Source organism: Methylobacterium sp. CM6247, assembly GCF_054817925.1.
The window spans coordinates 2,548,231-2,603,925 of record NZ_JBTXKX010000003.1 but is presented as its reverse complement, the minus strand read 5'-3'; the positions used below and the strand labels follow the sequence as shown (position 1 = coordinate 2,603,925).

General features: G+C 59.7%; 54 protein-coding genes and 14 pseudogenes (2 of these 68 cut by a window edge). 30 read left to right on the top strand and 38 right to left on the bottom strand.

The window, feature by feature from the left end; all coding sequences use genetic code 11:
* The 8 genes and pseudogenes from ACYQOP_RS13080 to ACYQOP_RS13045 all read right to left on the bottom strand — a co-directional run.
* Positions 1–222 (bottom strand): annotated as a pseudogene (locus tag ACYQOP_RS13080) (IS481 family transposase); it reaches 734 nt to the left of the window's first position.
* Between the two features lie 67 nt (positions 223–289).
* Positions 290–706 (bottom strand): annotated as a pseudogene (locus ACYQOP_RS13075) (IS5 family transposase); the annotation flags it as partial.
* Entirely contained in the window at positions 707–1,093 is a 387-nt protein-coding gene (locus tag ACYQOP_RS13070) for a transposase (protein ID WP_461222639.1), read from the bottom strand.
* A 6-nt stretch (positions 1,094–1,099) separates the two neighbouring features.
* Complete coding sequence (locus ACYQOP_RS13065) at positions 1,100–1,714, bottom strand: IS110 family transposase (protein WP_461222638.1); 615 nt, start codon at positions 1,712–1,714, stop codon at positions 1,100–1,102.
* A 113-nt stretch (positions 1,715–1,827) separates the two neighbouring features.
* Positions 1,828–2,236 (bottom strand): annotated as a pseudogene (locus ACYQOP_RS13060) (transposase); the annotation flags it as partial.
* Between the two features lie 577 nt (positions 2,237–2,813).
* A complete protein-coding gene (locus tag ACYQOP_RS13055) occupies positions 2,814–3,857 on the bottom strand; it encodes a glycosyltransferase family 4 protein (protein ID WP_461222637.1) in 1,044 nt (347 codons plus the stop codon).
* 680 nt (positions 3,858–4,537) lie between these two features.
* Positions 4,538–5,559 (bottom strand): annotated as a pseudogene (locus ACYQOP_RS13050) (IS481 family transposase).
* A gap of 57 nt (positions 5,560–5,616) precedes the next feature.
* Positions 5,617–6,594 (bottom strand): annotated as a pseudogene (locus tag ACYQOP_RS13045) (IS630 family transposase).
* 736 nt (positions 6,595–7,330) lie between these two features.
* Here ACYQOP_RS13045 and ACYQOP_RS13040 point away from each other — a divergent pair.
* From ACYQOP_RS13040 to ACYQOP_RS13030, 3 genes and pseudogenes are all read left to right on the top strand, one after another.
* Positions 7,331–7,593, top strand: a pseudogene (locus ACYQOP_RS13040) (IS630 family transposase); the annotation flags it as partial.
* Positions 7,594–8,205: 612 nt separating this feature from the next.
* A pseudogene (locus ACYQOP_RS13035) lies at positions 8,206–8,274 on the top strand (hypothetical protein); the annotation flags it as partial.
* 3 nt (positions 8,275–8,277) lie between these two features.
* Positions 8,278–8,487, top strand: a complete 210-nt coding sequence (locus tag ACYQOP_RS13030; protein WP_461222636.1) for a hypothetical protein — start codon at positions 8,278–8,280, stop codon at positions 8,485–8,487.
* 623 nt (positions 8,488–9,110) lie between these two features.
* On the opposite strand, the gene ACYQOP_RS13025 is transcribed toward ACYQOP_RS13030, so the two are convergent.
* The 4 genes and pseudogenes from ACYQOP_RS13025 to ACYQOP_RS13010 form a co-directional block, all read right to left on the bottom strand.
* Positions 9,111–10,031, bottom strand: a complete 921-nt coding sequence (locus tag ACYQOP_RS13025; RefSeq protein WP_461222635.1) for a glycosyltransferase family 4 protein — start codon at positions 10,029–10,031, stop codon at positions 9,111–9,113.
* Between the two features lie 204 nt (positions 10,032–10,235).
* Positions 10,236–11,285 carry a glycosyltransferase family 2 protein gene (locus ACYQOP_RS13020; RefSeq protein WP_461222633.1) on the bottom strand — a complete coding sequence of 350 codons (1,050 nt, stop codon included), beginning with the start codon at positions 11,283–11,285 and terminating at the stop codon, positions 10,236–10,238.
* Positions 11,286–12,852: 1,567 nt separating this feature from the next.
* Positions 12,853–14,235 carry a GumC family protein gene (locus tag ACYQOP_RS13015; protein ID WP_461222632.1) on the bottom strand — a complete coding sequence of 461 codons (1,383 nt, stop codon included), beginning with the start codon at positions 14,233–14,235 and terminating at the stop codon, positions 12,853–12,855.
* 489 nt (positions 14,236–14,724) lie between these two features.
* Positions 14,725–16,374, bottom strand: a pseudogene (locus ACYQOP_RS13010) (ISL3 family transposase).
* Positions 16,375–16,531: 157 nt separating this feature from the next.
* Here ACYQOP_RS13010 and ACYQOP_RS13005 point away from each other — a divergent pair.
* A pseudogene (locus tag ACYQOP_RS13005) lies at positions 16,532–17,654 on the top strand (IS3 family transposase).
* A gap of 546 nt (positions 17,655–18,200) precedes the next feature.
* Positions 18,201–18,962: a hypothetical protein gene (locus ACYQOP_RS13000; protein WP_461222631.1), complete on the top strand. Its 762-nt coding sequence runs from the start codon at positions 18,201–18,203 to the stop codon at positions 18,960–18,962.
* A 2-nt stretch (positions 18,963–18,964) separates the two neighbouring features.
* Here the strand turns inward: ACYQOP_RS13000 and ACYQOP_RS12995 are convergent, their stop codons facing one another.
* The 3 genes and pseudogenes from ACYQOP_RS12995 to ACYQOP_RS12985 form a co-directional block, all read right to left on the bottom strand.
* On the bottom strand, positions 18,965–20,170 hold the full coding sequence (locus ACYQOP_RS12995; protein ID WP_461222629.1) for a glycosyltransferase family 4 protein: 1,206 nt from the start codon (positions 20,168–20,170) through the stop codon (positions 18,965–18,967).
* Positions 20,171–20,336: 166 nt separating this feature from the next.
* Positions 20,337–21,749, bottom strand: coding sequence for a hypothetical protein (locus ACYQOP_RS12990; protein ID WP_461222628.1), 1,413 nt, complete (start codon positions 21,747–21,749; stop codon positions 20,337–20,339).
* 124 nt (positions 21,750–21,873) lie between these two features.
* Positions 21,874–22,328 (bottom strand): annotated as a pseudogene (locus tag ACYQOP_RS12985) (transposase); the annotation flags it as partial.
* Positions 22,329–22,392: 64 nt separating this feature from the next.
* Between ACYQOP_RS12985 and ACYQOP_RS12980 the strand changes: the two are divergent.
* Positions 22,393–23,418, top strand: a complete 1,026-nt coding sequence (locus ACYQOP_RS12980; RefSeq protein ID WP_461222627.1) for an IS110 family RNA-guided transposase — start codon at positions 22,393–22,395, stop codon at positions 23,416–23,418.
* A 260-nt stretch (positions 23,419–23,678) separates the two neighbouring features.
* Here the strand turns inward: ACYQOP_RS12980 and ACYQOP_RS12975 are convergent.
* Positions 23,679–24,217: pseudogene (locus ACYQOP_RS12975) on the bottom strand (helix-turn-helix domain-containing protein); the annotation flags it as partial.
* A 74-nt stretch (positions 24,218–24,291) separates the two neighbouring features.
* Here ACYQOP_RS12975 and ACYQOP_RS12970 point away from each other — a divergent pair.
* Positions 24,292–24,516, top strand: coding sequence for a hypothetical protein (locus ACYQOP_RS12970; protein WP_461222626.1), 225 nt, complete (start codon positions 24,292–24,294; stop codon positions 24,514–24,516).
* 13 nt (positions 24,517–24,529) lie between these two features.
* Here the strand turns inward: ACYQOP_RS12970 and ACYQOP_RS12965 are convergent, their stop codons facing one another.
* The gene (locus ACYQOP_RS12965; RefSeq protein WP_461222625.1) at positions 24,530–24,694 is read right to left on the bottom strand and encodes a hypothetical protein; all 165 of its coding nucleotides are present in this window, start codon (positions 24,692–24,694) and stop codon (positions 24,530–24,532) included.
* A gap of 404 nt (positions 24,695–25,098) precedes the next feature.
* On the opposite strand from ACYQOP_RS12965, the gene ACYQOP_RS12960 reads away from it, so the two are divergent.
* The 3 genes from ACYQOP_RS12960 to ACYQOP_RS12950 all read left to right on the top strand — a co-directional run bounded on the left by ACYQOP_RS12960 (position 25,099) and on the right by ACYQOP_RS12950 (position 25,721).
* On the top strand, positions 25,099–25,269 hold the full coding sequence (locus ACYQOP_RS12960; RefSeq protein ID WP_461222624.1) for a hypothetical protein: 171 nt from the start codon (positions 25,099–25,101) through the stop codon (positions 25,267–25,269).
* Positions 25,270–25,428: 159 nt separating this feature from the next.
* Complete coding sequence (locus tag ACYQOP_RS12955) at positions 25,429–25,602, top strand: hypothetical protein (RefSeq protein WP_461222623.1); 174 nt, start codon at positions 25,429–25,431, stop codon at positions 25,600–25,602.
* Positions 25,599–25,721, top strand: a complete 123-nt coding sequence (locus tag ACYQOP_RS12950) for a hypothetical protein (protein WP_461222622.1) — start codon at positions 25,599–25,601, stop codon at positions 25,719–25,721. The genes ACYQOP_RS12955 and ACYQOP_RS12950 overlap by 4 nt, the downstream gene beginning before the upstream one ends.
* A gap of 852 nt (positions 25,722–26,573) precedes the next feature.
* On the opposite strand, the gene ACYQOP_RS12945 is transcribed toward ACYQOP_RS12950, so the two are convergent.
* Together ACYQOP_RS12945 and ACYQOP_RS12940 are read right to left on the bottom strand one after the other, a co-directional pair.
* The gene (locus ACYQOP_RS12945) at positions 26,574–26,906 is read right to left on the bottom strand and encodes a hypothetical protein (protein WP_461222621.1); all 333 of its coding nucleotides are present in this window, start codon (positions 26,904–26,906) and stop codon (positions 26,574–26,576) included.
* A complete protein-coding gene (locus tag ACYQOP_RS12940) occupies positions 26,903–27,241 on the bottom strand; it encodes a hypothetical protein (protein WP_461222620.1) in 339 nt (112 codons plus the stop codon). Before ACYQOP_RS12940 ends, ACYQOP_RS12945 begins: the two co-directional genes overlap by 4 nt.
* 458 nt (positions 27,242–27,699) lie before the next feature.
* Between ACYQOP_RS12940 and ACYQOP_RS12935 the strand changes: the two genes are divergently transcribed.
* On the top strand, positions 27,700–27,861 hold the full coding sequence (locus ACYQOP_RS12935; protein ID WP_461222618.1) for a hypothetical protein: 162 nt from the start codon (positions 27,700–27,702) through the stop codon (positions 27,859–27,861).
* Between the two features lie 323 nt (positions 27,862–28,184).
* Here ACYQOP_RS12935 and ACYQOP_RS12930 read toward each other — a convergent pair.
* From ACYQOP_RS12930 to ACYQOP_RS12920, 3 genes are all read right to left on the bottom strand, one after another.
* Positions 28,185–28,954, bottom strand: a protein-coding gene (locus tag ACYQOP_RS12930) for an IS5 family transposase (protein ID WP_461222617.1) whose coding sequence is annotated in 2 segments (ribosomal slippage) — positions 28,185–28,639 and positions 28,639–28,954 — 771 coding nt in all. Because the reading frame shifts where the segments join, the coding sequence is not laid out codon by codon here.
* Between the two features lie 1,157 nt (positions 28,955–30,111).
* Positions 30,112–30,642 carry a Ros/MucR family transcriptional regulator gene (locus ACYQOP_RS12925; protein ID WP_461222616.1) on the bottom strand — a complete coding sequence of 177 codons (531 nt, stop codon included), beginning with the start codon at positions 30,640–30,642 and terminating at the stop codon, positions 30,112–30,114.
* 269 nt (positions 30,643–30,911) lie between these two features.
* The gene (locus ACYQOP_RS12920; RefSeq protein ID WP_461222615.1) at positions 30,912–31,202 is read right to left on the bottom strand and encodes a hypothetical protein; all 291 of its coding nucleotides are present in this window, start codon (positions 31,200–31,202) and stop codon (positions 30,912–30,914) included.
* Here ACYQOP_RS12920 and ACYQOP_RS12915 point away from each other — a divergent pair.
* On the top strand, positions 31,195–31,368 hold the full coding sequence (locus tag ACYQOP_RS12915; RefSeq protein WP_461222614.1) for a hypothetical protein: 174 nt from the start codon (positions 31,195–31,197) through the stop codon (positions 31,366–31,368). The two genes, ACYQOP_RS12920 and ACYQOP_RS12915, sit on opposite strands and share 8 nt — an antisense overlap.
* Before the next feature lie 77 nt (positions 31,369–31,445).
* Positions 31,446–32,206 (top strand): IS5 family transposase gene (locus ACYQOP_RS12910; protein ID WP_461222613.1). Its coding sequence is split into 2 segments (ribosomal slippage): positions 31,446–31,785 and positions 31,785–32,206, totalling 762 coding nucleotides; the frame shifts between segments, so codons are not numbered across the junction.
* 206 nt (positions 32,207–32,412) lie between these two features.
* On the opposite strand, the gene ACYQOP_RS12905 is transcribed toward ACYQOP_RS12910, so the two are convergent.
* Positions 32,413–32,913, bottom strand: a complete 501-nt coding sequence (locus tag ACYQOP_RS12905) for a hypothetical protein (protein ID WP_207412345.1) — start codon at positions 32,911–32,913, stop codon at positions 32,413–32,415.
* Positions 32,914–33,740: 827 nt separating this feature from the next.
* Here ACYQOP_RS12905 and ACYQOP_RS12900 point away from each other — a divergent pair.
* From ACYQOP_RS12900 to ACYQOP_RS12890, 3 genes are read left to right on the top strand one after another with little or no spacing between them, the layout of a single operon-like run.
* On the top strand, positions 33,741–34,115 hold the full coding sequence (locus tag ACYQOP_RS12900) for a hypothetical protein (RefSeq protein WP_461222612.1): 375 nt from the start codon (positions 33,741–33,743) through the stop codon (positions 34,113–34,115).
* Positions 34,112–34,885 (top strand): hypothetical protein, encoded by a 774-nt coding sequence (locus ACYQOP_RS12895; RefSeq protein WP_461222611.1) that lies wholly within the window; start codon positions 34,112–34,114, stop codon positions 34,883–34,885. Before ACYQOP_RS12900 ends, ACYQOP_RS12895 begins: the two co-directional genes overlap by 4 nt.
* Before the next feature lies 1 nt (position 34,886).
* Positions 34,887–35,111: a hypothetical protein gene (locus ACYQOP_RS12890; protein ID WP_461222610.1), complete on the top strand. Its 225-nt coding sequence runs from the start codon at positions 34,887–34,889 to the stop codon at positions 35,109–35,111.
* Between the two features lie 78 nt (positions 35,112–35,189).
* Here the strand turns inward: ACYQOP_RS12890 and ACYQOP_RS12885 are convergent, their stop codons facing one another.
* Positions 35,190–36,353: a tyrosine-type recombinase/integrase gene (locus ACYQOP_RS12885; RefSeq protein WP_461222609.1), complete on the bottom strand. Its 1,164-nt coding sequence runs from the start codon at positions 36,351–36,353 to the stop codon at positions 35,190–35,192.
* A 757-nt stretch (positions 36,354–37,110) separates the two neighbouring features.
* Between ACYQOP_RS12885 and ACYQOP_RS12880 the strand changes: the two genes are divergently transcribed.
* The 9 genes from ACYQOP_RS12880 (at position 37,111) to ACYQOP_RS12840 (ending at position 43,827) form a co-directional block, all read left to right on the top strand.
* Positions 37,111–37,755, top strand: a complete 645-nt coding sequence (locus ACYQOP_RS12880) for a DUF262 domain-containing protein (protein ID WP_461222608.1) — start codon at positions 37,111–37,113, stop codon at positions 37,753–37,755.
* A gap of 27 nt (positions 37,756–37,782) precedes the next feature.
* Positions 37,783–38,223, top strand: a complete 441-nt coding sequence (locus ACYQOP_RS12875) for a hypothetical protein (RefSeq protein ID WP_461222607.1) — start codon at positions 37,783–37,785, stop codon at positions 38,221–38,223.
* Complete coding sequence (locus ACYQOP_RS12870) at positions 38,220–38,927, top strand: MAE_28990/MAE_18760 family HEPN-like nuclease (protein ID WP_461222606.1); 708 nt, start codon at positions 38,220–38,222, stop codon at positions 38,925–38,927. The genes ACYQOP_RS12875 and ACYQOP_RS12870 overlap by 4 nt, the downstream gene beginning before the upstream one ends.
* Positions 38,924–40,000 carry a DNA cytosine methyltransferase gene (locus tag ACYQOP_RS12865; RefSeq protein ID WP_461222605.1) on the top strand — a complete coding sequence of 359 codons (1,077 nt, stop codon included), beginning with the start codon at positions 38,924–38,926 and terminating at the stop codon, positions 39,998–40,000. The genes ACYQOP_RS12870 and ACYQOP_RS12865 overlap by 4 nt, the downstream gene beginning before the upstream one ends.
* A gap of 21 nt (positions 40,001–40,021) precedes the next feature.
* On the top strand, positions 40,022–40,456 hold the full coding sequence (locus ACYQOP_RS12860; protein ID WP_461222604.1) for a very short patch repair endonuclease: 435 nt from the start codon (positions 40,022–40,024) through the stop codon (positions 40,454–40,456).
* A gap of 486 nt (positions 40,457–40,942) precedes the next feature.
* Positions 40,943–41,158 (top strand): helix-turn-helix domain-containing protein, encoded by a 216-nt coding sequence (locus tag ACYQOP_RS12855; protein WP_461222603.1) that lies wholly within the window; start codon positions 40,943–40,945, stop codon positions 41,156–41,158.
* A 144-nt stretch (positions 41,159–41,302) separates the two neighbouring features.
* The gene (locus tag ACYQOP_RS12850) at positions 41,303–42,673 is read left to right on the top strand and encodes a helix-turn-helix transcriptional regulator (RefSeq protein WP_461222602.1); all 1,371 of its coding nucleotides are present in this window, start codon (positions 41,303–41,305) and stop codon (positions 42,671–42,673) included.
* Positions 42,674–42,683: 10 nt separating this feature from the next.
* Positions 42,684–43,166, top strand: a complete 483-nt coding sequence (locus ACYQOP_RS12845) for a hypothetical protein (RefSeq protein ID WP_461222601.1) — start codon at positions 42,684–42,686, stop codon at positions 43,164–43,166.
* A gap of 67 nt (positions 43,167–43,233) precedes the next feature.
* Entirely contained in the window at positions 43,234–43,827 is a 594-nt protein-coding gene (locus ACYQOP_RS12840) for a hypothetical protein (RefSeq protein ID WP_461222600.1), read from the top strand.
* Positions 43,828–43,863: 36 nt separating this feature from the next.
* Here the strand turns inward: ACYQOP_RS12840 and ACYQOP_RS12835 are convergent, their stop codons facing one another.
* The 3 genes from ACYQOP_RS12835 to ACYQOP_RS12825 all read right to left on the bottom strand — a co-directional run bounded on the left by ACYQOP_RS12835 (position 43,864) and on the right by ACYQOP_RS12825 (position 44,886).
* Positions 43,864–44,121 (bottom strand): hypothetical protein, encoded by a 258-nt coding sequence (locus tag ACYQOP_RS12835; RefSeq protein ID WP_461222599.1) that lies wholly within the window; start codon positions 44,119–44,121, stop codon positions 43,864–43,866.
* 142 nt (positions 44,122–44,263) lie between these two features.
* A complete protein-coding gene (locus ACYQOP_RS12830) occupies positions 44,264–44,509 on the bottom strand; it encodes a hypothetical protein (RefSeq protein WP_461222598.1) in 246 nt (81 codons plus the stop codon).
* A complete protein-coding gene (locus ACYQOP_RS12825; RefSeq protein ID WP_461222597.1) occupies positions 44,506–44,886 on the bottom strand; it encodes a hypothetical protein in 381 nt (126 codons plus the stop codon). Before ACYQOP_RS12825 ends, ACYQOP_RS12830 begins: the two co-directional genes overlap by 4 nt.
* A 69-nt stretch (positions 44,887–44,955) precedes the next feature.
* On the opposite strand from ACYQOP_RS12825, the pseudogene ACYQOP_RS12820 reads away from it, so the two are divergent.
* Positions 44,956–45,707, top strand: a pseudogene (locus ACYQOP_RS12820) (DinB/UmuC family translesion DNA polymerase); the annotation flags it as partial.
* A 469-nt stretch (positions 45,708–46,176) separates the two neighbouring features.
* Positions 46,177–46,955 (top strand): annotated as a pseudogene (locus ACYQOP_RS12815) (IS630 family transposase); the annotation flags it as partial.
* 273 nt (positions 46,956–47,228) lie between these two features.
* On the opposite strand, the gene ACYQOP_RS12810 reads toward ACYQOP_RS12815, so the two are convergent.
* Entirely contained in the window at positions 47,229–48,239 is a 1,011-nt protein-coding gene (locus ACYQOP_RS12810; RefSeq protein ID WP_419951587.1) for an IS110 family RNA-guided transposase, read from the bottom strand.
* Between the two features lie 89 nt (positions 48,240–48,328).
* On the opposite strand from ACYQOP_RS12810, the pseudogene ACYQOP_RS12805 reads away from it, so the two are divergent.
* Positions 48,329–48,475: pseudogene (locus ACYQOP_RS12805) on the top strand (IS630 family transposase); the annotation flags it as partial.
* Positions 48,476–48,586: 111 nt separating this feature from the next.
* Here ACYQOP_RS12805 and ACYQOP_RS12800 read toward each other — a convergent pair.
* The 3 genes from ACYQOP_RS12800 to ACYQOP_RS12790 form a co-directional block, all read right to left on the bottom strand.
* Positions 48,587–49,420 carry a phosphotransferase family protein gene (locus tag ACYQOP_RS12800; protein ID WP_461222596.1) on the bottom strand — a complete coding sequence of 278 codons (834 nt, stop codon included), beginning with the start codon at positions 49,418–49,420 and terminating at the stop codon, positions 48,587–48,589.
* A gap of 483 nt (positions 49,421–49,903) precedes the next feature.
* Positions 49,904–50,179, bottom strand: coding sequence for a hypothetical protein (locus ACYQOP_RS12795; RefSeq protein ID WP_461222595.1), 276 nt, complete (start codon positions 50,177–50,179; stop codon positions 49,904–49,906).
* Positions 50,180–50,314: 135 nt separating this feature from the next.
* Positions 50,315–50,665: a hypothetical protein gene (locus ACYQOP_RS12790; RefSeq protein WP_461222594.1), complete on the bottom strand. Its 351-nt coding sequence runs from the start codon at positions 50,663–50,665 to the stop codon at positions 50,315–50,317.
* A gap of 189 nt (positions 50,666–50,854) precedes the next feature.
* Here ACYQOP_RS12790 and ACYQOP_RS12785 point away from each other — a divergent pair, with 189 nt between their 5' ends.
* A complete protein-coding gene (locus ACYQOP_RS12785; RefSeq protein ID WP_461222593.1) occupies positions 50,855–51,199 on the top strand; it encodes a hypothetical protein in 345 nt (114 codons plus the stop codon).
* Here ACYQOP_RS12785 and ACYQOP_RS12780 read toward each other — a convergent pair.
* Positions 51,170–51,568, bottom strand: coding sequence for a glycoside hydrolase family protein (locus ACYQOP_RS12780; RefSeq protein ID WP_461225302.1), 399 nt, complete (start codon positions 51,566–51,568; stop codon positions 51,170–51,172). The genes ACYQOP_RS12785 and ACYQOP_RS12780 overlap by 30 nt on opposite strands.
* A gap of 121 nt (positions 51,569–51,689) precedes the next feature.
* On the opposite strand from ACYQOP_RS12780, the gene ACYQOP_RS12775 reads away from it, so the two are divergent.
* Positions 51,690–51,851, top strand: a complete 162-nt coding sequence (locus tag ACYQOP_RS12775) for a hypothetical protein (protein WP_461222592.1) — start codon at positions 51,690–51,692, stop codon at positions 51,849–51,851.
* A 490-nt stretch (positions 51,852–52,341) separates the two neighbouring features.
* On the opposite strand, the gene ACYQOP_RS12770 is transcribed toward ACYQOP_RS12775, so the two are convergent.
* The 6 genes from ACYQOP_RS12770 to ACYQOP_RS12745 form a co-directional block, all read right to left on the bottom strand.
* Entirely contained in the window at positions 52,342–52,605 is a 264-nt protein-coding gene (locus tag ACYQOP_RS12770) for a hypothetical protein (protein WP_461222590.1), read from the bottom strand.
* A 12-nt stretch (positions 52,606–52,617) separates the two neighbouring features.
* A complete protein-coding gene (locus tag ACYQOP_RS12765) occupies positions 52,618–53,184 on the bottom strand; it encodes an NUDIX domain-containing protein (RefSeq protein ID WP_461222589.1) in 567 nt (188 codons plus the stop codon).
* A 110-nt stretch (positions 53,185–53,294) separates the two neighbouring features.
* Positions 53,295–53,531 (bottom strand): sulfurtransferase TusA family protein, encoded by a 237-nt coding sequence (locus ACYQOP_RS12760; RefSeq protein WP_207412554.1) that lies wholly within the window; start codon positions 53,529–53,531, stop codon positions 53,295–53,297.
* A gap of 84 nt (positions 53,532–53,615) precedes the next feature.
* Positions 53,616–54,023, bottom strand: coding sequence for a hypothetical protein (locus ACYQOP_RS12755; protein WP_461222588.1), 408 nt, complete (start codon positions 54,021–54,023; stop codon positions 53,616–53,618).
* Between the two features lie 152 nt (positions 54,024–54,175).
* The gene (locus ACYQOP_RS12750; protein WP_461222586.1) at positions 54,176–55,543 is read right to left on the bottom strand and encodes a glutamate--cysteine ligase; all 1,368 of its coding nucleotides are present in this window, start codon (positions 55,541–55,543) and stop codon (positions 54,176–54,178) included.
* A 129-nt stretch (positions 55,544–55,672) separates the two neighbouring features.
* On the bottom strand, positions 55,673–55,695 hold the 3' end of the coding sequence (locus tag ACYQOP_RS12745; RefSeq protein ID WP_461222585.1) for a 16S rRNA (uracil(1498)-N(3))-methyltransferase. The gene runs 730 nt beyond the window's last position; 23 of the gene's 753 nt are visible here — the last part of the coding sequence; the start codon falls outside the window, past its right edge; it ends in the stop codon at positions 55,673–55,675.

The window sequence follows — 55,695 nt, the reverse complement described above, 5'->3', positions numbered from 1 at the left end:
AGCGACGATGATTGCCTCCTCCTCGACCGTGAGCACGGTGGAGCGCGGCTCCTTGGGTCCCATCCGGGCATCCGCCGTCGTCGCCCGTTTGCGCCACTTCTGCACCGTCGTCGGACTGACGCTGTAGCGCCGGGCCAGCGCCCTTACGCTCACTTCACGTAGCTGGATCGCGCGACGGACTGCCTCCGTCGTGGTGGCGCTTCCATGGAGAACTTGGTCCATAGCGCTTCCCTCGCAGCATGATGCGCAACCGTATCACCACACCGCGGGATCAAACACCTAGGGCGTGTCATGACTTGAGCCAGTCGATGGCTGCGGCGAGGCAGAGGACGCCCATGAAACTGACGGCGGTCTTCTCATAGCGAGTGGCGATGGCACGCCATTCTTTCAGGCGTGCCCATAGACGCTCGACGTGGTGGCGGTTGTTGTAGATCCAGTCCGGACAGGCCGCGGGTGCCTTCTGGTGCTGAGTTGGGACCGCAGGCCGCGCCCTGATGGTCCAGATCTGCTCTCGGAAAGCGTGGCTGGTGTAGCCACGGTCACCAACGACTCACTTGCGCACGCCGGAAGCTGGTCAAGCAGAGTAACGGCTTGAGACAGTTCATGAGCCTGCCCCGATGCCAGCCGGACAGGCGATGGCGTGACCCTGCCCGTCGGCGAACTTGCAAGCCTTGCTGGTCAGGCCGCCAGGCGTCCTTCGACAGGCTCAGCAACCGTTAAGAAGTGGCTTTGTCGTAGTCCACGGTGTCCCGCGCTGGAGGACGGCGTTGGCATAGGTGAGCAGCTTCCTGGCGCAGGCGGTCAGCGCCTTTTTGTGCGGCTTCCCGGCGGCGACCAGACCCTGGTAGAGTTCGCACAGTGCCACGATCCAGCGGAAGCTGGCCGGCAGCGCTGCCGCGTAGAGGGCACGCCGCACGCCGGCGCGTCCACCACCGATGCGGCGCAGGCCCTTGTGCGTGCCCGAGTCGTGATCGAACGGCGCGAGGCCTGCCAAGCAGGCGGCTTGCTCGCGTGAGAGCTGCCCCAGCTCCGGCATGTCGATCAGCAGGGTCAGGGCGGTGCGCTGGCCGATGCCCTGGCCGCTCTCGATCAAGGGTCGTCAAGCGGCCAGTGCGGGCGCGGCATCGACCTCGGCTACGAGCCGCTTCATCTCGGCCTTGAGGAGGCGCTGCAGCCGCTCGATCTCACGGGTCTGCGCCTTGCGGAGCCGCACATCGTGGAAGCTCTCCCGTCGCGTCTTGGCCCGCACGATGTCGGCTTCGATCTGCTCGATCCGGCGCAGGGCTTCGCCCGACAGGTCGAGCTGGGGGTCGAACCCCGCCCGACGGGCTGTGAGACCTGCGACACACTCGGCGATCAGGCCGGCATCGAGCCGGTCGTTCTTGGCGCGTCGCAGCTTGTACTGGGCGAACGCCCGGACCTGCCGGGGCTGGAGCGGGACCACATGCAAGCCCGCCGCACACAGAGCGGCCAAGACCGTCCGCTCGTAGCCGCCCGACGCCTCGATCCCGACCGTTGAGACCCGGTGTTGCGTCAGGAAGGCCAGGAGATCGCGATGGCCAGCGCGCGTATTATCGACCTGCACGGTCTCGCCGCCGGGGCGAAGGGCGACGTCGAGCTTGGCTTTGCGGGTGTCTATCCCGGCAATGATCGTGGCATCGTCTGTCCTCCTCGTCGATCCTGCCTCGTCTACGAACCTTGGCTGTTCAGGCAACCATCCAGATCTGATGAAGGGGGCCGTCCGCGATCCTGCTGAGCCTGATCCCCGAACGGGATCCGATGAGGCCGATCCGACGGACGGCCGCCCGGTCCTGGATGGCCATCCAGGACCGGGCATCGCTCACGCGATGCCAGCAGATTAGCAAAAGCGCCTAAGACGAGGATGAGGCGACCCATGCCACGGGATCGGCCGCCTCTTTTTAGCGGTGGCGTCATGCTGTCGCACCCGCACGTTAGTAGCGTCGATCATCTTAACTTCGCCGTTGTAAGCCTTTGACACAGCGTTGAGAAGGCGATCCCACACTCCAGCATTGCGCCACCGCCGAAAACGATTGCCGCTGTTCGTTTTAGGTCCATATCGCGCCGGGATATCCGCCCAGGGCTCGCCCGTCCGCAGACAGCAGAAAACGCCGTTGAGCACGCGCCGGTCGTCCACCGGCTTGATACCTCGTGTATCGGTTGGCAGGACCGACTCGATCTCCGCCCATTCCGCATCCGTCAGACCAAACCGAGCCATCGCTATCGCTTTCCAAAAAGGAAAGCTCAGTAATCCCGCTCCTGATCCAAACACCGTTATGAGTTCAAAATCTAAAGGTCGGCCTGCTCGCACTCACATGCTCGCGGTTCCTACATCCCGGATGGGCTCACCATAGCGGGGATCACACGATCAGCGGAACAGAAGGACACTGAGGCCATCCTGCCGAATAATGGCCAAGTTGAGTGAATGGACCTCACCATTGCATACGCGACGGTCAAGCGTTACCACTACGAGACCAGTGAACAGCTCCGAGCTCACGTCAGGCTATTGGCCGATGCCAACAAATGCGCCTGTCGGCTGAAGACCCTGAGGGATCTTACGCCCTACCAGCACGTAACTCAGACTGGATGAAAGAGCCCGAACACTCCAGGCTTGATCCGTTACGCAACATTTCGGGGCTATATACTTAGCTGTCAAATAACTGGCACCAATATGCTGCTTAACGCGCTGATGTAATTCATGCATGCTCACCACAGGCAGATGTTAATCAAAACATGGCTGCAGCCATGCATTGATAGTGTCTGTGAATACAAAACGGAGCATCCAAAGACTGAAATCAAATTTTCCGAGCTATCGCTTCATCCTCGTGGTCGCCCCATATTTTTAATAGCTTTGAGAACATCACATCAAAATTAAGCTCATTTCTGACTTTTAGTCTTGCGTTTTTGGCAAGTTCCTTACAAAGAACGGGATCTTCTATCAACCTTGTGATAGAATCTGCAATCGCATTGACATCTCCGACAGGAACAAGAATGCATTCAACATTGTCACTTACCGATTCCGGGATAGCTCCCACTGGAGTTGCGATTACGGGTACGCCGGCCCAAAAAGCCTCCAGAATGGAAACTGGAAATCCTTCATTGTAGGAGGGCATCAACAGGATATCTGACTTCTGTAGCAAGTCAGCAACATCATCTCGTCCTACCCACCCCAAAAACTTGCATTTCTCAGATATTTGCAGAGATGCTGCCATTTGAGTATAATATGATATCATGCCTCCCCCCGCCAACGTAAGTTGTATATCCTTGCCATCTTTGACTAATTGCTGCATGGCACGCAGAGCCTCTCCTACCCCCTTTCTTGGCGACAGATTAGCTAGCAACAATATTGTTGTTATCTTTCGGGGACTGTCGTTGAGCGCTTGGGGTCTTTCCACGTCTTGAATCCCGCTTATGGCGTTTCTGACAATTGCAATTCTGTCAGAGCGTATGGAGAGTTTTTCTGTTAGGGTGTCGTACCAAGGCTGCCCTAGAACAATATTCTTGTCAGCCTTAGAAGTAACTATACGAACAATTGCCCGCCAAATCTTGCCCGATTTATTTATAAACAAATTAAATTCTGCGCCGTGATGATGTATTATGACGCGCTTATTTAAATAGTTTGCTAAAACAACGAAAATCCCTTCTCTCAAAAAACTAACTCTCTCAGATATTTGAACATGCACTACACAGTTATTATTCTTAAATAAAAATGATAGAAAACGCGCCATCGCAATTGGAAAATTATAAAAACTCTTAAAAAAGCTACCCTCACCTCTTGGGTCAAGCACAACAGACTTTATGCCAATATTTGTTAGCCCCGCTTCCATCTGGCGGGTCATAGAACCCACCCCCCCGCCCTGCGTTCGGCCGCCGGGCGATATGAATAGGACATAACTCACGCTTAGACGTTCCGTGTGGCTCATAGGATTTCACCAACAATCTTTCTAAATTTGGTTTGTGATTATATACTAAGTTCACATCTCTATCGACATTCTTCTCGAAATGCATGGCGTGCATTTTCTATACCACTCGAATTCCAAACGAAAACGTTCCGCTTAGGTCGTCTAGCCGTATCACTCTGAGGTGCGGGAAAATATCGTGGAATAGCGTCGAAACGGGTTGCCAGATGACCTGCTGTCCGACCCCATTTTTATCGTTGCATCTCGGCGTCATCCTTGATATAATTACACTTCATGCGTCGCGGCTTGAACGTGTCGTGATCATATGAGAAATCCAATTGGTCAAGCGCTAACTGTCAGGTTGAAGTACTAATCCTGATTGTCCTGCTGACAAGCTTCCAGGCGGTATGTCAGACGTATGCGAGGGCTGGAAGTACATCCTTGAACGCGTTGCAGCGCCAAAATGCTAAGTTTAACGAGCCCGTTCGCACCGTCAGGCACCCGCGGGTACCGTTACCATTTCGCATCCGACGTACTCATGGTCAACTCCGGGGTGAGATCTCGATAAGTAGCAAAAAGCATTTACGGCGTCCAGCGTTCCAGCTGAACGCAGTTAGGAGCTAGCATGTCGTAGTGGATAAAGATGTAACGGAAGATCTACGCGCAGTTGAAAGCCCTGTGTTGCCTTGAGTGTATGGTCCCGGGATGAGGTGTGACGGGTCAATCTTGAAGCGATTGGGCTCTTTCGTCCAGGCGTTGAGGATGAACTCGGTGGGTGTCAGACCGCGCAAGGTCTTGAGCCTGCGGGCATGATTGTAGGCATCGACGAACAGATGCAGATGCGTTCTCAGCTGAGCATGGCTGTCGTAGTGGTAGCGTTTGACCGTCGCGTCCTTGATCGTACGGTTCATTCGCTCGACTTGCCCGGTGGTCCAAGGGTGGTTCACCTTGGTCAGACGGTGCTCGATGCCATGCTCGTCGCAGACACGATCGAAGATGTGCTGACTGTCGTAGATATCCCGCTGGCGTGATGTGAACTGAATGCCGTTGTCCGTGAGCACAGTGTGGATGCGGTAAGGCACCGCTTCGATGAAGTTGCGGAGGAACTGAGCAGCCTCCATCTTGCCGGCGCTCTCGACCAGCCGCACGAAGACGAATTTGCTGGTTCGGTCGATGGCCACGAACAGCCTGAGCTTGCCCTCAGCGGTGCTGACCTCGGCGATGTCGATATGGACGTAGCCGATGGCGTAACTCGCAAAGCGCTGCTTTTTGGGTTTGCCGCCGTCGATCTCGGGCAGTCGGCTGATGCCGTGCCGTGCCGTTCCAGACAGCGATGCAGCGAGGACCCGGTCAGGTGCGGGATCGTCGGTTGCAGGCCATAGAGGCAATCGTCGAGCGGGAGCAGCGTGTGCCGTCGGAAAGCGACGATGATTGCCTCCTCCTCGACCGTGAGCACGGTGGAGCGCGGCTCCTTGGGTCCCATCCGGGCATCCGCCGTCGTCGCCCGTTTGCGCCACTTCTGCACCGTCGTCGGACTGACGCTGTAGCGCCGGGCCAGCGCCCTTACGCTCACTTCACGTAGCTGGATCGCGCGACGGACTGCCTCCGTCGTGGTGGCGCTTCCATGGAGAACTTGGTCCATAGCGCTTCCCTCGCAGCATGATGCGCAACCGTATCACCACACCGCGGGATCAAACACCTAGAGCGTTTTAGAGTAGTCCGGCTCGTATCCTGCTGCGGCGAAGAAGTTGGCGCACTCGTCGGGTGTGACGGCGTTGACGAGGCGCCCGATGGCCGACCACAGTCCCCCGACGGTCCGTTCCTCGGCTTTGCGCAGCAGCGCCTTCAGCTTCCAGAAGGCCATCTCGATAGGGTTGAAATCGCTGCGCGGTCCTTCGGTTCGGAGCTATTGGGCGGGAGGAACAACAGCTGTGCGCCCGCGGCCTCGATGGCGGCTCGCACGGCAGGCGCCTTGTGGCTGCCGAGGTTGTCCATGACGACGATGTCGCCGGGAACGAGCTCGGGCGCCAAGACGCGATCGACGTAGGCCTGGGAGGCGTCCCGATTGATCGGCCCATCCAGCACGAACGGCGCGGCGATCCCGGACAGGCGTAGGCCCGCCACGAAGGTCGTGGTCTTCCAATGGCCATGCGGCACGAGCGAGCGCAGCCACTCTCCGCGCGGTGAACGCCCGCGGGTGCGCGCCATGTTGGTCGAGGTCCAGGTTTCATCGAGGAACGCGAGGCGGGCAGGGTCGAGATCCAGCTGACCTTCGAACCACACCTCGCGGGCGGCCTTCACATCCGGGCGGTCTTGCTCCATGGCGTGGGCTGTCTTTTTTCGTACGTGAGATCGCGCGCGTCGAGGAACGTCCAAAGGATGCCGAGCCCGACCGTCTGAGCGTGCTCGTCCCGAAGCCGGAGCCGCATCTCCTCCAGGGTGATGTCGTCCTTTACGTCGAGCAGGCCGCGCAGGAATGCCTCGTGCGGATCGAGCTCCGAGCGGCGCGCGCGTCCTTGCGAACGGGCCGCCACCGTCCCGGTCGTCGTCAGCGCGGCCATCCAGCGGATCGAGGTGGCGACACCGACCCCAAACCGCGCTGCTGCTGCCGGCGCGAGGTTGTTGCCGCGGCTTCCACCACCCGCTCGCGCAGATCTTGACTGTAGGGCCGTCCCATCGGTCGCTCCTCACCCAGAGCGATCAGTGAATAAGCCCACCGCCTGTGAAACCCGCCGCATCGACTCAGCGCAAACCGAAAACGCTCTAGTTCGGCGGGATTGATGCCGTAGTGGATGAGGATCACCGCCACGCGCCGCTCGATCTCCTCCAGCGGGTGTTCCCCGCACCAGTACCAGACGCGGCATGGGACGGGCATGGGGACGCCAAGGAGGGCCCGCCCAGTGGCAAGGGCGATTGCCTCTGGCCTTGCTGGGCATAGTTGGTCCAGAGGGAAATACTGGCGCTGCTGAAAGCGTAGGTCTTCGGGTACTGACGGGAGCAAAGGGCGATGCGGGAGCGGTTGGTCGTCCTGGTGATCCTGGCAGTGCCGGTCCTGTCGGTCCTGCAGGAAATAGTGGCGCTACGCGGGCTGCAGGTCCCGCTGGTGCTTCCGGCTCAGCTGGTGCTGCTAGCCCAAGCGGTAGTGCTGGCACTCAGGGTCCGGTTGGACCCCAAGGACTTCAGGGACCAGTAGGCTCTATTGGTACCCTGAAACGCGTCGAGCGCTACACCGCGACGTCCAGCACGAGCCTGACCGCACCATTTGGTACCTTCACATGGCCGGCGTGTACGTCAACGCCCGACATCTACATCGTCCCTACCTGGGCCAGTGAGCAGATGTTTACCGGCGGCGTGACGGCGCAAACCCTTTCGGGCGCCACTGTTGCGGCGAAGATGTCTCGGATCAATGCCGGATTGCAACGGCCATTCGCTGGATGGCTGCCGTCAAGAGGAATGGGATGGTGGCGGCATGCCGGCACGGTTGCACGCGTACCTCGAAGCTCGATCCGCGCGAGGAGATTCTGCGCGGCTTGATCGACGGACAAAACGAACCGAAGGACCGCGCAGCGACATTACTCTAGAGGAGATGCGCACTCCCTTGAACGTGGAGCATGGCCAGACGGTGGGACTAATGACGCTGTGGCGCTTCCTCAACGCTTTCGACCTAACCTTAAGAAACGTATGGCCCGCCCCGCCTGCAAGTGATTTTTGCGAGATGAACTGACTGCTCTGCGCCCACGTATTCGGTCTCCGGGACGTGCCCCGGCCAGGATGGAGTTCCGCACACCCTAGTCCTTACAAAAGATACAGCATAGAACGCCGTATTTTGTGCCAGGATCACAAGGTGCCAGTTCAACCGTCAGGCCATCTCGCTTCCACCGCGCGCAGACATTGTTGATCGCCAAGCCGGGCCGCGCTGGCGATCTATCTCGTTCAGGTCGCCAGAAATTGGCTGACTCGCGCCGCGTAGCCCTCGCCGAAGCGGAGTGCCGTCTAGGTGATGGGACGCGTGGGACGCGCTGGGTTCGCCGGACGCGTACGCGATTTGCTCGTAGACCGACCCAGCTTGCTGCGCGTGGTAGAGCCCGTCTTGCTCGTACAGGCCATGCTGCTGAGCCCGCGCAGAGCCCTGCATCGCATGGCTCTACAGGCTGTACGCGAGGAAAAGGTCTGCCGCCGGATAATAACCGTACTCGGTGCCGGCCCGATCACCGCACTGGCCTTCCAGGCGACGGTCGATTAGGCCGAGCGCTTCGCTCATCCCCGCGACGTCGGCGCCCACTTCGGCCTGACGCCGCGCCGCTATCAATCAGGTGAGACGGATCGCTCGGGCACGATCACCAAGACCGGCGACGCGCTAATGCGCCACGCGCTGTACAAGGAGGCCACCAGCGTGCTGGTGCACGCGACGAAGCCCTCGGCCCTGCGCAACTGGGCCCTGGCTGTCGCCAAGCGCCGTGGGCTGCAGAAAGCGCGCGTCGCTCTCACCCGTCGCCTTGCAACCGTGTTGCATCGGATGTGGCGTGATAGGAGCGCGTTCCAACCGCAGGGCCGGCTCACCACGATCTGAGCCGACCGCGATCGAGATCCGCGCACGACGCGGAATGGTGTCCCCGTGGGGACAGGGGTCAGGCGAGGACGAAGCCGTTCCTGTGCCCAGCATCCCCAGATGCCACGGCCGCGTAAGTGAGATTGGTCTCGGTGCCCTTCAGCATATTATCCTGAGGCGATCTTAGGTCGACCTCGATGAAAAGCATGAGATCCACGGGGGAACCCACAATCCGTTGACACGCACATCATCGATTAAAAAAATCGCTATGCGGGAGCTTTAGCGACAAGTTCAAAGACGAATGCATGAAACAAAAATCTTTCTATACGCTCGAAAAGGTACAGATCGGGATCGGGATCGGGATCGATCAAAACACGGACAAACGCGTTCGGCCGCATTTATAATTGGACTATTTGCCGCCTGGGGCCGTTACCTTCCCAGACTTTGCGTTCCGGCTACTACCCAAGGCCGCTGTCAAGCGGTAGCCTTCTAATTGGCTCGGTCCGAAATACCGGTCAGGTCAACCCCATTTCAGGAACAGGTGACAGGCAAAGGAATTCGACATCAAACTGCGTAATTGAAAATCTTATCGATATGCCACCATTTACTTGAACAGCCATCCTAAGAAAAATTCTTGATCCTAATCATAGCTCACGCATATCCCGAAGCGCACCCACTATATTGTCCACGTACCGCTCTAAGCGATGACGCTCCCTGGCAAGCTCTGCCGCCCGTTCGCCCATCTCAGTGCTTTCTTTAGGCTTCGCAAGAAGGTCTACAATTGCGTCGCGCATTGCAACTGGGTCGCTAGGCGGGACAACTCTCATTGCATCCGTCTCTTCCAAGTAGCCCTCCAACCCCTGGGACCTAGTGACCACAATCGGCCGTCCGCACGCGAGCGCCTCCATAAACGCTTGGATACCAGCTGCATAGTTGTTTTGAAATAAACTAACTACTATAACATCGGCGTCGCGGTAAAGCTGAACTAGTTCCGGCCATGGGTAGAAGCGCCGATCCATATTGGTCGGAATTATTCGCGGAAAAGCGCGCGACAATAGTCGGGTGTCTGCTGAAAAGCCGCTGATGCGGACGTCAACATCGAGCTCCGCGGTTGCAGCCGCTAGAGTCGAGTAATCTCGCTGCTCCAAACCGACGCTCGCGATGATCGGCCGCAACTTACCTAATGAGATTGGACCAGGGTAAAAGAAGTTGGTGTCCGTTTGATCACGTATAAAACGTACCCGTCCATTGCAGTTGTCAACAAATTGGGTAAGGAAGCGCGCCTGAGGCTTCGATACGGCAAAGAAGAGCCAAACTTTCTTCTTTAATCCAAATAGCCAGAACGCGAGCCGCCCCTTCGGCCTGTCAACATAATGTACCATCATAGCAATGCGAACATCATGCATGGCTCCGCACAACGCCGCCACAGGGACACCGACGTCCTCGCCAGTACAGAAAACGACATCCCCCGGTTTCGCCTCGCGACGGAGCCGGCGAGCTAGAGCCCACCATAATGGTGTGGTGCGCGTTACTAAACCTAGGAGGCCGTCCAGAAAATCCGGCACTAGCCCCGATCCGTCATGCAGTCGTGCATCGAGACGGGTTGCTAGTACCGCCATAGAATGACGCGGATTACTTCCGACAGCAGCTCCCTCCATCACGGCAGCTAAGTCCGTCGGACGATTGAGAACAATGTGATACATTATTGCGAACCTAAGATAAATTATCACGAATCAGGACATATTATGAGAATCCAGGGTCAAGCCGCATCACTCGGCCGACCTCTCTGGAACAACCCGACGGTTGGCTGGGTAGTGAGCCCCTGTCAAGGCACGCAACAATTGGCCGATCCGACTCCAATCCCCTCGCAGCGCCAGCCCTACCATTTGACGCGCTACGCCAAGTAGGATACCGGGGAGCGAGATCCGGGAGTAGCGTATACAGAAGGCTACTGCTCCCCTTAGCAAGTAGAAGTCCGCCAGGATTGATTGCGACTCATGTTGCCGGGTGCCAATTGAGGCTCCAACCTTATGGCGGACGACTGAGCTTTGCGCATAGCCCAGCTTAAACCGGCGTCGCGCTCGAAACGCCCAGTCTATCTCCTCCCAGTAAAGGAAATAACTCTCTTCTAAGAGGCCAACCGCCTCTAAGTAGGGGCGAGAGGCCAGCACTGATGCGCCATTAATGTAGCTTAACTGAGCCTCCACTAACTCTGATTTCACGCGATCAGCGAGTGAAGAACCACAACCGATATCAGCGCCCCACCCGCGCCAAGGTCGGAAATGTGCTCCCCCACGGGCCTGTATGATGTCGGGATGTTCATAATAGACGAGCGTCGATCCGCAGAGTCCGATCTGCGGATCCTCCCTGGCCCGTGCCAGAAGCCAAGTCAGCGCGCTTGGCTCAACGATAGTATCGTTGTTAAGGAGCCAGATGAATTCGCACCCCCGGGCTAGCATGAATCGGATGCCTATGTTGTTTCCGGCCGCGTAGCCGCCGTTATACCCAGCTTGGATAAAAGTGATGTCAACGACCTCACCTTGGGAAGCAGACAGTTGCTCTTCCTTGGTCAAATGCGCGAATGTAATGGGCGGCAGGGCGTCTTGCGCCCGTTTCTCATTAAGCCTGCGCAGATCCGTCGTAGCCCATGACAGTATGTGCTTCTCAGAGCCGTCCGGCGAGGCGTTATCGACGACGATGATCGAAATCGGCTCGGGCACCCGCAGGACAGATAACACACAGTCTATCGTGTCGCGCCATCCGTTATAATTCAAAATCACAATCCCGATTGTTCCCTCGGGCTGATATGTCGGTTTCATGGCACAGCTAGCGCGTCCACCGCGCCCCCTAAAAGTAAGCCCCTCGGGGGGCTGAAATCAATGGAGATAGTACTGAGCTTCACACAGAGTTTTTCACGTACCAGGACTTGAAATGAGGTGCTCAACGGCTTTCCACCAGATAAATGAGGCTCATCTACTCCGGATACTCCGCCCACGATCACTTGTCCGTTTCTCATCTTTAAAGCTCTTCCATACGACCTAATGAGACTGCAATGCAAGGCGGTGTGTCGCGCCGTGGAGCGTGCCCTATCCCCATTAGCAACGCTGAGAACAGAAATGACTGAGGTTGTTAAAACAACGCCTAAGCTTGGATGAGTCGAATACCATGATTATTTACTTCTAGACCGAAATAAAATTTTAGGCTCCCCTCAAGGTATTGCAGCATTTTTCGGCAGTGCAGCAGGCTGCTGGGCCGTTAGGCTGCGGTCGTGTTTCAAGTAAACTATGTAAAAGCGAATGCGCTGTTTGAGATTTTAATGCGGTCGCCGGGGTAGTTAAATAAAGGGACACCGAGCTTATCGCCGGACGAACAAAAGATATTTTGGGGCCCGTCGACAACAAATAAGGGTAGGCGACCCCACTTATTACATGGGCCGTAGGCCCAATGGCGAACCAGATATCTGTCGTGAACATCCGGATCTCGAAAGAGGATTCGCTTGTGTGCTCGGAGGCAGCGGGAGCCGCTAGGGACGTAGTTCTGTCGGACGCCATGGTCTGCGCCTAAATCACTCTCTACAGCACCGGATGTTGACCGCGGCCGGAACATTTGCATCTGACGTAACTGCACACGACATGGATACCTGAAAGCGTCATCAGTGTTCACCTGAGACGTAGCGAGACCGAGGGATCGTGAATCAAGCGGCCAATTTCTAGCGATGACGCTCAGGATGCGGTCGGCCCAGCGATTGTCGATGGTTTCGATGTCGAAGCGCTTGCGAAGCTTGATCTGCTTTACCGGCGCGAAAACTACTTCGAATTTACGTCCCATGTCGGGCCCGCTTTTGCTGGTCAGTCGGCAGGACTTGCGACCAAGTAGCATCGCGCGTTGCGCCGGTAGAAAGCGTGGGCGATGAGCACGCCATTGGTACGGCTCTGAATGAAGCGCATCTTGACGCCGATCTTACGATACCAGTGTATGTTGCCATGCCGTTCCTGCTTATAATGGAAAAATGTCACAAATGACATGATCGCCGAATTCTGACTGGCTACCGTCTGATTTGGCAACATTTTCCAATTAGGATCGAAGAGTAGCATTTACCCTATGATAAAGAAGCCAGCGAGCGCCGGGATGAAGACTAGGATCACATGCCGTTTAAAAAGGATAACCCTGATGTAAGATGCTGCAATGGGAAGCACCACCGAAGCATGGAAGAACTTGGTGTGATCAAGAAGTACATTTGGGTTGATGGAGAAACTGAAATTGAAGTCTCCCGTCATTATAACACGAATCGCCACGCGATGTAGATTATCCGGGCCGCCCCCCCTGGATCCGGGGTGATCAGTCCGGCGGAACAGTAGGTAAAGGCTCCAGCCAAGCTGAGAGCGTTCACCCCCCACCCGCCGGACGGCCAAATCTGCCAACCGGCTCGACCGGATCGAGGCCCACCGGGGCCTGATCGCGTGCAATAGCATCGGGGATGACTCCTATGCGGGCGAAACCGAGGGACAAGAAGCCGAGCCGTTGTCCTGCGAACAGGACAACGAGTGAGGCAAAAATCCCCACGATGACCCCAGCTGGAATATAGAGCGCTGGCTTCGGTGAAACCGGTGCGCTCGGGACGCTGGCCGCCTGGAGGATTTGGGCGCTGGAAAATGCCTCGTTCGAGCGCCAAGCATTGTTAACGCGTGCCTCGCCGGCCCGCTTGGTGAGGTTCTCAATCGCAGCTTCTGCCTGTGATACTGCGCGCCGTAATGCGTTGTAGGTTGCCTCGTTCGAGCCCAGCTTCTGAAGATCCGCATCGATTTGTTTTAAGACCTCAACGCGCTGGGCCCGCGTTGCCTTTAAGCCTTCGAGTTCGGCGTTGGCCGATACCAACTTGGCAGCCGACTCCTGATAAATTTTGATATTGAGGAGGGGCGGGTCGTTAGATAAAATATCTACGCTGCGTGTAGTTCGCGCGGCAGACGTTGCCTGCGTCGGTTCGCCGAAGATTTCAGGTGGCAGCGTTGTTTGGCGACGGAGCGCCGTGATCTGAACCTTCAGCGAGTTCAGTTCGCTCTCGACCCTAGCCACCTGGGTAGCGTTATCGCTTGCCTCCTTAGCGGCAAAGGCTCGGCGCTCGAGTAGCAGTCGGCGCTGCTCCGTGATGGAATAGATGGAGAAACGTCGGCCGAACTCCTCCATCGCCGTGGAGCCTACCCGAAGATCGTCGTTGAAACGCGCCTCCTGCGCCTTAAAAAAATCGACGTCGCCCGAGTTGCTCGAGAGAGACGAACGGCGCACCAGAAATTCTGTCGCCAACAGATTTGCAAAGCGAGCCGCAAGCACTGGGTCCCTATGCCGGAACGCGAGCTTAAATACGAAGGTATTAGGTTCCAAGCTTAGGATCATATTGGCTCGCGCCGCTGCGGCTTCGGTCCGATCGAATTCTGCCTCGCTTACATCTCCCGCCAGAAGCTCGGGATAGAGACGGGCAGGCCGCATATGCTCAACGGCACGGCGAACAACATCGTCGCTTCCAGCTATTGCCAGCTGGGTTCGCAAAACTTGATCATAAGTGACCACCTCGTTGCCCGACCGCCGCTCGTCAATTCCGGCCACAGTCTGCGAACCGCGGCTTACGTCGAGAATCAACCAAACTACACCTTCGTATCGTTTGGAGGGGATGTAGGACAAAACGAAAGCGGCAATTATCGGCAGAATCAGAGCAAAGAATGAACCCAATCGAAACGTCACGCCCCACTTATCTTTCCTAGTCCAGCGCGCCATAAATAGCCTGCTCCAATTGCACTTAAATTGATCTCATCGGAGTGCTCGGGCCGTGCACGACCGCCCCACCGGTATAACAAACGAGCACCTAATTTGATCAAAACCCCTAGCGCAGTGCTCCAAGGCGCACAAGGGCTCTCTCATTCCCTGTGTAGCTCGACTACTTATGCAGGGCGGCAACACTCTTTTATCCGGCTCAATATATTGTAACCCGAGCCAGCGCACGCTATGGCTCAAATTTTTCCTGACCTTGCCCCCTGGAGAGGGGGTCTTCGCCAAATTTCGCGGATTTAGGCTGCAATGAGGAACCGTCGTCGTAGGAAACCGAGATTAGCGCGACTGTACATGGCGCGCTTTAGGAACTTGAGACACGTGATCTGCCCTTCGGCCTACCCGCTGCTCCATTGCAGTGTCAGCGCTGACTGAACGGCAGATCTAGCCTGACCTGACCCTGACCCAGCAAAGTGGCTCTTCGCCAAGTTCGGTGGATTAGGGTGCGAGGAGGAACCGTCGTCGTAGGAGATCGAGATTGGCGCGGCCGTACATGGCGCGCTTCAAGAGCTTGAGACGCGTGATCTGTCCTTCGGCTTGCCCATTACTCCATGGCAGTGTCAGCGCGGACCGAACGGCATCTCCATCCTGACCGAGGCTAGCAGCGAAGCTCTCAACGATGCGGACACCGCAGGTTTGCGCTTCGCCCAGCCATTGATCGAACGCCGTGACATCTGATTTTCCTGACGGCTGCTGGCCACAGCGGCTCCGGACGATCCGGCAGAACCGGCGGCCGAGATCGACGACCTTAGCCGCCTCGGTATCCTGCAGGACGCGCGAGACGACCGCGGCTGCCTCGGGGCCGAGGTCTTCGGGCTCCCGTAGGAGATACCAGGACAGCTGCTTGGACGAGGCCAGGGGTGATGTGGTCGAGGTCGCAACACGGATGTCAGCCGGTGCTGGCGACGACTGGATCGACGTTTTGGCCGAGCCCGCGCGCCGCTCGGACAACCAGCGACGCACCTGCTTCGAGGTGCCGGCAAAGCCGATACCCTGAAGTTCGCGCCAGAGCTGCGCAGCGTTCTCGCAGCCCTCATCGAAGCGGCCATGCAGATGCCCGAGATAAGGATCGAGCATGCTCGGCTTCGGCTCGCGCATGCCGTTCCGGGGGAAGCTCGCGGCGAAGGCGTACTTGCGTACCGTGGCTCGGGCCAAGCCGGTCTCGCGATTGATGCGCCGAAGCGAGTCTCCTTCCGCATGGCGGCAACGCACGTCGTCATAGGCCGCTTCCCATCGACCGCGGGCCGCGGCCCGCGCGAGCATCTCGGACGGTGCGCGCGGGTAGGGCGTGACGCGCCGAATCGATGGCGATGACGGGGCCACGGCCGGCAACAGCTTCAGACGTGGATGGACGCGGGCGAGCCAGCGCTCAACCATCTGTCGGGTATTGAGCAGGAGATGCCACCGATCCGCGACCTGAACGGCATCGGGCGCACCCATGGCAGTCCCACGCGCATATTCGGTCGAGCGGTCCCGTGCCACGACCTGGATCTGTGGGGCGCGCCGGAGCCGGGCCGCCAGCGTCGAGGCCGAACGATCCGGCAGCAGATCGATGGGGCGGCGGCGTTCGAGGTCGACGAGAATGGTGCCATAGGTTCAGCCCTTGCGCAGGGCCCAGTCGTCGACACCGACGATGATCGGTTTGGATCCGGTCGGCCGCGGACATTTGCGGATACCCCGCAGCAGCGTCGTGGCACTGGTGGGCATCGCCAGGTGTGGCAGCAGTCGGGCGGTGGGTGTGGCACCGAGCGCCAGCGCGGTCCGAACCTGGGCATCGGCCAGCCTGCGGGTCCTCTGAGCGTAGCGGTCGAGAAGGCGAGGAAGTCGCTCGGCGAAGGTCCGACGCGCGCAAGCGGGATCGTGGCAGTAGAAACGTCGGATCGTCAGGTTCAGGCGCACCTCCTGACCGCTCGTTGGCAAGTCGGCAGGCCGCCGATGATAGCGACTATGCACAGACCGACTGACGGTACGACAACCTGGGCAACGGGCATGATCGCGCTTCGCTTGAGCGGAAATGCGAAGGGCAGTGCTCTCCTCACGCCTGACGTGGAGAAGGCGACAACCGGGGATGTGACAGAGTAGGGTCATGCCCTGATCTGAGAATCCCTGCCCGATTCAGCCAGGAGCTACCTCCCAGCATCCGCCCCAGCGACCCAATCCACCAAACTTGGCGAAGAGCCGCAAAGTGGTCCGCGCTGAGCGCAAGTTTTTCGGGCATCCTGAACCCTGAAGGAGGGAGGATGCCATGCCTCGCAAACGCTTCACGAACGAACAGATCGCCTTTGCCCTGCGGCAGGCGGAGAATGGTGCGACGGTGGACGAGGTCTGCCGGAAGATGGGTGTATCCGAGCCGACGTTTTACCGTTGGAAGAAGCAGTTCGTCGGTATGGGCGTGCCTGAGATCCGGCGGTTGAAGCAGTTGGAGGACGAGAACGGCAAGCTCAAGCGGTTGGTCGCAGACCTGACGCTGGACCGCTCGATGCTGCAGGACGTGCTCAAGCGACCCGAAGGGCAGCGTCAGCAAAAGTGGTGAGGCCCGCCGTTCGCCGTGAGGTCGCCGGTCACCTGCAGGTGGCCTACGACATCAGCGAGCGTCGGGCCTGTCTGGCCACCGGCTTCGGCCGTTCATCCCAGCGCTATACCAAGCGCTCTGATCCGCAGGTCGCGCTGCGGATGCGACTGAAGGAGCTGGCTGCCGCACGGGTCCGCTACGGCTACCGGCGGCTTCACATCCTGTTGCAACGGGAGGGCTGGAAGGTGAACCACAAGCGCACTTACCGGATCTACCGCGACGAGGGACTGTCAATCAGGTCCAAGCTGCCCAAGCGCAAGCGGGCCTGGCGCTACCGCCAGGGGCGACCAGCGATCGGTGGGCCCAACGAGGTCTGGGCGATGGACTTCGTATCCGACCGCATCTTCGACGGGCGTCCGTTCCGGATCCTGACGGTCGTCGATTGCCACACGCGAGAGGCGCTCTCACTCACGCCGAGAGCCAACTTCCGCGCCTTCCAGGTGACCGAGGCGCTTGATGCCTTGGTCCGGCTGAGGGGGCGGCCCAAGAGCCTGCGGGTCGACAATGGGCCGGAGTTCGCCGGCCGCATGCTCGACCAGTGGGCCTACCTGAACGGGGTCGAGATCGACTTCTCCCGACCGGCAAGCCGACCGACAACGCTTACATCGAGTCGTTCAACGGCCGTCTACGAGCGGAATGCCTGAACGCCTCGTGGTTCCTGTCGCTGGCCGATGCCCGTGAGCGCATCGAGGACTGGAGGTGCCACTACAACGACGATCGACCCCATATGGCTCTGGGCGGCTTGACGCCCCGAGCCTTCGCCAACCAAGCTGTCACAGCCCGAGAACTTGCATAGGCCGTGGACCACAAACGGGGTCAACTCCAGGCCTACCGCGCACTAACTTTACCCTTGGACCACCGCGTGGGGGCCGATCACTCTCCACGGGCAACGTCGAGACCAACGTTGCGGGCGGCTCCATCAAGGCCGCAATCGAACTGACGCTTGGTACGCGAGCGGCCACCAACGTCGAAGGCTCTGTGGCCTTCGTCACCGGCTATGCCGTCACCACCTTCCCCGGCCTGACGATCCCCGCCAACACGCGGTTCTGGGTCGACTACCAGATGAGCAGCCAAGACGGCATTCCGTTCGCAGGTTACGGCGCCTACCATCTCTACAGCACGGGAGGCTGGCAGTTCGGCACGGGCACGCTCAGTGTCGACTTCACTGTCAGCGGCACGCCGCCGAACAGCTCCGGGGCGCGCCAGCAGGGCTATGGCCCGATCCTGATCCTGGCGCAGACCTCTGAGCCGTCTGTGCTGGTGGCTGGCACCAGCATCGTGCAGGGCATCGCCGATGCCCTCACGGACGCCACCGCCGACATGGGCGTCGCGATGCGCCTCATTGGGCGTCGCTCGCCTACTCAACCTTTGCCGTCGCCTCCTCGACCCTCACCGCTTTCCATTCGGCATCGAAGACCTATCGAGACCAGATCACGTCCGGCACCATCTCGGGCATCGCGACCGGCGTGCATATCACTCCCACCTCTGGGGGAACGATACGATCAACGACCTCAACGCGGGTGGCCTGACGCCAGCGCAGGCCGCCGCCGCCCTCGCGACTCAGGCCGCGGCCTACCCGAACCACATCTTCATCGTGCCCACTGTCACGCCGAACACGTCCTCGACCGACAGCTTCGCAACCACGACGAACCAGACCGTCTCATCGGGCGGCGTGAAGGTTCTTGCCTACAACGATCTGGTGCGCGCTGGTATTGCTGGCGTGAAGCTGGTCGCGGACATCTCGGACTTCGTTGACCCCTACCGCACCGGCAAGTGGCCGGTCACGCGCAACCCGGCTGACACGGCGGCTACGACGGCAGCATTTACGGGCTCTACCTCCGGGAACACGCTGACGGTATCCGCCGTCGCCAGCGGGACCATCGTTCGCGGCGCCAATCTGTTCGGTTCCGGCGTCAACGTCGGTGCGACGATCATGGCGACGGGCGGAACCGGCACCTACACACTCAGTGTGTCACAGACCGTTGCGAGCGGCGCGTTGACAACCGGCGGGCTGGGCACCTGGGACGGGCTGCATCCTAGCATCGTCGCGAACGAGTTGATCCGCGATCGTGGCGCTGCGCTGCTTCCAATGATCCGTAGGTAAAACTATGCATCAGCATCACTAACATTGAATAAGCCTCGGGCTGAAAGACTCATTTGCTCTAAGCGGGCGCGACTCGCCGGAGAATTTTCAATCCAATCATCAATGAGATTTCCCCATTTCAAGGGAATCTGGAGACGATTCCACGCCGGTAGGCTTTGTTCCGACAATCGTTTATAGAGATCTTCATCATTAATAAGCCGTTTGATTGCTGAAGCCAGATTTTCTGCATTACCAGCGGACACAATAATTCCAGTCTTATCATTCTCGATATTCCCAATAAACATAGGGTGGTCGGAAACGATCAGCGGCGTTCGAGAGCAAAGGGCTTCGTAGATTGTCAACGGCAATCCTTCCGAGTATTCGTGAAGACTCGGGACAACAACAATATCAGCATCATGCATCATTGGAAGGATCTGAGCATTCGCTACAGTCCCAACTTGGCGTACAGAATCTTGAAGTCCGGCACTTGAGATCAGATGCGCTAACCGCCCGTCATCTAGTTTTCCAACTAAATCGAGCTGAACGAGGTGGCCGTCCGCGACAAGATTACGCACGGCTTCAATTAGACAATCTACGCCCTTTTCACGAATCATCAGCCCAACATACATAATTTTGCAGGGCGCCTTAGCTCTGATTTTCGACGGTCGCTCACTCGGGGTGTCAAAAGCTGGGTAGTCCCAGGCTAAAACCTTCCGAGCTGGCACACCGAGTTTCACGAGCTGTTCCGCCGAACGGATGCCGTGATTGGCCACCCAATCAATATTAGGCAATCTAGTAAAAATCGCTAAAATAAATGCCGAAATCCGATTCTTAATCGACCTTGAATCAAATGAGTCGGCGAGAAGAAGCAATGTTCTACGCCGATGAAGTGCCGCCCAAATCAAAACTTCTCTAAGCGGCGTTCTCAAAACAATAATATCTGGATCGGCTTCAGCTAAAAGTCGCACAATTTTACTACCTTCAACACGATCTTTGAATCCTGCGCCAACTGCTATCGCGCCACTTGGAAGTAAAGATTCGTAAGGAGATGATGTTAGGCCTGTAATAGTCGTGACAGATTTCAATCTACCTGCAAGTTTTTCAACAAATTCGACAGTATACCTCTGGCCGCGGTAAGTCTCAGCCCCTCCAGCATTAAGGCGCTGACTGGCCTCGAGGAAGTCTCCAGCATATTGCACGATTGCTAACCGGGTCTCGCGTCGCTTCATTGGCTTGCACTGCCCTGCCCTAAGTTTCTCGTACCGAGGCATGTCACGCACGTCGGTAAGGTCCGATTATGTCTCCGCACTCCAAATCTAACAAGGCGTGGACATCATTCAGCAAATGCATGTTCGGATTAGCGATTTCAATCAAGCGTTGTACGTCGAGGGCGATCTAAGTTACACGGCCGTGTAGATTATTTCGCGCCAACGAGGTGACCCTTAATTCCTGGGCAAGCCAAATGCCTAATATGGCACTAAAATAAAATACGCCACCAGGCGCGAATAATACAGGCGCAATAGATCCGTATAGCACCATCATACAACCAGTCTGGAAAAAGCATGTTGAAAATCTTTCCTGCATTATATGAATTTCACTGCAAGAAATTGCCGCAGCGATAATATAAAACAAGAGACCAATAAGGCCAAGATCACAAAATACGCCCACCGCTCCAAGGTCGCCAGATGCAAAGAAGGAGAGTCCGGTGACCTGAGCGCCGAGTCCGGGAGCGCCGGGAATACCTAGTCCAAAAACAAAATTTGACGGCAAAATATCTTGCAAAACTTGATATTCTAGCGCACGCCCAAAACCAGATGTATCTTGACTGGCAAATGCATAAAATGGATTCCAAGAATGATCAGCCATGCCGTACAGCAGGCCAACAGACACGATAGCGAAACCGCCAAAGCTTGTGAGCGCGATTATACGACGCGGCAATTTAACAATGTTCATCACTGCTACAATTGTGAGACACAAGAGATACACTCTTGAAAGCGTAAAATAGTTTGCGGCTACGCAAAGCATCATTATCGCAAGATTTTTTATAGTGAAATTTTTCTGCAAAGCACCCATGGAATAATAAAAGGCGAAAGCAAGGGCACCAGCATATGCGAACAGACGGTCCCCGCGCTCAGCGTCATTTAGCAGCAACGCAGTAAACAAGGCGCCTGGAAGCAAACCGGCACTGTACAATATTCCAATAACTGCATATACAAGTGTATATATTAAAGCATATGCCAATATAACTTTTGCTATAAGCGTCGCCATTCCGTCACGGCTCATAACAAAGATCGGCAAAAACGATAGGAATACAATATATTGGGCAGAGAAATTCCAATCAATCTGCGTACTAAAGTTGTTACTGAAGACAACCATCTGCCCGATTACGAGGCTAACCGCTCCAACGGCTATCATAACAGGCAAAACGTGGCCGCGTATAACTGCGATTGCAAAATATATAAGGGATAACAATAATATTGTTGATAGCAATATGCGTTGGGCAAAATCAGGAAGCAGACTTTGATAAAGTCTTGAGCTAAAAAGCACATCGGCAATTACGAGGCAGTGAATCGCAATTCTATGAAAATCAATCATCTTTGTTAACCGGATGTGATAGGCGTCACAATTTTCGTGCGACATCGGAAATGCGTCATACGGCGATCGGGTGGAAACGGCAAAATTGACAAAAATTTTTGCCACATAACGCGGTGATTGACGACCCCTTGTTAGTCCGCCGCCGGATAGACAGCCGTTATGTACAATTTCGGCACGAAGTTTTAGATCCGCACCACCAAGGAGTGGGGTCATTGTGAAGCGCTTCGCCCTCTGGACCCTATCGCTTATCATCATTGCCTTCGCTGCCCGCGCAGCCGGCCCCGGCGGTGAGAACGCCATCGACCTCTCGGCTTACCCGACCTAGAGCGAGTTCCGCTCATGTAGCGACGGCTACGTCGTGGTCGTATCCGGCGGCGGCGAGATAGTTTCGGCACTCTTGGGGTGTGAAGCGAGCGAAGGCCTTCCGGATCTCGTTGCGGAGATCTGGGATGGTGCGTGGAGCGGCGGCGCGCAGGAGGGCCTTCAGCTTGGCGAAGGCCTGCTCGATCGGGTTGAAGTCGCTACGCGGTCCTTCGGTTCAGGGCTGTAGGCCGGCAGGTAGCGGATCCGTGCGCCGGCCGCCTCGATGGCCTCGCGGATACCGGCCACCTTGTGGACGTTCAGGTTGTCGAGGATGACGGTGTCGCCCTGTTTCAGCTCTGGGACCAGGGTGTCGGTCACGTAGGCGCGGAAGCGTGCCCCGTTCGTCGCCCCATCGAACAGGGCGACGGCTGTGGGACCGCTGGTGCGCAGGGCGGCGGTGACGATGGTGGTCTTGTAGTGATGGGGTGGACGCCCCCCGACGGCATCGACGTGCCAGATTGGTGGTGTTGTGAACCACCCGAGGGAGGCGTCCGTGACAGAGGTTAGCATCATCGGCCTGGATCTGGCCAAGAACGTCTTCCAGGCGCACGGCGCGAACGCTGCCGGTGCGCCGATCTTCCGCAAGAAGCTGCGGCGGGAGCAGGTGCTGGCCTTCTTTGCTGCTCAACCGCCCTGCCTCGTGGCAATGGAGGCCTGCCCCGGTGCGCATCACTGGGGCCGCGAGATCGACAAGCTCGGTCACACGGTCAAGCTGATCGCGCCTGCCTACGTGAAGCCCTTCGTCAAGCGCCAGAAGAACGACGCGGCCGATGCCGAGGCGATCTGCGAGGCCGCGCAGCGTCCGACCATGCGCTTCGTTGCCGTGAAGAGCGAAGCCAAGCAGGCCTCCGCGGTGATCTTCCGGACCCGCGACGTGCTGGTCGGCCAGCGCACCCAGCTCATCAACGCGATCCGCGGCCATCTTGCCGAGTACGGCCTGATCGCGCCGCAGGGGCCCGCCCATATCGAGCGGTTGATCGCGCAGATCGAGGATCCCGCTTCGGACATTCCTCCAGCCGCCCGCGCCAGCCTTGCCGTGCTCGTCTGTGTGTTCCGCCATCTGCAGGAGCAGACCGCAGCCCTCGATGCCGAGATCGCCACGCGCGCGAAGGCCGACGATACGGCTCGGCGGCTTATGAGCGTGCCGGGCATCGGCCCGCTGATCGCCACTGCCATCGAGGCCCTGGCCCCGCCCGTTGAGACGTTTCGTTCGGGCCGCGACTTCGCCGCCTGGGTCGGGCTGACACCGGTGCAACGCTCGACCGGCGGCAAAGAGCGCCTCGGCCGCACCTCGCGCATGGGCGAGCGGACGCTGAGACGCCTGCTCATCATCGCGGCCAGCGCGGTGGTGCGCTGGGCCAAGCGCAAGGGCGTGCCGGCCGATTCGTGGCTTGGCCAAATGCTCGCGCGCAAGCCGCCGATGCTGGTCATCGTAGCTGGGGCGAACAAGAACGCGCGCATCGCATGGGCCCTTCTGACGAAGGGTGGGATTTACCGAGCTCCGGCCGTCACCGCGTAGGCGGGACGGACGCGAGGCTGTCGGAGGGCGTGAGGAGGTCGACGGATAGGTATGGCGCAACGTCGGTGAGACGGAGTTGGGAGAACCAGACGCATGGGGAGCGCTTCGAGCGCGCTGTAGTGATGTGGTCCCGACTCTCGCACTCCCATACGGGCCCGCGGCATGTGACCCGCCGCATCAGAGGCCGGACACATGGCAGCACCCGATCACGCACCGCGCCCGTCCAGAGATTGTGCTTGCACCCGAAGGGGCGTCCACACATGCCCGTGCGGTACGACCATCCGGCAGCGCGCACCGCGTGGAGCCCGACCGTAGCGGCGGGCCATCTTCGTGTTGGCGGCCGTCTCGTCGAGGAAGACCAACCGGTCCGGATCGAGATCGGGCTGCCCCTCGAACCAGATCTGCCAGGCCGCTCTCACATCCGGCCGTTCTTGCTCAGCTGCGTGAACCGCCCTTTTTTACGGGTGATCCAATGCCGCCGGAAGAAGCGCCACAAGCCGCTGGTGCTGGTCTGCACGCCGTGCCCAGACAGGGCATCGCGCAACTCACGCAGAAAGATCTCCGGCCGCGCCTCGTAGAGGCCCAGGATCAGGGCGGCGTGCGCTTCAATGCGGTGAGAGGCATGGTCGCCACCCAACGGCTTGGCTGCAACCTGGCCTTCGTGCTGGAAACGCTCCGACCAACGGCTGGCACTCGACACGCTGCCCCCAAACCGAGCGGCGGCCTGATGGCAGGACGCACCCCCGGCCACAGCGGCCACGACATGGTCACGCAGATCCATGGATAACGGTGACGGCATCGGCACATTCTTTGCCCGTCAACGCTCCAGCCCCAAACCCGTCGCAATGCGCTCGGAAACCGCTCTAGTCCAAGATGCAGTCGACGCTGTCGGCGATGCAGGCCGCCATCCCTCAGCCGGACACGGCCGTTCCCCCTACGGAGACAATCGGCGGCGCTCCCGGCTCGGCCAACACCTTCCGCCGGGGCGATGCCAGGGCGCCCCGGATCACGCGCAGCAAGACCTTGACTCTCGCGGCCGATGGCACCGCCACCTTCGACTGGACGGCCCAGGGACGCTCGCCACGCCCGTCCAAGTAGCCACGACGGCCGTCTACACCGGCACGAGCGTCCCGAAATGCTGGGCCACCGCGACCACCGCAACCTCCGTTTCGATCAAATGCGTGGTTGAGAACAACAAGCTTCTCAATCTCGCGGCGATCACAGCCGGCATCAACCTGAACGGAGGCTCGGCGGCTGGAATGTCAGTCGGCGTCATCGTGCTCCCGCCTTCATAGAGAGTGAGACCCGATAAGCGTCACCGTCATCACCCCACCCGAGCCGCTAATCTCGTTGGAGGATGCCAAGCGGCAGACCTATTACGAGGGCGACGACAGGGACCAGAAATCAGCGCCTGGGTTGAGGCTGCCCAGGCCACAATCGACGGCCCTGCCGGCTGGCTAGGGCGGTCAATCGGCCTGCAGACGCTTGAGGTCACTGCCGATCGTTTCGATTTCGGCATTCGCCTTCCGTACCCGCCGATCGTTGAGGTCGTCTCTGTGAAGTACGATGACCCGAGCGGTGTTGAGCGGACGCTTGCTTCAACAGCCTAACACTTAAATCGAACCGGCACGCTTCAATGCGTCCAGAATGCTTCCTGGCCTACCGCGAGCGGCCAAGGGGATGCGATCCGCGTCCAATTGCCGGGCCGGCTATAAATCGCCGCCAGTGCCGCTCCTGCAGGCCATGCGCGTGATGGTGAATCTCTTGGCTCAGTATCAATTCGAGCCCGTCAACCTCCAGACCCACGCTACGGTCTTCAGTCTCGTCAATCCCTATCGGATTTGGGCCTGATGGCGGCGCTCGTCATAGATCCCGGCTTGATGCGAGAGCGGATTAGTCTCCATTCACGAGCAGTGATTTCCGACTAGTAGTTCAGGCGGCGGCGCTGGCGATCCCGATCTCACAGTCGTCATCTCGGCAGGCAACACCAATGCATGCCACGCCCATCTCGTGGAATTTGGGACCGCGCCGCATATCAACGGCGGCCTGTTCGCCGGCACTCAGAACCCTGGCGCCAAGGCGCAACCGTTCTTCTACCCCCTGTACCGCGCGTACAAAAAGCGGGTGAAGGCCCGGGTCTTCCGAGCGACCACCAAGGCCGCGAAAGCGATTGCATCCTCATGAGCGCCGAACTCGCACTCCAGGGCGCGATCGTCGCCAAGCTGAAGGCTGCCGCCCCGGTCAACACAGCCCTTTCCGGCCGTATTCTCGATCGGGTCAACCTCGGCCAGGCGCGCCCCTAATGGGGGGCGCGCCCCAAAGCGCCCCAGACAGGCATTATGGCCGGTGGCCGGTCTGAGGCGGCAAAGTAAATCGTCATCCCACCGCAGCCGAGCTGTGGCCGGATCGACAATACCCTGCATCAGGATTGGTTGGGCCTGACCGAACGGGATCCAGTAGCGCTCCCCCGTAAGGAGGCGTCGTGCCAGGTGGTCGGTGGTAGTACGCGACGCTTCCGCCCGAGGGCATCAAAAATCTGGAATGGCCTAAGGAGCGGTTCTAGGCCCCCGGTGATCCTGAAAATGAAACGAGGCGGATATCCCATCCGCTTTATAAGGGCTGAAAATCAATGTAGCGCAATGGCTTGGCTGGTAGGCTGATCCAGCTACCCACGACAGCACCCACGGTAACCGACCGAAGCCGTGCCCGATGCGGCTTAGCCGACGCGGATCAAGCGTGACCGCTACGCGTTAGCTGGCATGCATCGTTTCTTCGATTTCGTCGCTTTGCTCGGTCTCGTCGGCATGGTCTCGCATAGTCATCACGGTCAACCGCGACATGTGAAACCAGTCACGTTGCTCGGTCCGGTCACCCGCTGACAGATGGCTGTTGTTCCCATTCTGCCGTTAATGGGCCGCTAACTAGGAGGGGGCACCCTGACGGCTCTCTCAGGGACAAACCATGCAACGCGCCCTAGTCCGACTATGGACTGTCCTGAAAGCCACTCTGGCGATCAGTCTGCTTGCGGCCAGTTCCCTGTACTCGGCTAGCGTCGCTGACCGGCAGGGCCTCAACCCATTCGCCGCTGCCCTGACCGAACCGACGACGACGGGGGCGATTAGGCCCAAGCTCGCCCCGTAGCGGCGAGCCGCGGCCTACCTGGACGGAAGCCGACAGGACGGCGGCGTATCGATCGCACATGACGGAAGCGCCTCGCGGTAGATCCTGACCAGCGGCGGCTCCTCACCATTCTCTATCGCGTAAAGACGTTCCTCCTCAACGTAGGCCCAGCTCTTCTCGTCTGAGTGCTCTGCTTCGAGGAACACGCCGGATCGACAGCCCCAGCCGTGAGCCCGTGCCACCTGCGCCTGCTCGTAGCTCACCGAGTAGTACCCGAAGTCATGAGCCTCCCGATCGCGGCATAGGATCTTGCCGTCGTCGGTGACGATGTCGCCTGGCTTGGCACTGGCCGGAATGTCGATGGTCATTGGGTCGCTCCAGGAGCGGGATGAGGGACCGTTTCGATCGCGGCCTTGATCAGATCACGGAGAAGGTCCGGTGCCAACTCCGGATCGTCCTGCGGGATCTCTGCCTCTTTGGAGGCCAACGTTAGGCGCGTCACGAGCTCAGCGACGCGGGCTTCGATGTTTCCAGAAAAGGAGAGATCGCTCGGGACATTCTCGCTGATCCAATCGCGCACGAAATTCGATGGGTTCTCGGCCATGGCGTCCTCTGCATCCGAGAGCAAACCGATCTCACCTGACGAAAGTTCATGCAGCCAACGATCCGGCCAGCCTTGCCGATGCCGGTCCAACCGGACCACGCTCTGTAAAGCCTTCCGCGGATAAGGGTCCCTCAACCGGAGGGTATGACGACCATTCCTCGAGCAACCACCCAACCATTGAGAAAGGTGCCTACGGCGCGGGGTAAGTGCCGATCGCTTCAATACCCCGCCGGCCCCGTGATCAGATCGGGGTGGCGGGCCTGCCTCACCTCCCATTACTGCAAATTGCCTGATGAGGAATGCGACCTCGCCTGTTGAGGGCAGCGGTCATGCGTAGTCTGCCTGGTGGTTAAGAAAAAGCTGCGACCCTACGGTGTCGCCGTTCGCACCGCTTGGGGGCACCGATGCAGCACAACGATCTGTTGCCTGACGAATTCTCGCCAAGGGCTATTCGGGCCTACTTGGTGAGCATTGAGGCAGCAGGGTTGGGTCTAACGATTTTCGGCGCCGTGTCCCTCTTCGGGATGCTTTTCGACTGAGCCTGCGCGGAATTCGCGATGATGCACTTCGATAACGGGCATTTGCCGGAGCCGGACGAGCACTTTGCTAACGGATATGCGCAGGACGCGATCCTGGCAGGCTTCGTCGTCCTAGAGGCCGTTTGGCTAGGGCTGACGCAGTTTTGCGCCGTGCATCTCGGCCGCGCGCTGATGTCTTGAGCCTACGCGGCGACTGACCGGCTCGAGAAGGGGGCAACTTGGGCAAGGTCGCGCAGAACGGAATTCGTGCTTCACATTTTAATTCGTCAGCCATATGAGCGTGAAATTATAATTCCAGGAACCAGCGGGATAGATGTGGAAGATTTAGTCGCCAAGTTCACGCCTTACCTACCTTCTGGCGCATGGCTTCATGTACTTATAATTGTGTGCATATTTATAGCTTTCGTTGCCATCAAAAGGTATGTAGCGCGGATGATTGGGCGAATGTTTGAGGAATAAGTATGGAAGTACTTCTGCCGGACTTCAGGTCCGACTAGGGCGTGTCATCGCTTGACCCAATCGAGGGCGGCTGCGAGGAAGAGGACGCCTATGAAGCTGACGGCGGTCTTCTCGTAGCGGGTGGCGATGGCGCGCCACTCTTTGAGCCTGGCCCAGAGGCGCTCGACCTGATTGCGGTTGTTGTAGATCCAATCCGGGCAGGCCACGGGCGCTTCGTGGCGCTGAGGCGGGATCGCAGGCCGAGCGCCCATACCCGAGATGTGCTCGCGAAAGACGTGGCTGGTGTAGCCGCGGTCCCCCACGACCCATTTGGGCACCCCCGGCAGTTGGTCGAGCAGGGGAACAGCGTGAGGTAGTTCATGGGCCTGACCGGGCGCCAGCCGGAAGGCGATGGCGCGGCCCCGCCCGTCGGCGATCACGCAAGCCTTGGTACCATAGCCGCCACGCGAGCGGCCAAGAGCTTCACGAGCGTCTCGCTCGGCCGCAGATCCCCCTTTTTGGCGGCTCCCGCCGCCTTTTGGTGCGCCCGCACGTTCGTGCCGTCGAGGAACACCATGCCGAGTTGGACGCCGCGTTCCTGTACGAGGTGAAGAAGCCGCTCCCAGACGCCGGCACGCGACCAGCGGATGAATATCTGGGCGGCCCGCCACCAGGGTCCCAATTCCTCGGGAATGGCCCGCCACTTGGCCCCGTTCTGATGCCGCCAAAGGATGCCCGAGAGCGTGCGCTGCAGATCCTGCGGAGGCGTTTTGGCCTTGGGCCGGCAGGCTTCAACCAGAGGCTCCAAATCAGCCCATTGCGCGTCGCTCAGCATCGTCCCTCCTCCATCAGAGAGACGAAAACGCAAGCCCAGCCAATCTGTTCAGGCGACGACAGGCCCTAGGGCACATGTCGTCAGCGGCGGCGCGAGAGGTAGGCCAAAATGGCTCGCCTGAGCCGCGCCCACGGCGACGGGTTGTCGGGATAGCGAACCGGCGGAAGGGGCTGGCTCGCCTTGCGAGGCGCGGGCGGCCAAATTGTGCGGTGATCGTCGTTCATCAGGCTTCCGACACGCCGAAGCTTGCCCTTGTGATGGTGGTGGGGAGCTTCGATGCCGCCGGAACCGGCATGTCGGCGGGCCAACGGAAGGCGACGATCTTTGAGCGCTTGAACGCAGTCACCGAGACTTGATCGGATTTGTTGCCGCCGAGCAGGAAGACCGATCCTTGTTGGCGCCGACGACGAAGCCGGTATGGCCCTGCCAGGACGAACCCGCGCGCTTCTTCATGGCAATGCAGCCCAGGGCCGGCTCTTTGAGGCCCACGCCCCAGCCCTCGAATGACCGGGCCGCGAGGCTCCGCGAACCACGATGGCCGGCTCGCTCCGGCGTCACAATCGGCGCCCGCCGGGCCGAGGTCATACCCACGCGCCAAGAGAGCGCGTTGAATTTCAGCGACGGTCATTGCAGTTCTCCAGTTACCAAGAAATTCTGGGCACAATCCGCGAGGGGCGGACCGGTAAGGGAGCGGCGGAGCGGATGACAGGGGAAGCGTTGGCCGCGCTCGTTCCAGGCCTGATGGCCGGACTACTGGCCGCAATGGCCGCGATGTATGGACCCGGCTTTGGGATCTGAACGCGGCGACCGGCTGGCTCGGGAGGGGCGGAAAGTCAGTGCGCCCTAGACGCAGGTAAAAGACAAAGGCTGGAAGCTGCTTTTAAATCACGGGGTCACTTGGCTGGTTCTCCGACAACGGCCAAGCGATAGCGGGTCGGAAATTTGATGTCCCTCCAGTTCTCGACCCGCTTTTTCTCCTCCCCGCAGGCTTAAAGGTCCGGCCAGGGGGCGTGTTGCTACGTCATCGCCTAGTTGCTACTGCCGCCGCGTCGCCTCGGGTGCTCGCCTTACAACAAGCAAGCGGGGCGACAGCGGGTCGGGCGTTCGCGCCGGGCGTCCGGCCCGTTCTTTTGTTCAGAGCTGCTGACAGCCTTGGGTCACGCCATAGCGGCAGCTTTTGGCGGCCGACCGGCCGTCCTGCGCTTCTCAGGAGCCGAAGCGGTCTCTTCAACGACGGGCTTTTCTGGAGCGGCTACAGCCTTCGACGCACCATTTCGCTGCTGCCCAAGGCCTAGCGACCGGGCAAGCTCGGAGCGCTGGGCCGAGTAGCTCGCGGAGGTCATTGGGTAGTCGGCAGGCAGGCCATGTTTCGCACGGTATGCTTCAGGGCTAAGCCCGCGGAGCGTCAGATGCCTGCGCAGCGTCTTGTAGGGCTTGCCATCCTCGAAACTGATGAGGTGGTCTGGCGTGATCGACTTCTTGATCTGAGCTGGCGTCGCCTTCTCGATCCTATCTGCCGCCGATACATCAGATCCACCGTTGGTAAGGCCACGGATCGCGGCGTGCACACTGCTCAGCAGTTCGGGCAGCGCGCTGACCGGAACCGAGTTGTTGGAGACGTAGGCGGCTACGAGGTCAGCGGTGAGCCCGATGTATCCGGTCTGCAAATCCTGTGTCTGATCGGTCATATTTTTGTCCTCTAAGGGCTAGTGAGTTCCCTATAGGACAATGTTAGAAACGTTTTCAATAGACTTGTCATCGAACGGCAAAACTGATTGTTGATATAAATGCTCTTCTGAGCGAGCCGGACCGATCCGGGCTGTGAAGCGATAGGCTACAGATGACGGACGAAGGCCCGCCCTGGCGAGAGATCACGACTGATGACTATGCGCCCCGTACCTTCGCAAATTTGCAGGCATTGGAAGCTTGGAATGCTTCTACTAAGACACTCAAACTCTTATTGCGCCGTCAGAGTTTGGGAGAATTCCGCCTTCGTCTTATCCTCCGGGAAAGCGTCGATCTGAGGTGGGGGCCGACCGCAGACCCGAACTGGCGATGGGATTACGCCCACGGTCCAGAACTCGCCCTCGACGTCGCTGAAATCTGGATCGAGCGAGCTGATGGCCGACGCATGCGTGTGGATCAGATGGAGACGCGGCCACAGCCTTGGTGAGGGCAATAATTCAACGATCTGGTGAAAATTGTTGTCGTGATTGCCGGGGCGGGATACGGCCTGCGTCATGTCCACGCTTGTAGCTCTCCTCGACCGTCTGAAGGCCCATCAGCACGTTCTGAACGTTGGGGCTGCGGATCACGACACTATGCCAGCCGATAGCGTGCTTAAGCGCATCGCCGAGCTTGAGAATGCGATTGCTGCTGTCGAGGCGATGATGGCGGAGGAAGACGGAAACTAGGGCGTGGTGACGATTTAAGGATTTGGGATTCCCAGCAGGGCTGAATTCGGATTCAACGCTGATTTTGGAGATCGGCGATGGATTGCGACGCGCTTCGGGACGACCAATGGGAGCGGATCAAGGATTTTGTGCCCGGCGGGACCAGTGGCAAGCGTGGTCCCCGCACGGACAATCGGCGGTTTCTCGATGCGCTTCTCTGGATGGCGCGTTCGGGCGGGCGCTGGCGCGACCTGCCTGAGCGCCTGGGCGATTATCGCTCGGTGAAGCGGCGTTACTATCGCTGGATCGAGATGGGGGTCCTCGACGCGATGCTGTCGGTGCTGGCGCGGGATGCCGACCTCGAATGGCTGATGATCGACTCGACCATCGTGCGGGCTCATCAGCATGCGGCCCGAGCCCGCAAGGAAAAAGGGGGGCGCATGCCCAGGGCCTGGGTCGGTCTCGAGGCGGACTGAGCACCAAGATCCACGCGGCAACGGAAGCGCTCGGCCTACCGGTCCGCCTGATTGGCTCTCCCGGACAGAACAACGACATCACAGTCGCCCATGACCTCGTCGAAGGCTTCGACGCCAAGGCGACCATTGCCGACAAAGGATACGACGCCGATCACCTTTGCAACGGTCTCGCCGAGACCGGAACGGAGATCGTCATTCCGCCCAAGCGAAACCGCAAGATCCAGCGCTCCTACGATGTCGAACTCTACAAAGAGCGCAACCGCATCGAACGCTTCTTCGCCAGACTCAAACAGTACCGACGCGTCGCCACACGATACGACAAACTTCTCGCCAACTTCATGGGCTTCGTCAAAATCGCTGCCATCGCCATATGGCTCAAATAGTTAAATCGTCACCACGACCTAGGTCCCGATACCAACGAACGAACCCGCGACAATGAGCATGGGAGGCTCGAACTTTCGAACCTCCGGATCATGGTCACCGACTTACTGCGTCCCAATCGGACAGTTCCTGAAGCTGGAACCGATGCACCGGATATGCTGATTGGCAGCTTCTGAGGAAAGCCATCCGTTCCTCACGCGAATAAAATTTAGGCCGTGAGGCGCTTTTCGTCTTTGGAAGAGAATTCCTCGGCGATCGTCATTGAGATCTTCGACAGCCACGCTTCTGCTGTGCGAGCCCGCTCTTCCGCTTCTCTAACGCGCGCATCGGCGGCTTTCAGCAACGCATCGGACCGGGTTTGAATATCCTTGGCATGGCTCTCGGCTGCTCTGATGCGCTCATGCGCGGCCGTCATATCCTCACGAACCCGGTCTAGAAGCTCACGAACGCGGATCTCCTGCTCCTGAGTTTCGGCTTCAGCCTCCCTTACCCGATGCGCAGCGTCCCTGACCCTATCAATCAGGTCCGACCAATCCTGTGGGGTGGCGTGATGATTAGGGGGGGAGTCAGTGGTTTGCCTGTCCGTCGAGCCAATGACCCGCAGAATACCGGCCAGTGAAGGCGCAGAAATCTGCTTCGTATCGGATGCCTGCCGCTCGACTTCGAAATCCCTGGTGAGATCACGCATGATCTTTTCGATCTGATCCACCGTATGATTCCTTACAATCAACCTAAGCACATCGTTTCGGCCTCTCGCATGCCGAGCCGGTAGCACTCCCTAATTTTTTATAACCGTCAAGCGCGATAAAATTGTCTAATTATACTTTGGAAGAACCAACTGCTCGGTGTTGCTCATATATCTCTCAGCATCAGATGCGCGACTTCCCCATCCTGCTGCTTGCGCAGATCACGTGTGCCGCTCAACCCAAGTAGCGTAGGTTGGACAGCCGGCCTTTCCCAAACGGCTCAGCAGGGCGCGGCCCGCGCCTGCCACCTGTCGCGGTCGCGCTCGGCTACGGCAAGCCGCCACTGTAGCCGTTCCACCTCGGCGTGAAGCTCGCCCGCATCCACTGCCAGCTCGACGCACTGCTCCTGAATCTCCGCGAGCTGGGCGCGAAGCTCGGCATTCTCGGTCGCTAGGGCGAGCAGAAGCAGGGAATCGGAAACATTGGGCCTCCTCGGCGCGGGGATCTGATGCCGAAGCTGCCCTTTGAGCCTACGAAAAGCGAACGAGCAACTGACGATATCGTCGCGATCGGATGGGTATCTGGACGGCAGCGATCTGGAGTGGACGCTTGTGGTCAGTGTAACGCGGGTATTTACAGGGCTGTTACTTAAGAAGTATTTGATATGAGCGTGCTTGGAATGGCCTTGTGCAAGTTTCAACGATTGCGGGGCCGGATGTCCTGAGGGCGATGCGATCCGTCCAATAACGAAAACCCTGGCTCCGCTGCCCCGCGCGCGTCGTGCGTCATGCGTCATGAAGCGGTCAAGCCAGGGATGATCGCACCTTCACCAATCCCACGAGGCCAATCCTTGATCCGGAAGCCCAAACCACCCCGCCAGCGCTCTGCCGTATCGAACGGCAAGCTGTTCCTCGGCCGTGTCGATGGCCGCATGGACGTTGCCCGGCGCTTCGCCAACATCATTGCGGACTTGGAAGCCGAGCGCGGCGGTACGGAAGCCCTCGGCGTGGTGGAGCGCCAGGCTGTGCGGGCCTTCGCCATGCTGAGCGTCCAGCGTGAGCTGATCGAGGCAGACATGGCCGCGGGCAATGCTGTGAACCCTGGAGCTTATGGCCAGCTTTGCGACCGGATGGACCGTCAGAGCCGCCGGATGGGGCAGCCGCTAAAGCTGGGACGCAAGAGCGTCCGTGACCAAATCATTGGCCAGGGAGAGCACCGGCCATGAAGCGTCTCATGACGATGCGCGAAGCATTGGAAAGCCCCCACATCTTCGGGACGATCCTTCCCGGAGAGAGCTGGGCAAACTGGCGTGTCATCCTCATCGCGTCTCAGGGTGAGCCCCTGACCGACGCCGAGCGCGTTGTGTTCAAGGAGCTGACCGGGCGCGAGCGCGAGCCTGACGAACCCTGTGATGAAGTCTGGGGCGTCGTCGGCCGGCTCGGCAGGAAGACCCGCGCCTTCGCGGTCGCTGCATCCTACTTTGCCGGGTGCGTGAACTACGATGGCGATTTCGCTCCCGGACAGCGCGCCCGCATTCCGGTGATGGCGACCGGCACCCGTACCGCGACGGAGGCGTCCAATTATCTCCTCGGCATCTTCACTGACGTTCCGTTCTTGGCCGAGTTGGTTATCTATGCCGAGCCCCCGACCCGCGACACCATCCGGTTGACCAACCGCATCGACATCACCGTGACGCCCGCGAGCTTCAAGACGGTGCGCGGTGCGACCTTGGCAGCGGTGGTCTGCAACGAGATCGCGTTCTGGCATATCGAGGATGCAGCCAACCCCGATAAGGAGATCCTTCGCGCCCTGCGCCCTGCGCCCTGGTCTCGCCACCCTCGGCGGCCCGTTGTTCGTCCTGTCCTCGCCCTATGCCAAGAAGGGCGAGGACAGGACGAACTACAAGACCAGCTTTGGTCCTGCCGGCGATCCCCACATTCTTGTCGTCCAGGCGCCGACACTCACCATGCACCGCGCACCGCGGTTGGAACGTGACGTGGCCCGCGCCTACGAGCGCGACCCGGAGTCGGCCAACAGCCTCGGCGACGGTAATAAAGCACTTCGTCTCGCCCGAGATGTTCGTTTCGTAGACCATGCTGGTGGAGAACGCGGGCTTGTATCGCCGAATATGAGCGCGGATGCCGGCGGCCTCGTTCCGCTGCAATTCGGTTGTGGCCGTTGCCATTGGGCCGCTGGTGTTGGCGAAGATGCCTTCAAGTAGCTCGATCACTCGCGCAAAACTGAGCAGACGCGCGCCGGCAACCAGCATCGCCGCGCCTACCGTTCGATCTGATGAAGCTCATGCGCCCTCTCGTATGATTTTATCGATCCATGGTTTCAGGACGGTCATGGGGCTGCCGTGCCCGTAGCCGGCTGCCACCGTCTTCTCTTCGTGGCCGAACAGCTCGTACTGGACCTCCACAGGGCATCCCTCCGCACGCATACGGTCCTTGGCCCTATGCCGAAGCGAGTGGAGCACCTTGCCTTCTCCATCAGCACCGGCCTTCCTAACGAGACGCTGGAGCACCCGGCCCAGGTTTTTTGAGTTCGATTTGAAAAGCTGCCCGGTGATCTTCTCCGGCAGAAGCGGCAGGACCGCATCGGGCAAGGGGAGCCGGCGTCTGGACTGAGCGTTCTTCGACCCGATCTCGACGTACCGGATGCCCTTCTCAATCTTCTCCGAGTTGATGTGGAACGCCTCACCGAGACGCATGCCGGTGGAAGCCAGTAGTAACCAGAGAAGGCGCGACTGCGGATCGAATCCCGGCAGGGCCAGCGCAACCTTTGCCATCTCCTCGTCATCGTACGGCACGCGGCGGCTAGCGTCGTGGATCTGAGGAGCGATTTTCGCAAACGGGTTGGACGTCAGAAGCCCCTCTCCGATCGCGTAGTTCACTGCGGCGCCGAGGTAATTCAGTTTCTTCACAATCGTCGCGGACTTGTCCCCACGTTCCTGGAGATGGGCCACGAGCTTGCGTCCGTCCTCGCGGGTGCAATCCTTCATGGCCTTGCCGTCGACCAACCGCCCGAACAGCGCCCAGGTGTCTCGGGCCTCCTTCGCGTAATATGCGTTCCGCTTCTTCAGGGCGAGGTAGGCTTCGAGGATGGGAAGATCCGCGTCGCCCCCCTGCGCCTTCGGAGGAGCTGCCTCCCTTCGATTCGCTTCGTCATGATCGAAACGCGGCGTGAGGTTGAGGCGGTAGTTGTCGACCTTCTCAGCCGGCTCACCTAGCCTCATCAGGTAGGCTGAAAGCCGTGTCGCCACGACCTCCGTTCCGTCCGGAAGCGTGCTCTCACCGATCGGATAAATTGTGTCGACGGACTCGACGAAGAAACGCTTCTTTCGACGATTCTGATGCTCCCAGAGATCGAGCCTGTATTGTGCGATTATGGGGACAGCGAGGATCTCAGCCTCCGCCCGGTCGAGGGTCCTTAGGCTCCTGCGCTCGACCTTCCGACCCATGTCCGCCGGGTATTGTAGCTTGATTCGCCACACTTGCGAATCGGGCTTCCGGTAAAGATAGTCCCCCTTCCGACCGACCATCTCGAACCCTTTTAGACACTGGCATTAGACACCCCTTTTAGGCACCCATTTAGGCACCGTCCAGCCCACTGATTTTTAAGGGGTTTTTAGCTCTAGAAGCGGTGTGGATTCCCCTCCCTCTTGCGGCACCAAATTCTTCAACAAAATCAACCATAGCCGCTTTCGAGGACTCGCCTCCGATGGCCGATGGGTGTGCTAGGGGCGCGCTGGGGGCGCAGAACGCCTGCTATACCGGTTACTGTTGGTTTGTGCCGCCGCTCCATTTTGGAAGCTGCCGCCACTCTACGATAACCGTGGGCCGTCCCCCGTAGAGCGCGCCATCCGTTCGGGGTAAAATTTTTTCCCGATATTATGGACGCTCGAACTCAGCCCAGCGCAAACGCCACAGTTTTTTGGCGAATCGATCGCGCGATACGCCTGGAGTTCGGAGGAATAGCGGAAGTCGGTTGAGTATCGACTCTGCTTCCGGCCAACATCGCGGAAGCGAACTGGGACCGCAGTGATAGCCCGTCGGCCTGTGGATTTGAGGAACGTTTATACCCCGCAAAATTCGAATCCTGTGGGTCTCTTTCCTTTTATGCATCTCAGTAACCCAAACCCTTTATGGTAGTTGCAATTCGTAGGAAGTGCGTGCGCGAGGCGGCACGGTTTGAGCCCGAACGGCTTTGTTGACACAATGGGCAGCTTGCAAATGGTGAAAAAGAAAGACGCAGGTCCGAGTGAACAGGATCGACAGCGCGCCGAAGAGACACTCTCGGCAACAGCTCGTTTGGTGAAATTCACTATAGCTGAGTATCCCGTTTCTTATTACGTACATCGCTTCTCTACCGACACCGAAGACCGTTATTTTGTTCCAGAATATCAGCGAAACTTAGCATGGAGTCCTGAGCAGCAATCGCAGTTTATTGAATCATTGCTGGTCGGGCTTCCTATTCCTTTCCTTTTTTTCTACCAAACTAATCAGGGAAAGATGGAGATCGTCGACGGATCGCAGCGTATGCGGGCCATGCGGTCGTTCCTCAAAGAGGGACTGCGACTGAGAGACCTCATCCTAGTTCCCGAGTTGAATGGGTTTCGGTTCACCGATCTTTCAGAGGACCGCCGCAACAAGTTCGAGGACGTCACCATCAGAACCATCGTGTTGAATACCGACACGGACGCGGCAACGCGCGCAGAGATGTTTGCTCGTATTAACAAAGCGGGGACTTCCGCCAACGAAGCAGAAATCAGGCGTGGCTCGTTGCCGGGGCCGGTTACCAATCTAATCAAAGATTTAGCCGAAGAGCCGGCGTTCATGAAGCTCACGCCGTTGTCTAAGTAAGCCATAGATCAGCGGGAACGAGAAGAGTTGGCGACAAGATTCTTTGCTTACGTCAATACCAACTCAACTCCCGAAGGGCGTTTTCCTGGATACCGGGACCGACCAAAGAAGTTTTTGTACGACTATCTTAAGTCAGCTAACGCTGCCGCCGAAGCTCAGCCTGCGACAATTGATGCTATGCGACAGGAATTTCTGTCGATGCTGACATTTGTGGCGCAGACGTTCCCTCAAGGGTTTCAGAAACGAGGCGCAAAAGGCGCGGTACCCCGCGTTCGCTTTGAAGCTATCTCGATCGGCTCGGCTCTCGCTCTACGGGAGGACCCGCAGCTTAGTGCGCAGCCGGCGGAGATTGAGGCCGAGATGATCCGTGTTGGCTTCGACAAAGCGGTCGTTTCAGACGGGGCGAACGTGAGGGGTAAGCTCGAAGGTCGGATCGATCTGGTCAAGAACATATTGGTCAATCAATGACAGTTGTCATGACAATCTTGCGCGAACGGGCCGAGCAATTCGAGACCCATTACTCGCTAGCGCTTTCAATAGAAGACCAAATTGTTGGAGGTGAGCAGCTATCGATTGGGAGTACTCAGCTTTCGGTTCGTCACCTACTGACCATGAAGTCAGGGTTGATGGTTCATCTTTACAATATCGTTGAATCTGTGATGAGCCAGATTAGGAAAATGCTGGGGACGGCTTTCGGCGCGGCCCCTCCCAGCTCTTGGTCGGCATCGGCTCGCAAAGAATGGCTACGCGCACATGGGGCGTTTGGGACCGAAGGACATATTAACGATCGGATGAAAACTGTTGACCGATTTTCTTTACTACTGATCGCGGGTACGCCTCCAAAGACAAAGCATATTGCGAAGCCCAAGGGAAATTGGCACGACGAATTGATCGGGGAATTCGCTAAATGGTTCGGAATAGACATACCGATGGAAGAGGATTTACATCGGAAGATGGCGAACCGACCTGAGTTAGGAGGAAAGAGTCCCTTAAAGTTCCTGGCTGACCGTCGGAATGACTTGGCACACGGCGATCGCAGCTTCGAAGACGCCGAGGATTTGACTCTTGTCCGGATTCGGGAGATCGCTGACGTAGCCTTTGAATTCTTGCAGCTCGTCGTGAACCGATTTCAGAACTACGTCGAGCAAAAGCTCTATCTAACGGTCCCATGATCGAGCCGCAAAGCGATATACGCGCGGTCGACCTCTTTTGCGGGGTCGGCGGGCTAACTCACGGACTCCGGCGCGGCGGCATTAACGTGCTGGCTGGCGTGGACCTAGATGGCTCTTGCCGCTTCGCCTATGAGCGTAATAACGCTCCATCGCGATTCATCGAGCGCGACGTGAATCGTCTCGAAGCCTCCGAGGTGATCGACATATTCGGTGATGCGCCGATTAAGTTGTTGGCTGGATGTGCGCCGTACCAACCTTTCTCCACATACAGTCGAAGTGATCGCAAGCGGAACGGCGGCGAAGCGGAAGACGGCGATTGGTCGCTCGTCGCGAGCTTCGGTCGCCTTGTCCGCGAGGTGAAACCCGATCTGGTCACTATGGAGAACGTACCGCAACTTCTGCTGCACGGCGTATTGAAGAACTTCCTAAACTCGCTTGACGGGTACCACGTCAGTTGGTCCGTGGTCGACTGCCACCGCATTGGCGTTCCGCAGACGCGCAAGCGGATGGTGCTCGTTGCATCACGCCTCAGCCCGCAAAGGCTGACCCTCCTTGATGCAGATATGCCTGTCCAGACGGTGCGATCTAAGATCGCTGACCTCCCGCGCCTTGAAGCCGGCCAATCGGACCCCCATGACCCCCTCCACGTCGCGTGCAAGCTGAGTGATCTCAACCTCCAACGTATACGAGCCTCTAAGCCTGGGGGCACTTGGCGTGACTGGCCGGAAGAACTGCGCGCGGCCTGCCATCGCAAAAGGACGGGCGACACCTATCCGAGCGTCTATGGCCGGATGGAGTGGGACAAGCCGGCACCTACGATGACAACCCAGTGCTTCGGCTTCGGAAACGGTCGTTTTGGCCATCCAGAACAGGATCGCGCCATCACATTGCGTGAGGCAGCGATCCTGCAAACTTTTCCACCAGACTATGCCTTTCTTGACGAAGGGGAGCCGCTTTCTTTCTCCCGGCTCGGCCGGCTGATTGGTAACGCGGTGCCAGTCAGGCTAGGCGAGATCATCGCAGATGTGTTCCGAAGCCATGTGGACAACGCCTTCGATCGGGTCGCTCATTAACGTCATAGATCGAGCGGCCCGGTGACGAAACCGTTGCTCATCAATCCGCCGACACCCGCCCGCACCGCCCTGATGAAGAAGGTGAGGCAGCGCGACACTAAGCCGGAGATCGTCGTTCGCCGCGTTGCACATGCGCTCGGCTTTCGCTTCCGCTTACATCGCCGCGACCTGCCCGGTAGTCCCGACCTCGTTTTACCACGGCACAAGGTCGCTGTGTTCGTTCATGGTTGTTTCTGGCATCGCCATCCAGGCTGCCGATCCGCTTCGACGCCTAAGGCGAATGCCGAATTTTGGAGTGACAAGTTTGATAGAAATGTAGAACGGGACGCCAGAAAAGAGCGTGAGCTTCGGGCTCTGGGTTGGCGGGTGCTCATCATTTGGGAGTGCGATACGCGAGACGCTGCACGGGTGGCAGAGCGCCTTTCGGAGTTCATTTGCAACGCCCATGGCTCGTAGACCCGAGGCGGTTCTTAAGTATCAGCGGAAGGTTTTTGAATATTTTGCAAAGCAAGGCTAGCTCGATAGCAATGCTTTATTCTGTTTTTATCGCGAAAGCCCCGGCGTCTCGTTTGTTGTCAACCATGGCTATGAGATTGAAAGTGCCTGAAAGCTGACGGTTTGGTCGATCTAACATACCTCTGGCTGCTGTTGGCGTAATTCGGGCAAAGATTATTTTCAACGAATGATTCAACCGACGAATTTCAGTCGAGCGTCACTGCGCGGAAATCCGGTGCCGTTGCATGATTCACTTGGACTCTTTCAGTGAGGTTGATCCTGCGTCGGCCGATCTCGCCAGCTCGGCTCGCGATACTTCATCCCTAATCACCCACAGTCGATGACCGATTTTTCGCGATCGGCTGTGGACGTGATCTGACGGAGACATGGCAGGGTGCATCTCGGGTGCTGGCGAAAGACGCCGGTAAGACGAAGAGGGCACTACCCATGGATAGCCGCAACGCACGTCTGATGACTGTGAAGGATGCTAAGGCCAGCCTCGGTATCGGCGTGACGACGCTCTACAAGCTCATGGCGACCGGCAGGATCAGCGCCGTGAAACTCGGTGGCCGCACGCTGATCAGCGAAGCCGAGATCATGCGCTTCAAGTCCGAGCTGCCTGCCGCAGAGCTGCGTGGCAATTACGAGCACAAAGCCGCTTGATCCAGACAGAAAAAGGGCCGGTGACGCTCCCGCGCACCGGCCCTTTCGTCTATGCTCACCGAGCTCCCCCGGCAAACACGTAATTTAGTTTTCGAAAAGCCAGCATCCACTCTGGCTTAACACTTGCCACGGGAGACCAGTCCAGTGACTTTGCATAATTTCGTCGCGCACAGCTCACAAGTCAACGACGCTGCCGGCCATGCATCGCGCCTGCGCCATCTGAACCGCAATCTGGCCCAGGATGCTGTGGCGCAGTCGCGTGGCCCGGCCGAGCCCTACAACGACAAGCCGCGTTGCGGCCCCCCCTCGGGCAATAGCACCGATGGCGAGACGGTCGGCATCAGGGCCCTGGGCAAGTGGAAGCGCTCGCACAAGGGCCTCGATCCCGCGTCGGCGGCAATTCTCGAAGACCTGATCGGCGGTGCGACTCAGGGCGTTGCCAAACGCAAGCAGAGCACGATTGCGGATCGCACTGGCCTCAGTGTTTCGACCGTGGGACGCCGCCTCGATCTTCTTGAGCATGTCGGTCTGATCTCCCGCGAGAAGCGCACCGGGAAACACAATCATCGCCTGTGTGACGCCATTTTGCTGATGCTGGAATGCCAGCCCGTGAAGCTCTCGGGTGCTCGCTCGAAGGAGCTGGTAAGGCAGTTCAACGGCACCGCGCGTTCCAGCGGAGACACCAAAAACAAGGGCGCTGACGGCGAGACTGACTGCAAAAATTGCCGTGGCAAAGCCCCGACTTTGACAGACGGTCCATCTGTCAATTTGACAGAGCCATTATCCCACGACGTTTCTTATTTCCCTCCCGTACAGGACTCTTCGGCTGCGCCTCAGAGCCCTGACGCCGTGTCGGCCGAGAGAGGGTCTGACGCGCCGGCTACGCCGTCGATCTCCCTGACGGGCGATCAGCGTATTTCGAGTGAAGAAAGTCGGCAGAGCACCGATCAGGGCATCGCCCCTGCCCCGCCCCCCGCCCCGGCCGATGACAGCGATATCGACGCGGCGGATGAGGTGTACCGCGATCAGGCACGCTGGGCCGGCGACGACGACGGCGAGTATGCCAGCCCGCCCCAGGCCGACAGTGCCAGCCACAAGCGGCCGGTAAGCCGTCCTACCCCCGAGCCTGCCTCGACGCCTGCGCCCCCCGCTGCCCAGCCCGCGAAGACGGAAGTGCCCCGCCCGGCCGGGTTGAACGCTGCCGGTGTGCCCATCCTCTCGGACGGAGAGCTCAACTATCGGGCGATCATCTGGGATGTACTGCTGTCTAAGGTGCAGGCCCTGCATAAGCAAAACATGGGGGGCTACATGACCCGGGCGATGGCGAAGGGTCGTATGGGCAAGATAGTTAAGGCCAAGGGTGGCGAGCGGGAAGCGGCTTACTTCATCAAAGAGCTGCTGAGGATCGGACCGTCTGGCAACCCCTTCGACTATGCTCAAAAAATGCTCCTCGGCGAGCATGTTGACCTGATCACGGCCCGCGATCGCCTCGCCCAACCAGTCCGCTACATCTGAGGTACCCCCCATGTCAGCCATGCCCGTCACGATCGAACACGCGAAACAGCCCCGCCGATACTTGGGCGCGTACAACGTGCGCCACGCCAGCCAGCGCGAGACGAAGGGCAACGCCGAACTCGGCGAGAGCGGTAGGCCCGGCAAGCCTGGACGCTCGATCCACGAAATCGAGGTGAGCCGCCGCGAAGAGGTGGTGAGCCGGTGGCTCGATAGGCTGCGCCTGCCCGATCTCGCCGCGACCATGGTGCTCGATGACGCCGCGCGCCGCTACGCCATCGCCGGGCTGTGCATGGCCGACCCGGCCCATGTCAGCGACGTGCTGCCCGACCCGGCCGCGTACCGGCGCTGCCTGCGCATGCTCGAAGCCGTTGGCCTGATCACCCTTCAGCGTGGTGCGATCATCCCCAGCATCGGCGTGCTGATCTCGCCCACCGCGTGGCGCGACGCCGCCCTCGCCCTCAACCGCCCGGCGCAGTCTCGCGCCTGCCGATAGCCCTTTCCAGGTTGCGGGCTGGCCGCACGCGATCTGCCCTCATTACGCGGCCGACACAGGTGCAACGATGAAACTACCGAAGCTCTTCGCCTCGAAAGACCCGATCGCCGAGATGGATGCCGACGTGCTGGCGCGCGAGCGCAACATCGCCCGGCTCCGCACTGAACTCGCCGCCGCCGAAAGCAAGGTAGCCTCGCTCATCGAGACGCAGGACGGAGCCGTGGCGCTGGGGCTCGAAGCCGGCCAGACCGCCGAGGAGGCCGGCGCGATCGAGCGTGCTGCCCTCGCCAATGCACCGGCATTGGCCTCGGCCTTGGAAGGCAGCCTGGGCCGCGCCACCGCTGCCCTCGTAACCGTACAGGCCCAGCGCGACACCGCCCGTGACACCGCTGCCCGCGAGAAAGAGGCTACTGCCCTGGAAGCGCGTGCCGGCGATCTCGTGGAGGCGGCTGGCAAGTTGGACGCCCCCGTGGCTGCCCTGATCAAAGCTCTCGCCCCCGTGCGCACGGCCATCACGGCGGTATACGGCCCGGCGGCCCGGGCCGCCGGAAAGGCAAGACTGCGCGCCGCGCTATCGCCGTTGACGGGATACCGTGACGGCTGCAACGTCGCGTGCGCACGCAAAATAAAGCCGCCCCTACCGCCGCCTGCTGCTCGCTGACCATTCTGGGCGTCCAAACCGACGGATCCGCAATTTTTATCCACGGGGCGGAGCGATGGGCCACATCAGCCAACGCTGCATGGACTGGTAAGCCAGGATCAACGAGGAGAAGAGTTCCGTGAAGAAGCTAATACTGATGGCAGTTGCCATGGTCGTGATGGGCTCGGCCCCAGCGCTGGCGATGGATTGCTGTGGTGGAGACAAAGGTAAGGCGCCGATGTGTGGCAAAGGCTCGATAACGATGGGCCATAGCGGGATGAAGGCCAGGAAGGACAGCTGCTGCTGCGAGGGCATGCCCGGTGGCATGAGTAGGAAGCGTGCCTAGTAGCGGAAGCCCGGAGCTCAGTGCCATTCCTGGATAACATCAGCGGGTGATCAAACGATGCCTGCTTCCGAAGGACGGATAGAGGAGGCGTAGGATATCCTGCCGACCAAGTCAGCCCTTTTTCTTGTAGGCCTGGATCGCGCTCTGGCATCCTGGCGACAGCTTCGACATGTTCTTTTGGAAGCAGGCCTGCGTCTCGGGGCCATCCTCGGGAGGCATGCCAGCGCAGAAGGTCGTGAAGTCGCCAGCGCATTGCATCTGTAAAGCGGCCTTGTCCTCGGCGGACATCGGTGCGGCCATCGCGGCACTGGCCGCAGCGGTCGCGAGTATGAGGCTCAACTCAAAACGTCCGATCATGTTCTGCTCCCACGACCCCAGATGCTGCGGGTAAAAGCTAAGAACTCTAACTTGGGCTGAACCGTTGCACCTCCAATGGCTGCCGGCCCCTCTACCACGCAAGACACGATCAGGCCTGCCTTCTCGGCTTCGATCGTACGCAGCTCCTCGAAGCGGGCACGACGCGCGCGATCCTCGGCTTCACGCTTGCGCTTCTGTTCGTCCTCGCCGGGCCGTTGAACAGCATCGACGCGCTTAAACATGTTTGAGTGCTCGCCCGTTAAGATAGATGATCCAAGAAATATTTCTATCACGTTACACTTCGATTGGGGGGCAAATGGTTCAAATCGTCGCTTTCCCAATGAAAGACTTTCCGGTGGTTCATCCGGCACTTCCATCTATACTATCTGAGATTGGTGACTGTCATAAAGCAGTATCCATTGATAGAAACGGCAATCTACCGTTAGGGTCATGTGTGGGGCATCGGCCGCGCCTCGTCGGCGAAGCTAGGAGCCATGGGCGTCGATTCGATCGCCGACTTGCGGGACCTCGACCCGCGTCCCGTCCGCAAGGCGATGACGGTAGTCAGCGAGCGTATCATCCATGGCCTGGGCGCGTGTGCTCTATACCGCTCGAAGTGATACCGGCCCAATGGAAGGGGTGTCCCATCATGGGTCGTTCTCCAGGCGGATCGAGGACGGCGCAACGATGGAGCAGGCAGTGTCCGCTCACGCGACTCGATTGGGTGATAAGCTGCGCCGGGGTGGGCTCCGCACGACCCACGTCTCGGTTTTCTACCACACGTCTGAACATGACCGCGGGGACCCGACGCGCTCCGTCTCGACGACGATTACGTTACCGGAGGCGACGAACGGCACACTGGCGCTGATCAAGGCGGCGCGTGAGGGCGTCGCTTGTACTTGGCGTGAGGCGCTAGGCGACCGGCCATGGCGCTACAGCAAGGCCGGCGTCATCACCACCGACCCTAAGCTGCTCAAGGAGACCCAACGGACCCTGAGCGGACCGCTCGACCGCAAGCGCAAGCGCAACGCTCCATTGATGGCCGCGATGGACGAGTGCAATCGGCGCTTCGGACGCGGCGCTGTTGTTCGCGCGCGGGCCGGCCTGGAGGAGAAGCGGACTTGGTCGACTAAGTTCGAGATGGGGAGCGCACGCTACACAGGTATCGGAACTGCCGACGGCGCATGCGGGAGAATAGGCGATAATACCTTTGACGCACGCGCCTTTTGTCCCATGCCCTTCCGTCGGCAGAGCGTCAAGCGCGTCACACGGGCCGAGGCGGTGGAGATGGCGAAGGTGACCGTAAGGGCGCTGACGGCTGAGTTTGGGGAGCGTGGACCTCACTGAGGCTATCCGTCGAAGTGGCAGATAATCCCGGCTTCTCGGCTTCCATGGCATTTAAAGCCTCAGCGACGTTGTCGGCGTCCGCTCTGGATCGGCCCACCTGACGAACGCCCTGTACCAGCGTCGCATCTTTCGTTTCCCGATCGATAACTGACCAGCCGCCGGGTTCATATTGCACATCGTAAAAATAATCTGAAGTATCTTTCATGACAGCCTCCTCAAGGAGGCTCTAGAGCGTTTTCGGGCTGGGCTGAATCGGACGGGAGGGGTTCACGCGGCGCTGGTGGACTGATTCACTGGTCGCTCTTGAGAAGGAGCGAGGCATGGGCCGACCCTACAGCCAGGATCTGCGCGAGCGGGTGGTGGAGGCCGCCGCAACGACTTCGCGTCGGCAAGCGGCGGCGCGGTTTGGGGTCGGCATCGCAACGTCGATCCGCTGGATGGCCGCGCTCACGACGACCGGGACGGTGGCGGCCCGTCCACAAGGGCGGGCGCGCCGCTCGAAGCTCGATCCGCACGAGGACTTCCTGCGCGGCCTGATCGACGAGAAGGACGACATCACCCTGGAAGAGATGCGCGCTCGGCTGCGGGACGAGCAAGCTCTCACGGTCGGGCTCGGGACCCTGTGGAGCTTCCTCGACGCGCGCGACCTCACGTACAAAAAAAGACAGCCCACGCGACCGAGCAGGACCGCCCCGATGTGAGGGCGGCGCGCGAGGCCTGGTTTGCAGGCCAGCCCGATCTCGATCCAACCCGCCTCGTATTCCTCGACGAAACCTGGACCACGACCAACATGGCCCGCACCCGCGGGCGTTCACCGTGTGGCGAGCGGCTACGCTCACCCGTGCCGCATGGCCACTGGAAGACCACGACCTTCGTGGCGGGCCTGCGCCTGTCCGGGATCGCCGCCCCGTTCGTGCTGGATGGGCCGATCAACCGGGACGCCTTCCAGGCTTACGTCGATCGCGTCCTCGTGCCCGAACTCGTCCCCGGTGACATCGTCGTCATGGACAACCTCGGAAGCCACAAGGGACCGGCCGTGCGGGCGGCGATCGAAGCGGTCGGCGCCCGAATGCTGTTCCTCCCGCCCTACAGCCCCGAACCGAAGGACCGCGCAGCGACTTCAACCCGTGTATGGATGACTCCTGCGGGTCAAGGATGTCGGATCGGTTCGGGTGAACTGGTCGGTTGCGGCCATGTATACGGCGTCTGATCTGCAGCGGGATCGCTGCGCGCCCTGATGAAGTCCGCTTGGAGAACAGGTCCCATTCAATCGAGCGCGCTTGAAGCGCTTCGGATTGATCGGGGTGTCCTGGTTCTTCCTCTCCGTTTGTTCGCCATCACCTCACGTCGCCCTGACCGTTCGTTTAGCCGTTCAGGCGGTGGTCGCCTGCGGCTGGTAGCGTGAGCCGTCCCTGAGGACAGCGAAGATCGTTCTTGCCATGCGATGTGCCAACGCGATGGCGGCGACTTTCGTCTTCTTTCTGGCCAGCAGGTCGGACAGCCAGTCCTGTCTCGGACCGCACCTGGATCTCACCATGATCTGCGACATGGCGCCCAGATAGAGCAGCCGCCGAATATACCGGTTACCCATCTTTGAGATCCGCCCGATCCTCTGTTTACCGCCGGTGGAGTGCGGCTTGGGGGTCAGGCCGAGCCAGGCGGCATAGTCCCTCGCGCAGTCGAAGTTGCCGACGTCCGGCGTCGTCGCTGCGATGATCGTCGCCGAAAGCTTGCCGACGCCCGGGATCGTCGCCAGACGCTGGCTCGTCTCACTTTGGGCGTGGGTCGCTTCGATCTCGTCCGTCAACCGCTCGATCCGCGTATCGGTGTCGACCAACTGCTCGAAGAGCAGGTTGACGGGCAATCGGGCCGCTTCCGGTAGTTGGTGCAGTTGCGTTCGCAGCCGATCGACATTCTGCGCGCCCTTGGCTGCGATGACACCGAACTCCGTCATGTGAGCGCGGATCGCGTTGCCGATCTGCGTGCGCTGGCGGACCAGAAGATCCCGCGTGCGGTGGAGAACCAGGACCGAAGAGCAAGCTTCGCTCTTCACGGCGACAAACCGCATGGAGGGACGTGTGACCGCTTCACAGATGGCGGCCGCATCGGCTGCGTCCGTCTTCCCGCGCTTCACATAGGGCTTTACGTAAGACGGCGGCATCAGCCGGACATCATGCCCCAATCCCTGAAGCCTGCGCCCCCAGTCGTGAGCGCCTCCGCAAGCTTCCATGCCGATCAGGCATCGCGGCTGCTTCTCGAAAAACGCGAGCAGCTGGCTTCGACGGAGTTGGCGACGCACGAGAACACGACCGCTCTCATCGACACCGTGGATTTGGAAAACGCTCTTCGCGAGGTCGATACCGACCGTAACAAGCTTGGACATGGGTGGCTCCTCAGCTTGAGGCGACAACATCCCGCCTATGCCCCAGCGCAACGCCGGGAGCAGGAGCCATCCACACCATCAATCGAGTGGCGTTCTCGAAGCTGAAGGCGCTGCTGCGCAAAGCGGCCGAACGCAGCGTCGAGGGACTGTGGTCTGCCATCGGGCGCCTCATCGACACGGTCACACCGAACGAGTGCGCCAACTTCTTCGCCGCCGCTGGATACGAACCAGATTAAACCGAAAACGCTCTAGGTCAGGGAGGGAAACCTGCCTGTCAATACCTACGAGTCTGGTCTCCGCTTGCGCTCGCCGCGCTTGAGTTCAGCTAGGGGCGATGTGACCATTCTTCATACGAGATGCGCGAACTGAGTTCCGAGCTCTGAAGCTTCTGCCTGAATTTCATGCTCATTTGCAGCAACCTGACCGGAAAGGCGAGCAACAAGCATCGGCAAACGCCAAGCCATGACATCCTGCCTGCTGATCATGCTCAACTGGCAATACTGCCGAATATAAAATTCTGCCAAAGCTTTACAAATAATTCTGTCTATCACTTTTCTTAGCGTGCGAGTCTCGCCGACGCGTCCGGATCGGATGATGAGGTCGGTACGGGCGACATCTGCCGCCGGATGACCAGATGTTGACTTCTCCCAGTCTATGATGACCAAGCCCTCGGATGTGTAGAGAACGTTCTCCGGATGGAGATCCCCATGACAAAGCCTGTCACCATGCGGTAGGCGGTCGAGAACCGCGAGCGTTGTCTGTTTCAACCAGGACGGCACCCGAGCTCTCGATACCTGAATACGGATCGCGTCTTGTTGGTCCGGAAGCGGCGGGTTTTCAATTTTATGAATGCTATACTGAATGATGGCAAGTTTTCGTAACGCGCCCAACATTCCGAGCGGACTACTTTTAAAATGTTCTAGGACTGTTTTGCCGTAAATATGTTCAAATATAACACCACTTCGTCCATCTTGCTCAATTATGCTCAAAGGAGCCGGGACACGCAGGCCATGGGAACGGGCAAAAGATGTCGCAACGAACTCTTTTTTCGCCAGTTGATTGCCCCATTTTGCTTTATAGAGTTTGAGTACTCGTCCGGATCTGTCTGCAAAAACCTCTGCACTGCGCCCCTCGCCCACGCGATGAGCTTGCTCAAAAGCGATTTCTTGCGTCGCCGACATGTCGATCCATCTCAATGCCCCGCTCAGTGCCAAGCTAGGAGTTAGGATCAACGATAATGAGTTGGCAATCAATTCGCGATTACGAAGATTTCCGGCATATGATTGATGTGCTTAGGCGCACACACCTCACCGAATACCTGCGGGGGCGCGACCCGGGCGGGCGAGGTCTGTTCGGGGCGAAATACAGGCTCATGTCTGTTACAGGGCAGCGAAATTGCGCCGAACGTGCTCCTAAAACGCAGGAAAGCCTTTTTGGCCCTGACGGCAGTCGGGCTTGAGGAGAAGGATGTAAACGATAAGGGGAGCCGCACCCCTGGTTCAGGTTTCTTAGGCTTGCGTTCTAACCGTTAAACTACGCCAGTAGCCGGATGAAACGGTGACCGGATGTCTCGTTGCAAGGCCGCGAACGAAAAACCCGCCACGGCGTCAGCCGGGCGGGTTAATGTCTGCGAGGCTTATGAGCCGGCTTTCTCACAGTGGAGATTAGAGCCCGCCGTTGCCCCCACCGCCGCCGCCAGCGCTACCGTTTGGCACGGCACGCGAAGGCTGATTGGCATTGCCGCCCGCGGCCGAGTCGCTTGTAGCCGTTTCGGCACCAGTCGCCCCACGCGAAACTGTCACGTCGCGGTCATTGCCGGTCGTATTCGGCTGGTTTTCGATGACCGTTCCTGACCCGCTTGGCTCGCTTGGGACAACGCCCTGCGCGAGAGCAGGACCAGCAAGCAGAATCGCAGTGGTAACAAGGATCAATTTATTCATGGATGTATCCAAATCGAGGCAGCAGTGTTTCGCTCGAGCTAGATAAATACTGAGATCCCAATAAGGTTTCAGCTTGGCTGGTGCCGTTACGACGGATCCGTTATAAAAAAATCCCTCTGGTTCTCACCGGGCGGGTCATATCGCGCTCTCAGGACGACAAACAGGCGCGGTAGCGCGTCGGATTAGGTGAGACGGAGGAGCGCGCCAAGCATGCGCATCGCATCCGTGCGTCCGATTCTCGGTGGCCTGCTCTCGTTCGATTGCAGCCAGCAAGCTTGTGTACTGCTTCGCCTCATCCCGCATGGTCCGCACGCACTCGGCGATGCTGTTGATGTCCACGGTCTGCCGCCGGGCGAAGTCGCGCATCTCCTCCATCACGCCGGTGACCTCGCGCTGCACCTGTTGGAACGGCGCCGGCACATCGGCCGGCGTTGCGGGCACCGGCGGCGGAAGGTGCTCCTTGTCGCCCCGCACGCGGGTCACCATCCAACCGATTGGCGGGCGATGGTGGTATCCAGAAAATCCAGTCATCCCATTACCCGTCGACCCTTTCCAGCTTGTCGAGAACCGCACCAAGCCGGCTCTTGCGTGAAACACCTTCTAGGACGGCAATGTAGACCGACAGGGCCTCGAACCCTGCAAGCGTGCCGAAGACGGGAATGTTGAGGCGGGAGAATGGGCGACGGTGAAAACGTCATAGGTCAGCGCGAACGTGAATTGCACCACGATGAAGCAGCCCACCGCCGCGCCGAAGGCTCGGGAGCAGGCCCCCTTCGGACCCACCATCTGGTTGTTGATGAAGCCGTTGAGGAACATGACCAGCATGCTCGGCTAAGAGACTACCGTGGGTTCGTCAGCGGCTTCGCGGCAGGCGAAGGCAGCGGGATAGCCGGCGGGATCATCAAGGAAGCGGCCGGCGCCGGCGCGACGGGTGGAACGTCCAACGGCACCGATGCCGTGAGCAGTGCGCTGACCGGCTTCGCGTCGGTGCTACGGGCCTTCGGCGCCGCCTTGGTGTAGGGCGTCAGGAGCTGGTCCCGCTCGGCAGTCGGGGGGCAGCTCCTTGTTCTTGGTCCGCAGCTCGATCGCCTCCGCGTAGCCCTTCCGTTCGCCGGCGCTCAAGCGGTGAAGGAACGTCGAGCCGGTAAAGCCGCCCACGCCGATGTTGAAGGCGATGGAGATCAGGGCTTCCCGCTCGTGTTCGGCCACCGGGACCTTGATGGCGGACAGGATCGGCAGCGCGTGCGAGGCGAGGTCACCGAGGAAAAACGCGTCGGCATGGGCCTGGTGATGACCTGTCCGAGCTTGACGCCCCTGGTGTGGCCGTAGCCGTTCGTCGACACCCCGACGCCGTCGAGCTAGGCTTCCAGCTGCACGCCTTCCCGCGATTTAAGCGCGGCAAGGCTCAGATGCGTCATGATGGCGGACGCGCCCATGCGTAGTCTCCCGAATAGTGAATACAAAAGTATCTTCCTACGATCGGCTTTCCGGACCGGGGGCGGATTTTGGAATGCAGCACTTCGACAACGGGCACTTGCCGGAGCCGGAAGAGCATTTTGCTAAAGGGCTTGCGCAGGACGCGATCCTGGCTTGTCTCGTTGCCGTGGAAGCAGTCGGGCTTGGTCTTATGGGCCTTGGCGCCGTGCAGCTCGGCCGCTGGCTCCTGGCTTGAGCATGTGCGGCGACCGGCCGGCTTTGCGGTGATAAGCTGCCCGGATGGATCAGCTTCTACGACTGACAATCATCTTAAGCCGGTGGACGCGACGGCGTTGGACGAAGACCGAGGCGATTATTGCGCTGGCCGTGATCGCTATTGCCTTGGCGATCGCGCTTATCGAATGGGCCGGCTACTGGCCAGAAGCTTTAACCGCTACGAAGGTGCGGCGAGCGCCTATGCGACTATAAATATTACGCTGAAACAGGGCACGGGCCTGTCCAAAACTTCAGGTATTGCCTGCAGGTCGGCGCTCTTTGCACGGAAATGCATAAACCGCGGGGGCTGATCGGCGGCAATGGGCGAAGACGAAGGGGGCCTCTCTGATTTTCGGCTCATGTAATTCGAGATCCCTCTGCCGACGGGCAGCCCAGTCATCGCCTCAGTGTGGCACCCTCGGGGCGGCGCGGTTTACTGCGATGAGGTGGTCAAACGAAGGGTGCTGGGGCTAGTCCGCCGGAGCGAAGGAGCACGCCCAAAGGTCCATGCTCTTGGTCGTGCCGCCGAGATACGCGAGAGCCTTCGCGTCGTCGCCTAAGCAAAAGCGGGACACGAGGGCGGTGGTGGCGCAGGTTGCGGTGATGGTGATGAGGTGGAAGTCCGCCGAAACCTTCTCGATGGAGCCGGTGAGGTTAGTAAAGACGCCGCCCGTGTTCGTGGACAGGGTGACGGTGCCGGCAATCAGGTCGAACAGGACGCGCGCCGTACCCACCGGATTGGTGCTTCAGACGAACAAATCCGGCCGACGAAGCCGCAGTGCGAAGAGAAGCACCAGGGTTTTCATGTCGGTGATCTCGCCCCGGTCGCTCATGGCGGCGAGGGTGGCTAGGGGCATCTCGTGGACGGTGATGCTTTCATGTTCCTCGGCCAACCCACCGCCGGGGCCGGAGCGGTCGGCGGCGCTATAGGCACCCAGAAATAGGTCCATCTGTTCGGTGGAAATTCCGGGCATCGACCACCCAGTTGTCAGGCGTTCGAGGGTGCCGAGGCGGACGCCGGTCTCCTCGAAGGCCTCGCGGCGTGCGCCGTCCTCGGGCTCGGATTCGTCGAGGAGTCCAGCCGGGATCTCGAGAAGCGACAGGGTGCCGGCCGCAAAGAAGGTGGGTGGCCGGAACTGCTCTACCAGAAGCGCCATACGGCGCTCAGGATCATAGGGCAGCACCCCGACCGCGCGACCGTGATCCTCGATCTCGCGGGTCAGGCGCGTGCCGTCCGGCATCGTGACTTCTGCCACGAGAAAGCGGCTCCAGCCATCGTGCAGGATGCGGGTGCCACGGATCACCGGCGCCATATAGTCGTTCCCGTCTTCCGGCCACGGGCGGTCACGCGGCCTTCTTCGGGATCACCTAACCGCGAGTTGCCGCATCATTGAGGCGAAGACGGTGCGGAATGAACGCGTTTTCAGGTGCCGCCCTTCTCAATGGTGAAGCTGAAGACGCCGTCGTCGCGGCCCTGACCGACGAGACGATCGCCCTCCTCGGTGACGAGATGGGGGATGTCGATCACCGAGACCGGATCGGTGCAGAGGATGGTCAGCTGCGCCCCCGGTTCCAGGCCGCGCATGGCCTTGCGGGTGCGTAGCACCGGCAGGGGGCATTTCAGGCCGCTGAGATCGAGGACGAGTGGCGCGTCGGTCATATCTGTCCAACGATACGACAAGCCCCGCCCGAGGCTGGAGCCTCGGGCGGGGCTTGAGCCGAAGACGAGGCTCCGTGGATGATGTTAGTAGCCGTAGGCAGGATAGCCGTAGGCCGGGGCGTAGCCATAGGCGGGCGCGTAGCCATAGGCCGGGGCATACCCATAGGCTGGTGCGTAGCCGCGGTCGTAATAGCCGTAGCGGGGAGCCTGGCTCGCCGCGATGGCGCCGCCGATGATGCCCAGAGCGGCACCCGCCGCAAGGGCTCCACCGATGCCGGGGCCACGGCGATAGCCGCCACCATAATAGCCGCGACGGTAGCCGTAGCCGCCGCCGTAGTAGCGGCCATAGCGAACGGCCTCCACGGCAGAGCCGCCAGCGACCTGTGCCGACGTCAGAGCGGGCATCGGGGCGGCTTGTGCGCCGGAGAGAGGAGCTGCCGCCAGACCGACGGCGGTCGAACCGGCAAGGACCAGGGACATGATGCGCGACATGCGGGCGATCTCCTAATTCGAGTGTACCTGCACCGTTAAAACACCATCTTTGATGAACCGTTCCGGAACAGACGAGGCACTATCGGCCGAACGTGTGCCCCGGCACAATTGTCGTTTCAAGAAGATATGGGTTTATAGTCAATAGCCTCTCTTCAGAAGACGCATTCCGTGAACGCCGGATCGACGGAGCGCCGCCATGGACCCTCGTAATCCGCCAACCTGTCCTCAGCCCGCGAATGACCACTGGCGACGATGGCTTCGAGGGGCTGGAGGAAGTGAGTTTCATCGCGTCCGTGGGCATCACGGCGCCCGCGCGCTTCAAGACCCTTGCGGGCGATGGCGAGGGCTTCCGCTGCCACAGTGCCCAGACTGCGTCCGGCGATCGGTGTCGCGAGGCCTAGACGGGGCACGATGGCGCGAAGGCATTCGCGCTCTGCGGTACTCCAAGCCTTGGCAATGTCCCAGGCCGCCGCGAGCCCGGCATCGTCGTAGAGCAGCCCGACCCAGAACGCCGCCTGCGCGACGATCATGTCCGCGCCGCCCACATCTGAGCCGCGCATCTCGATGTAGCGCTTGAGCCTGACCTCGGGGAAAGCCGTGGAGGCATGGTTCGCCCAGTCCGACATCGTAGCCCTCTCGCCGGGAAGCGCCGCGAGCCGCCCATCCATGAGATCGCGGAACGAGGAGCCGCTGACGTCGTGATAGGTCTCCCCGCGCTTGACGAAATACATCGGCATGTCGAGCAGCCAGTCGGTATACGCTTCATACCCGAAGCCAGCCTCGAAGGCGCGGGGCAGCATGCCAGTCCTGTCGCCATCGGTATCGCGCCAGATCTCGGAGCGGCGCGAGAGGAAGCCGTTGGGGCGCCCGTCAGTGAAGGGGGAGTTCGCGAAGAGCGCCGTCGCCACCGGTTGCAGCGCCAGGGCGACCCGCATCTTGGTCGCCATGTCCGCTTCTGAGGAGAAGTCGAGATTCACCTGCACCGTGGCGGTACGCAGCATCATGTCGAGGCCGAGGGAGCCGACCTTGGGCATGTAGCCGGCCATGATCTTGTACCGGCTCTTGGGCATGACCGGCGTTCCCTCGCGGGTCCATTTCGGACTCATGCCGAGATCGAGGAAACCGATTCCGAGTGGGTCTGCCGCACGCGCGGTCGCCTCCAGATGGCTGCGCAATTCACGCTCGGTGGCATGGACATCAGCTAGCGGCGCGCCGGACAATTCGAACTGCCCGCCAGGTTCGAGCGAAATCGCTCCCCCGTCATTTCCGGCGAGGCCGATCAGGTTGCCGGCATCCTCGATCGCCTCCCAGCCCGTTTCGCGCGCAACGCCTTCGAGGAGCGCGCGGATTCCAGTCTCGCCCGCATAGGGAACGGGTGCGTTGCCGTTCCGGTAGAACGGAACCTTCTCGTGCTCCGTGCCGACGGCGAAGCGCTCGGGCGGTTTTTCGCCCTCGGCGAACCACGCGATCAGTTCGTCCCGCTTCGTCAGCGGTGTCGTGTCGGACGTATCGCGCGCCATGCGCTGCCTCGTGATGAAGGTCGTGTTTGGTGAGAGGCAGGCCGGACCGCAGCGGAGGAGCCCCTTTGAAGATGGCGACTCCTTAGTCCAGCCGCGAGCCATGAACAACGCGGCGTGGTGGGGGGCTCATCAGCGTGTGTCTCCCAGCACAG

Excerpts from the sequence above, each read along its gene's own strand:
- ACYQOP_RS12870 (WP_461222606.1), top strand. The coding sequence starts at position 38,220 with ATGACAGTTGTCATGACAATCTTGCGCGAACGGGCCGAGCAATTCGAG.
- ACYQOP_RS13015 (WP_461222632.1), bottom strand. The coding sequence starts at position 14,235 with ATGGCGCGCTGGACTAGGAAAGATAAGTGGGGCGTGACGTTTCGATTG.
- ACYQOP_RS12765 (WP_461222589.1), bottom strand. The coding sequence starts at position 53,184 with ATGGCGCCGGTGATCCGTGGCACCCGCATCCTGCACGATGGCTGGAGC.
- ACYQOP_RS12775 (WP_461222592.1), top strand. The coding sequence starts at position 51,690 with ATGCAGCACTTCGACAACGGGCACTTGCCGGAGCCGGAAGAGCATTTT.
- ACYQOP_RS12950 (WP_461222622.1), top strand. The coding sequence starts at position 25,599 with ATGAGCGCCGAACTCGCACTCCAGGGCGCGATCGTCGCCAAGCTGAAG.
- ACYQOP_RS12830 (WP_461222598.1), bottom strand. The coding sequence starts at position 44,509 with ATGATCGGACGTTTTGAGTTGAGCCTCATACTCGCGACCGCTGCGGCC.
- ACYQOP_RS12970 (WP_461222626.1), top strand. The coding sequence starts at position 24,292 with ATGCAGTCGACGCTGTCGGCGATGCAGGCCGCCATCCCTCAGCCGGAC.
- ACYQOP_RS12885 (WP_461222609.1), bottom strand. The coding sequence starts at position 36,353 with ATGGGTCGGAAGGTCGAGCGCAGGAGCCTAAGGACCCTCGACCGGGCG.
- ACYQOP_RS12855 (WP_461222603.1), top strand. The coding sequence starts at position 40,943 with ATGGATAGCCGCAACGCACGTCTGATGACTGTGAAGGATGCTAAGGCC.
- ACYQOP_RS12915 (WP_461222614.1), top strand. The coding sequence starts at position 31,195 with ATGTCCACGCTTGTAGCTCTCCTCGACCGTCTGAAGGCCCATCAGCAC.
- ACYQOP_RS12835 (WP_461222599.1), bottom strand. The coding sequence starts at position 44,121 with ATGCCCTCGCAGCAGCAGCTGTCCTTCCTGGCCTTCATCCCGCTATGG.
- ACYQOP_RS12795 (WP_461222595.1), bottom strand. The coding sequence starts at position 50,179 with ATGAATAAATTGATCCTTGTTACCACTGCGATTCTGCTTGCTGGTCCT.
- ACYQOP_RS12790 (WP_461222594.1), bottom strand. The coding sequence starts at position 50,665 with ATGGTGACCCGCGTGCGGGGCGACAAGGAGCACCTTCCGCCGCCGGTG.
- ACYQOP_RS12990 (WP_461222628.1), bottom strand. The coding sequence starts at position 21,749 with ATGACCCCACTCCTTGGTGGTGCGGATCTAAAACTTCGTGCCGAAATT.
- ACYQOP_RS13020 (WP_461222633.1), bottom strand. The coding sequence starts at position 11,285 with ATGAAACCGACATATCAGCCCGAGGGAACAATCGGGATTGTGATTTTG.
- ACYQOP_RS12845 (WP_461222601.1), top strand. The coding sequence starts at position 42,684 with ATGTCAGCCATGCCCGTCACGATCGAACACGCGAAACAGCCCCGCCGA.
- ACYQOP_RS12800 (WP_461222596.1), bottom strand. The coding sequence starts at position 49,420 with ATGTCGGCGACGCAAGAAATCGCTTTTGAGCAAGCTCATCGCGTGGGC.
- ACYQOP_RS12945 (WP_461222621.1), bottom strand. The coding sequence starts at position 26,906 with ATGACCATCGACATTCCGGCCAGTGCCAAGCCAGGCGACATCGTCACC.
- ACYQOP_RS12840 (WP_461222600.1), top strand. The coding sequence starts at position 43,234 with ATGAAACTACCGAAGCTCTTCGCCTCGAAAGACCCGATCGCCGAGATG.
- ACYQOP_RS12865 (WP_461222605.1), top strand. The coding sequence starts at position 38,924 with ATGATCGAGCCGCAAAGCGATATACGCGCGGTCGACCTCTTTTGCGGG.
- ACYQOP_RS12965 (WP_461222625.1), bottom strand. The coding sequence starts at position 24,694 with ATGACGCCGACTGACATTCCAGCCGCCGAGCCTCCGTTCAGGTTGATG.
- ACYQOP_RS12925 (WP_461222616.1), bottom strand. The coding sequence starts at position 30,642 with ATGACCGATCAGACACAGGATTTGCAGACCGGATACATCGGGCTCACC.
- ACYQOP_RS12750 (WP_461222586.1), bottom strand. The coding sequence starts at position 55,543 with ATGGCGCGCGATACGTCCGACACGACACCGCTGACGAAGCGGGACGAA.
- ACYQOP_RS12785 (WP_461222593.1), top strand. The coding sequence starts at position 50,855 with ATGGGCGACGGTGAAAACGTCATAGGTCAGCGCGAACGTGAATTGCAC.
- ACYQOP_RS12825 (WP_461222597.1), bottom strand. The coding sequence starts at position 44,886 with ATGGAAGTGCCGGATGAACCACCGGAAAGTCTTTCATTGGGAAAGCGA.
- ACYQOP_RS12760 (WP_207412554.1), bottom strand. The coding sequence starts at position 53,531 with ATGACCGACGCGCCACTCGTCCTCGATCTCAGCGGCCTGAAATGCCCC.
- ACYQOP_RS12755 (WP_461222588.1), bottom strand. The coding sequence starts at position 54,023 with ATGTCGCGCATCATGTCCCTGGTCCTTGCCGGTTCGACCGCCGTCGGT.
- ACYQOP_RS12960 (WP_461222624.1), top strand. The coding sequence starts at position 25,099 with ATGCGATCCGCGTCCAATTGCCGGGCCGGCTATAAATCGCCGCCAGTG.
- ACYQOP_RS12995 (WP_461222629.1), bottom strand. The coding sequence starts at position 20,170 with ATGAAGCGACGCGAGACCCGGTTAGCAATCGTGCAATATGCTGGAGAC.
- ACYQOP_RS13055 (WP_461222637.1), bottom strand. The coding sequence starts at position 3,857 with ATGACCCGCCAGATGGAAGCGGGGCTAACAAATATTGGCATAAAGTCT.
- ACYQOP_RS13030 (WP_461222636.1), top strand. The coding sequence starts at position 8,278 with ATGCGCCACGCGCTGTACAAGGAGGCCACCAGCGTGCTGGTGCACGCG.
- ACYQOP_RS12895 (WP_461222611.1), top strand. The coding sequence starts at position 34,112 with ATGAAGCGTCTCATGACGATGCGCGAAGCATTGGAAAGCCCCCACATC.
- ACYQOP_RS12880 (WP_461222608.1), top strand. The coding sequence starts at position 37,111 with ATGGGCAGCTTGCAAATGGTGAAAAAGAAAGACGCAGGTCCGAGTGAA.
- ACYQOP_RS12810 (WP_419951587.1), bottom strand. The coding sequence starts at position 48,239 with ATGTCCAAGCTTGTTACGGTCGGTATCGACCTCGCGAAGAGCGTTTTC.
- ACYQOP_RS12935 (WP_461222618.1), top strand. The coding sequence starts at position 27,700 with ATGATGCACTTCGATAACGGGCATTTGCCGGAGCCGGACGAGCACTTT.